Origin of the sequence: Nitrosomonas supralitoralis, assembly GCF_003011925.2 — a bacterium.
GTDB classification, from domain to species: Bacteria; Pseudomonadota; Gammaproteobacteria; order Burkholderiales; family Nitrosomonadaceae; genus Nitrosomonas; species Nitrosomonas supralitoralis.
On record NZ_PXXU01000010.1, the window covers coordinates 1 to 56150 of the forward strand.

At 41.6% G+C, this 56150-nt stretch carries 70 protein-coding genes (1 of these 70 running past the window's edge); 59 read left to right on the forward strand and 11 right to left on the reverse strand.

Translation table 11 applies throughout. From position 1 onward, the window contains the following. Positions 1-175 precede the first annotated feature (175 nt). From C7H79_RS04735 to gyrA, 6 genes are all read right to left on the reverse strand, one after another. Entirely contained in the window at positions 176-1069 is an 894-nt protein-coding gene (locus tag C7H79_RS04735; RefSeq protein ID WP_106706149.1) for a prephenate dehydrogenase, read from the reverse strand. 32 nt (positions 1070-1101) lie between these two features. Beyond that, positions 1102-2214: a histidinol-phosphate transaminase gene (gene hisC, locus C7H79_RS04740; RefSeq protein WP_106706150.1), complete on the reverse strand. Its 1113-nt coding sequence runs from the start codon at positions 2212-2214 to the stop codon at positions 1102-1104. 80 nt (positions 2215-2294) lie between these two features. After that, positions 2295-3365, reverse strand: coding sequence for a prephenate dehydratase (gene pheA / locus C7H79_RS04745; RefSeq protein WP_106706151.1), 1071 nt, complete (start codon positions 3363-3365; stop codon positions 2295-2297). 40 nt (positions 3366-3405) lie between these two features. Continuing rightward, on the reverse strand, positions 3406-4602 hold the full coding sequence (locus tag C7H79_RS04750) for a 3-phosphoglycerate dehydrogenase family protein (protein WP_106706152.1): 1197 nt from the start codon (positions 4600-4602) through the stop codon (positions 3406-3408). After that, complete coding sequence (gene serC, locus C7H79_RS04755; protein WP_106706153.1) at positions 4595-5686, reverse strand: 3-phosphoserine/phosphohydroxythreonine transaminase; 1092 nt, start codon at positions 5684-5686, stop codon at positions 4595-4597. The genes C7H79_RS04750 and serC overlap by 8 nt, the downstream gene beginning before the upstream one ends. A 29-nt stretch (positions 5687-5715) precedes the next feature. After that, positions 5716-8277: a DNA gyrase subunit A gene (gene gyrA, locus C7H79_RS04760; protein ID WP_106706154.1), complete on the reverse strand. Its 2562-nt coding sequence runs from the start codon at positions 8275-8277 to the stop codon at positions 5716-5718. A 295-nt stretch (positions 8278-8572) separates the two neighbouring features. Between gyrA and C7H79_RS04765 the strand changes: the two genes are divergently transcribed. The 41 genes from C7H79_RS04765 (at position 8573) to hemB (ending at position 34921) form a co-directional block, all read left to right on the forward strand. Beyond that, positions 8573-9745 (forward strand): aspartate aminotransferase family protein, encoded by a 1173-nt coding sequence (locus tag C7H79_RS04765; protein WP_242447153.1) that lies wholly within the window; start codon positions 8573-8575, stop codon positions 9743-9745. A 48-nt stretch (positions 9746-9793) separates the two neighbouring features. After that, positions 9794-10720, forward strand: a complete 927-nt coding sequence (gene argF, locus C7H79_RS04770; protein ID WP_106706156.1) for an ornithine carbamoyltransferase — start codon at positions 9794-9796, stop codon at positions 10718-10720. Positions 10721-10791: 71 nt separating this feature from the next. Beyond that, positions 10792-12003, forward strand: a complete 1212-nt coding sequence (locus tag C7H79_RS04775) for an argininosuccinate synthase (RefSeq protein ID WP_106706157.1) — start codon at positions 10792-10794, stop codon at positions 12001-12003. A 15-nt stretch (positions 12004-12018) separates the two neighbouring features. Further along, a complete protein-coding gene (locus C7H79_RS04780) occupies positions 12019-12504 on the forward strand; it encodes a YajQ family cyclic di-GMP-binding protein (protein ID WP_106706158.1) in 486 nt (161 codons plus the stop codon). A 279-nt stretch (positions 12505-12783) separates the two neighbouring features. Next, positions 12784-13161, forward strand: a complete 378-nt coding sequence (gene rpsL, locus C7H79_RS04785; protein ID WP_106706159.1) for a 30S ribosomal protein S12 — start codon at positions 12784-12786, stop codon at positions 13159-13161. 77 nt (positions 13162-13238) lie between these two features. After that, on the forward strand, positions 13239-13709 hold the full coding sequence (gene rpsG, locus C7H79_RS04790) for a 30S ribosomal protein S7 (protein WP_106706160.1): 471 nt from the start codon (positions 13239-13241) through the stop codon (positions 13707-13709). Positions 13710-13768: 59 nt separating this feature from the next. Continuing rightward, complete coding sequence (gene fusA / locus C7H79_RS04795) at positions 13769-15859, forward strand: elongation factor G (protein WP_106706161.1); 2091 nt, start codon at positions 13769-13771, stop codon at positions 15857-15859. Between the two features lie 32 nt (positions 15860-15891). Further along, positions 15892-17082, forward strand: coding sequence for an elongation factor Tu (gene tuf / locus C7H79_RS04800; protein WP_106706162.1), 1191 nt, complete (start codon positions 15892-15894; stop codon positions 17080-17082). A gap of 72 nt (positions 17083-17154) precedes the next feature. After that, on the forward strand, positions 17155-17463 hold the full coding sequence (gene rpsJ, locus C7H79_RS04805) for a 30S ribosomal protein S10 (protein ID WP_106706163.1): 309 nt from the start codon (positions 17155-17157) through the stop codon (positions 17461-17463). Between the two features lie 73 nt (positions 17464-17536). Next, the gene (gene rplC, locus C7H79_RS04810; protein WP_106706164.1) at positions 17537-18184 is read left to right on the forward strand and encodes a 50S ribosomal protein L3; all 648 of its coding nucleotides are present in this window, start codon (positions 17537-17539) and stop codon (positions 18182-18184) included. 39 nt (positions 18185-18223) lie between these two features. Further along, entirely contained in the window at positions 18224-18844 is a 621-nt protein-coding gene (gene rplD / locus C7H79_RS04815; RefSeq protein WP_106706165.1) for a 50S ribosomal protein L4, read from the forward strand. Continuing rightward, complete coding sequence (gene rplW, locus C7H79_RS04820; protein ID WP_106706166.1) at positions 18841-19176, forward strand: 50S ribosomal protein L23; 336 nt, start codon at positions 18841-18843, stop codon at positions 19174-19176. Before rplD ends, rplW begins: the two co-directional genes overlap by 4 nt. Next, positions 19176-20009 carry a 50S ribosomal protein L2 gene (rplB, locus tag C7H79_RS04825; protein WP_106706167.1) on the forward strand — a complete coding sequence of 278 codons (834 nt, stop codon included), beginning with the start codon at positions 19176-19178 and terminating at the stop codon, positions 20007-20009. Before rplW ends, rplB begins: the two co-directional genes overlap by 1 nt. A gap of 7 nt (positions 20010-20016) precedes the next feature. Next, entirely contained in the window at positions 20017-20298 is a 282-nt protein-coding gene (rpsS, locus tag C7H79_RS04830) for a 30S ribosomal protein S19 (RefSeq protein ID WP_106706168.1), read from the forward strand. Positions 20299-20307: 9 nt separating this feature from the next. Beyond that, complete coding sequence (gene rplV / locus C7H79_RS04835; RefSeq protein ID WP_106706169.1) at positions 20308-20664, forward strand: 50S ribosomal protein L22; 357 nt, start codon at positions 20308-20310, stop codon at positions 20662-20664. A 1-nt stretch (position 20665) separates the two neighbouring features. Beyond that, the gene (rpsC, locus tag C7H79_RS04840; RefSeq protein ID WP_106706170.1) at positions 20666-21481 is read left to right on the forward strand and encodes a 30S ribosomal protein S3; all 816 of its coding nucleotides are present in this window, start codon (positions 20666-20668) and stop codon (positions 21479-21481) included. A 15-nt stretch (positions 21482-21496) separates the two neighbouring features. Continuing rightward, positions 21497-21913 (forward strand): 50S ribosomal protein L16, encoded by a 417-nt coding sequence (gene rplP / locus C7H79_RS04845; RefSeq protein WP_106706171.1) that lies wholly within the window; start codon positions 21497-21499, stop codon positions 21911-21913. 2 nt (positions 21914-21915) lie between these two features. Continuing rightward, positions 21916-22116, forward strand: coding sequence for a 50S ribosomal protein L29 (rpmC, locus tag C7H79_RS04850; RefSeq protein WP_106706172.1), 201 nt, complete (start codon positions 21916-21918; stop codon positions 22114-22116). Further along, positions 22106-22351: a 30S ribosomal protein S17 gene (gene rpsQ / locus C7H79_RS04855; protein ID WP_106706173.1), complete on the forward strand. Its 246-nt coding sequence runs from the start codon at positions 22106-22108 to the stop codon at positions 22349-22351. The genes rpmC and rpsQ overlap by 11 nt, the downstream gene beginning before the upstream one ends. Positions 22352-22517: 166 nt before the next feature. Further along, complete coding sequence (gene rplN / locus C7H79_RS04860; protein WP_106706174.1) at positions 22518-22886, forward strand: 50S ribosomal protein L14; 369 nt, start codon at positions 22518-22520, stop codon at positions 22884-22886. Positions 22887-22904: 18 nt separating this feature from the next. Next, positions 22905-23222: a 50S ribosomal protein L24 gene (gene rplX / locus C7H79_RS04865; RefSeq protein ID WP_106706175.1), complete on the forward strand. Its 318-nt coding sequence runs from the start codon at positions 22905-22907 to the stop codon at positions 23220-23222. A gap of 17 nt (positions 23223-23239) precedes the next feature. Beyond that, entirely contained in the window at positions 23240-23779 is a 540-nt protein-coding gene (gene rplE / locus C7H79_RS04870) for a 50S ribosomal protein L5 (RefSeq protein WP_106706233.1), read from the forward strand. 7 nt (positions 23780-23786) lie between these two features. Then, on the forward strand, positions 23787-24092 hold the full coding sequence (rpsN, locus tag C7H79_RS04875; protein ID WP_106706176.1) for a 30S ribosomal protein S14: 306 nt from the start codon (positions 23787-23789) through the stop codon (positions 24090-24092). Positions 24093-24163: 71 nt separating this feature from the next. After that, the gene (rpsH, locus tag C7H79_RS04880) at positions 24164-24559 is read left to right on the forward strand and encodes a 30S ribosomal protein S8 (protein WP_106706177.1); all 396 of its coding nucleotides are present in this window, start codon (positions 24164-24166) and stop codon (positions 24557-24559) included. 12 nt (positions 24560-24571) lie between these two features. Continuing rightward, on the forward strand, positions 24572-25105 hold the full coding sequence (gene rplF, locus C7H79_RS04885) for a 50S ribosomal protein L6 (RefSeq protein ID WP_106706178.1): 534 nt from the start codon (positions 24572-24574) through the stop codon (positions 25103-25105). Between the two features lie 10 nt (positions 25106-25115). Continuing rightward, complete coding sequence (rplR, locus tag C7H79_RS04890; protein WP_106706179.1) at positions 25116-25472, forward strand: 50S ribosomal protein L18; 357 nt, start codon at positions 25116-25118, stop codon at positions 25470-25472. A 13-nt stretch (positions 25473-25485) separates the two neighbouring features. Then, positions 25486-26028, forward strand: a complete 543-nt coding sequence (gene rpsE, locus C7H79_RS04895) for a 30S ribosomal protein S5 (protein WP_106706180.1) — start codon at positions 25486-25488, stop codon at positions 26026-26028. Then, a complete protein-coding gene (rpmD, locus tag C7H79_RS04900) occupies positions 26021-26212 on the forward strand; it encodes a 50S ribosomal protein L30 (RefSeq protein WP_106706181.1) in 192 nt (63 codons plus the stop codon). The genes rpsE and rpmD overlap by 8 nt, the downstream gene beginning before the upstream one ends. A gap of 1 nt (position 26213) precedes the next feature. Beyond that, the gene (gene rplO / locus C7H79_RS04905) at positions 26214-26645 is read left to right on the forward strand and encodes a 50S ribosomal protein L15 (protein WP_106706182.1); all 432 of its coding nucleotides are present in this window, start codon (positions 26214-26216) and stop codon (positions 26643-26645) included. A 17-nt stretch (positions 26646-26662) separates the two neighbouring features. Next, positions 26663-27994 carry a preprotein translocase subunit SecY gene (gene secY, locus C7H79_RS04910; protein WP_106706183.1) on the forward strand — a complete coding sequence of 444 codons (1332 nt, stop codon included), beginning with the start codon at positions 26663-26665 and terminating at the stop codon, positions 27992-27994. Between the two features lie 20 nt (positions 27995-28014). After that, positions 28015-28233: a translation initiation factor IF-1 gene (gene infA, locus C7H79_RS04915; protein WP_013647126.1), complete on the forward strand. Its 219-nt coding sequence runs from the start codon at positions 28015-28017 to the stop codon at positions 28231-28233. A gap of 30 nt (positions 28234-28263) precedes the next feature. After that, complete coding sequence (gene rpmJ / locus C7H79_RS04920) at positions 28264-28377, forward strand: 50S ribosomal protein L36 (protein ID WP_106706184.1); 114 nt, start codon at positions 28264-28266, stop codon at positions 28375-28377. 40 nt (positions 28378-28417) lie between these two features. Continuing rightward, positions 28418-28777: a 30S ribosomal protein S13 gene (gene rpsM, locus C7H79_RS04925; protein WP_106706185.1), complete on the forward strand. Its 360-nt coding sequence runs from the start codon at positions 28418-28420 to the stop codon at positions 28775-28777. 36 nt (positions 28778-28813) lie between these two features. Then, on the forward strand, positions 28814-29203 hold the full coding sequence (gene rpsK / locus C7H79_RS04930) for a 30S ribosomal protein S11 (protein WP_106706186.1): 390 nt from the start codon (positions 28814-28816) through the stop codon (positions 29201-29203). Positions 29204-29215: 12 nt separating this feature from the next. Continuing rightward, on the forward strand, positions 29216-29842 hold the full coding sequence (rpsD, locus tag C7H79_RS04935; protein ID WP_106706187.1) for a 30S ribosomal protein S4: 627 nt from the start codon (positions 29216-29218) through the stop codon (positions 29840-29842). A 45-nt stretch (positions 29843-29887) separates the two neighbouring features. Further along, positions 29888-30895 carry a DNA-directed RNA polymerase subunit alpha gene (locus tag C7H79_RS04940; RefSeq protein WP_106706188.1) on the forward strand — a complete coding sequence of 336 codons (1008 nt, stop codon included), beginning with the start codon at positions 29888-29890 and terminating at the stop codon, positions 30893-30895. Further along, positions 30882-31286, forward strand: a complete 405-nt coding sequence (gene rplQ, locus C7H79_RS04945; RefSeq protein WP_106706189.1) for a 50S ribosomal protein L17 — start codon at positions 30882-30884, stop codon at positions 31284-31286. The genes C7H79_RS04940 and rplQ overlap by 14 nt, the downstream gene beginning before the upstream one ends. A gap of 91 nt (positions 31287-31377) precedes the next feature. After that, positions 31378-32352, forward strand: a complete 975-nt coding sequence (locus C7H79_RS04950) for a biotin--[acetyl-CoA-carboxylase] ligase (RefSeq protein WP_242447154.1) — start codon at positions 31378-31380, stop codon at positions 32350-32352. Further along, positions 32345-33109: a type III pantothenate kinase gene (locus tag C7H79_RS04955; RefSeq protein WP_106706191.1), complete on the forward strand. Its 765-nt coding sequence runs from the start codon at positions 32345-32347 to the stop codon at positions 33107-33109. The genes C7H79_RS04950 and C7H79_RS04955 overlap by 8 nt, the downstream gene beginning before the upstream one ends. A 2-nt stretch (positions 33110-33111) precedes the next feature. Continuing rightward, positions 33112-33708, forward strand: a complete 597-nt coding sequence (gene yihA, locus C7H79_RS04960) for a ribosome biogenesis GTP-binding protein YihA/YsxC (protein ID WP_106706234.1) — start codon at positions 33112-33114, stop codon at positions 33706-33708. A gap of 205 nt (positions 33709-33913) precedes the next feature. After that, the gene (hemB, locus tag C7H79_RS04965) at positions 33914-34921 is read left to right on the forward strand and encodes a porphobilinogen synthase (RefSeq protein WP_106706192.1); all 1008 of its coding nucleotides are present in this window, start codon (positions 33914-33916) and stop codon (positions 34919-34921) included. A gap of 5 nt (positions 34922-34926) precedes the next feature. On the opposite strand, the gene C7H79_RS04970 is transcribed toward hemB, so the two are convergent. Continuing rightward, positions 34927-37245: a penicillin-binding protein 1A gene (locus tag C7H79_RS04970; protein WP_106706193.1), complete on the reverse strand. Its 2319-nt coding sequence runs from the start codon at positions 37243-37245 to the stop codon at positions 34927-34929. 229 nt (positions 37246-37474) lie between these two features. Between C7H79_RS04970 and C7H79_RS04975 the strand changes: the two genes are divergently transcribed. The 5 genes from C7H79_RS04975 to C7H79_RS04995 are packed head-to-tail and all read left to right on the forward strand — an operon-like array spanning position 37475 to position 42438. After that, on the forward strand, positions 37475-38578 hold the full coding sequence (locus tag C7H79_RS04975; RefSeq protein ID WP_106706194.1) for a pilus assembly protein PilM: 1104 nt from the start codon (positions 37475-37477) through the stop codon (positions 38576-38578). Then, positions 38575-39156 (forward strand): PilN domain-containing protein, encoded by a 582-nt coding sequence (locus C7H79_RS04980; protein ID WP_106706195.1) that lies wholly within the window; start codon positions 38575-38577, stop codon positions 39154-39156. Before C7H79_RS04975 ends, C7H79_RS04980 begins: the two co-directional genes overlap by 4 nt. Before the next feature lie 17 nt (positions 39157-39173). Then, on the forward strand, positions 39174-39788 hold the full coding sequence (locus C7H79_RS04985; protein ID WP_106706235.1) for a type IV pilus inner membrane component PilO: 615 nt from the start codon (positions 39174-39176) through the stop codon (positions 39786-39788). 3 nt (positions 39789-39791) lie between these two features. After that, a complete protein-coding gene (locus C7H79_RS04990; RefSeq protein WP_106706196.1) occupies positions 39792-40310 on the forward strand; it encodes a pilus assembly protein PilP in 519 nt (172 codons plus the stop codon). A gap of 31 nt (positions 40311-40341) precedes the next feature. Further along, the gene (locus C7H79_RS04995) at positions 40342-42438 is read left to right on the forward strand and encodes a type IV pilus secretin PilQ (RefSeq protein ID WP_106706197.1); all 2097 of its coding nucleotides are present in this window, start codon (positions 40342-40344) and stop codon (positions 42436-42438) included. A 6-nt stretch (positions 42439-42444) separates the two neighbouring features. Here C7H79_RS04995 and trmL read toward each other — a convergent pair whose 3' ends face one another. Beyond that, entirely contained in the window at positions 42445-42909 is a 465-nt protein-coding gene (gene trmL, locus C7H79_RS05000; RefSeq protein WP_106706198.1) for a tRNA (uridine(34)/cytosine(34)/5-carboxymethylaminomethyluridine(34)-2'-O)-methyltransferase TrmL, read from the reverse strand. Between the two features lie 51 nt (positions 42910-42960). Further along, a complete protein-coding gene (locus C7H79_RS05005) occupies positions 42961-43620 on the reverse strand; it encodes a ComFC family protein (RefSeq protein WP_106706199.1) in 660 nt (219 codons plus the stop codon). Positions 43621-43757: 137 nt separating this feature from the next. Here C7H79_RS05005 and bioB point away from each other — a divergent pair, with 137 nt between their 5' ends. From bioB to C7H79_RS05045, 8 genes are all read left to right on the forward strand, one after another. Next, positions 43758-44771 carry a biotin synthase BioB gene (gene bioB / locus C7H79_RS05010; RefSeq protein ID WP_106706200.1) on the forward strand — a complete coding sequence of 338 codons (1014 nt, stop codon included), beginning with the start codon at positions 43758-43760 and terminating at the stop codon, positions 44769-44771. Further along, positions 44772-45938 (forward strand): 8-amino-7-oxononanoate synthase, encoded by a 1167-nt coding sequence (gene bioF / locus C7H79_RS05015; RefSeq protein ID WP_106706201.1) that lies wholly within the window; start codon positions 44772-44774, stop codon positions 45936-45938. Further along, positions 45935-46705, forward strand: a complete 771-nt coding sequence (gene bioH / locus C7H79_RS05020) for a pimeloyl-ACP methyl ester esterase BioH (RefSeq protein ID WP_106706202.1) — start codon at positions 45935-45937, stop codon at positions 46703-46705. The genes bioF and bioH overlap by 4 nt, the downstream gene beginning before the upstream one ends. After that, complete coding sequence (bioC, locus tag C7H79_RS05025) at positions 46683-47564, forward strand: malonyl-ACP O-methyltransferase BioC (RefSeq protein ID WP_106706203.1); 882 nt, start codon at positions 46683-46685, stop codon at positions 47562-47564. Before bioH ends, bioC begins: the two co-directional genes overlap by 23 nt. 2 nt (positions 47565-47566) lie before the next feature. Continuing rightward, a complete protein-coding gene (gene bioD / locus C7H79_RS05030) occupies positions 47567-48250 on the forward strand; it encodes a dethiobiotin synthase (RefSeq protein ID WP_106706204.1) in 684 nt (227 codons plus the stop codon). Positions 48251-48399: 149 nt separating this feature from the next. Further along, a complete protein-coding gene (locus C7H79_RS05035) occupies positions 48400-49182 on the forward strand; it encodes an FRG domain-containing protein (RefSeq protein ID WP_172592359.1) in 783 nt (260 codons plus the stop codon). Between the two features lie 5 nt (positions 49183-49187). Next, entirely contained in the window at positions 49188-49508 is a 321-nt protein-coding gene (locus C7H79_RS05040) for a DUF3175 domain-containing protein (protein ID WP_106706206.1), read from the forward strand. A 26-nt stretch (positions 49509-49534) separates the two neighbouring features. After that, entirely contained in the window at positions 49535-50173 is a 639-nt protein-coding gene (locus C7H79_RS05045; RefSeq protein ID WP_106706207.1) for a hypothetical protein, read from the forward strand. Between the two features lie 116 nt (positions 50174-50289). Here C7H79_RS05045 and C7H79_RS05050 read toward each other — a convergent pair whose 3' ends face one another. Beyond that, positions 50290-51045, reverse strand: coding sequence for a carbonic anhydrase (locus C7H79_RS05050; protein ID WP_106706208.1), 756 nt, complete (start codon positions 51043-51045; stop codon positions 50290-50292). A gap of 311 nt (positions 51046-51356) precedes the next feature. Here C7H79_RS05050 and C7H79_RS05055 point away from each other — a divergent pair, with 311 nt between their 5' ends. From C7H79_RS05055 to C7H79_RS05065, 3 genes are all read left to right on the forward strand, one after another. Continuing rightward, on the forward strand, positions 51357-51953 hold the full coding sequence (locus tag C7H79_RS05055; protein WP_106706209.1) for a hypothetical protein: 597 nt from the start codon (positions 51357-51359) through the stop codon (positions 51951-51953). A 129-nt stretch (positions 51954-52082) separates the two neighbouring features. Then, positions 52083-52295 (forward strand): DUF4177 domain-containing protein, encoded by a 213-nt coding sequence (locus C7H79_RS05060; protein WP_106706210.1) that lies wholly within the window; start codon positions 52083-52085, stop codon positions 52293-52295. Positions 52296-52299: 4 nt separating this feature from the next. Beyond that, positions 52300-52683: a TM2 domain-containing protein gene (locus tag C7H79_RS05065; RefSeq protein ID WP_106706236.1), complete on the forward strand. Its 384-nt coding sequence runs from the start codon at positions 52300-52302 to the stop codon at positions 52681-52683. A 269-nt stretch (positions 52684-52952) separates the two neighbouring features. Here the strand turns inward: C7H79_RS05065 and C7H79_RS05070 are convergent, their stop codons facing one another. Beyond that, complete coding sequence (locus C7H79_RS05070; protein WP_106706211.1) at positions 52953-54233, reverse strand: EAL and HDOD domain-containing protein; 1281 nt, start codon at positions 54231-54233, stop codon at positions 52953-52955. A 394-nt stretch (positions 54234-54627) separates the two neighbouring features. On the opposite strand from C7H79_RS05070, the gene C7H79_RS05075 reads away from it, so the two are divergent. Together C7H79_RS05075 and C7H79_RS05080 are read left to right on the forward strand one after the other, a co-directional pair. Next, complete coding sequence (locus C7H79_RS05075) at positions 54628-54957, forward strand: hypothetical protein (RefSeq protein ID WP_106706212.1); 330 nt, start codon at positions 54628-54630, stop codon at positions 54955-54957. A 568-nt stretch (positions 54958-55525) separates the two neighbouring features. Further along, positions 55526-56150 carry the 5' portion of a 2-hydroxy-3-oxopropionate reductase gene (locus C7H79_RS05080; protein ID WP_106706213.1) on the forward strand. The gene runs 281 nt beyond the window's last position, so the window shows 625 of its 906 coding nt (coding positions 1-625); the start codon lies at positions 55526-55528; the stop codon falls past the right edge of the window.

Below are 56150 nucleotides of genomic sequence, written 5' to 3' on the forward strand. Positions count from 1 at the left end.
AAAGCAAATGAATGGATTCAATGCAATGCACCACAAAGGTAAGTATGGCTTCCCAGCCATTTTTGTTTCAAAGGCATGGTTTTCTCGCCAGTCATTGTATATATTTTTCAGATCAGGCATCGGCCACATAGAAACTCCTAGCGAAATTTAGACAAACTAAAATTAAAACACAAAACTAACTATTAGATCTTGTTCTTAACCACTGTTCTCTAATTTTACGCGCCTGCGAAAAAGCCTGCTTCAGCGCCTCACCATCACGTTTTTTCAACAGCTCCCGTAGGCTATTCAACTCTTCCTGATACGCATCAATTTGCTCAAGTAAAGTTGCGCGATTTGCCAAACAGATATCGCGCCACATTTCAGGGGAGCTACTGGCGATGCGGGTAAAATCACGGAAGCCGCTGCCGGCGAAACGAAGCATATTCTCAGGTTGCTGAGTGCCATGATTGAGATGATTCATCAGTGTGAAGGCGAGGATGTGTGGTAAATGGCTAGTGGCGGCGAGAACTTGATCGTGTTCATCGGCAGACATCAGCGAGACTTGTGCGCCGCAGGCTTGCCATAAGTGACGAACTCGTTCGACAGAATCGGTGCTGGTTTCCGATAGCGGGGTAAGAATAACGTGCTTGTCAAGATACAAACTGGGTTGTGCGGCTTGTACACCGCTTTGTTCAGCGCCGGCGATCGGATGTCCGGGAACGAAATGATGCCGGCTTTGCATCGGAAGATGGTGACGTGCCATAGCAATCACATCCTGCTTAGTGCTGCCGGCGTCGGTAATGATGGTGTTTGCGCGTAAATGTGGGGCCATTTTCTCCATGATGTACCCGGTTTGGCCCACCGGCATTGCCAGGAACACCAAGTCTGCTTGGTGCAGGGCGCAAGCGATATCGCTTGCGATTTCATCAATCACGCCGATCTCAACAGCGCATTGCATGTTTTGCTGGCTGCGGCCAATGCCGACGATATGTCTGGCCAGTCCGGCGCTGCGTAAGGCCTGCGCAAATGATCCGCCGATTAGACCTACACCGATAATTACCAGTTTATTAAGCGCTACTGTATTTGTCATTTGTGGTACTTAATCAAGTTTTTTGATTACTTCTATTCGCTTAATGCTAGTTCAAGTGCTTCCAGGAATCGTTTGTTTTGCGCTTGTAATCCAACTGTAACCCGAAGATGATTGGGCATTTCATAAATACCGAGTGGACGGACGATGATGCCTTGTTGTAGCAGCTTCTGATAAACCTTCAAAGTGTTGGATGCATCTCCCTTGACTCGAAAACTGATGAAATTGCCATACGAAGGAATATATTCAATGTTCATTTTGCGCAAGCCATCCGTGAGTTGTAGCATGCCCGCACGGTTTAGCGCATATGAACGCTGTACAAATTCGCTGTCACGTAATGCGGCCAGAGCGCCTACCAAACCTATGCTGCCGACATTGAAAGGCTGACGCACGCGATTCATCAGGTTAGCAACGTCTGGATGCGTCAATCCGAATCCAACGCGCACACCCGCCAAGCCGTACACCTTGGAGAAAGTTCGTGTAATCAGCAGATTGGAAAACTGCCTCAACCAACTGATACTATCCGGTTTGTTGGCTTCGGGTAAGTATTCGTAATAGGCTTCATCTATAACAACTAATACATCACGGGAAACGTGCTCCATAAATCGGAATAGCTCGTTTTCGCTGGATAAGGTGCCAGTCGGGTTATTGGGACTGGCAATAAATACGATACGTGTTTCCGGTGTAATGGCATCAAGCATGGCTGACAAGTCATGGCCGAAATCGCGAGCAGGAACTGATATGCCGTTGGCGCCGATCATTTGCACTACCAGCGGATAAACGGCAAAGGCATGTTGTGAGTACACCGCAGCAGCACCCGGCTTCAGAAATACGCGTGCGGCCAGATCTAATACATCATTGGATCCATTGCCCAAAATAATCTGTTCCGGATCAATGTCATAACGGTTTGAAAGCGCGTTTTTCAATTCATAACCGCTGCCGTCTGGGTAGAGCGCTACCTCGTGCAGCACATTTATTATTGCATCTAATGCGAGCGGACTGGCGCCTAGCGGATTTTCGTTGGAAGCCAGTTTGATTACATGAGTTTCATCCAAGCCCAGTTCCCGCGCTAGTTCGGAAATGGGTTTGCCTGGCTGATAGGGCTGAATCGAGCGGATGTATTCCGGAGCAAAGTCACAAAGATTCATAGATTAAGTTTATGTTGAGTAAAAAAGAATATCGGCGTTTGAATGATTCAATCAAGAGATTATTCGGCAATGGTGAACCTTTATGTCGCCGGATATGATCCCAAGATTTTTAGGAAGGCTGCTTTGTCGCGTAATTCTGCCAACGCCGTGGCTACGTTTTCATTTTGCTGATGCCCTTCAATATCCACAAAAAAAACATATTGCCACAGCCCGGTGCGTGATGGGCGCGACTCCAAACGACTCATACTGACGCCATGCTGCGCCAACGGCTTAAGTAATGTGTAAATCGCTCCGGAACGGTTGTTGGTTGACATGATCAGAGACGTCTTGTCTTTTCCTGAAATATCCACTGTCTGTTTACCGATGATTAGAAAGCGTGTAGTGTTTTTTGGATCATCCTCAATATTTTCGGCACAGATGGAAAGTCCGAACAGCTCGGCTGCTCTCTGGCTTGCTATAGCCGCTGCATGTTTATCGATCGAGGCCTGTTGGGCTGCATCGGCATTGCTGGCGGTAGGGACAAAAGCAATATCAGAAATTTGCGGTAAATTTATTCTAAGCCACTGATGGCACTGCGCGAAAGATTGCGGATGAGTGTAGATCTTATTGATTTGCGTTAATTCGGTTTGTTGTGCCATCAGAAATTGATGAATAGCCAGTTGGATTTCGCCACAAATGATCAATGAAGTTTGCAGTAATAAATCCATGGTTCTGCCAACTGCACCTTCCGTGGAGTTTTCTACTGGTACTACCCCGTAATTGGCTGTGTCCGTTTCCACAGCACGAAATACTTCGTCGATAGAATCACACGCTATTGTTGTGATGGCGCTGCCAAAGCGTTTTAACGCTGCATCTTCAGAGAAAGTACCGCTAGGTCCGAGATAAGCGACGCTCATTGGTTTTTCCAGGGCGCGACATACAGACATGATTTCGATGAACAGTTGTTTGATATGTTTGTTGCCGATGGGGCCGGGGTTATGCTCCTGCATGCGTGTCAGTATTTGCGCTTCACGTTCAGGACGATAAATGATGCCGCTTTTTTTGATCTTGCCGATTTGCTGTGCCAGTCCGGCACGTTTGCTAATCAGCTGAAGCAGTTCGTTGTCAATGGCATCAATCTGGTTGCGTAATTGTTTGAGTTCTTCTGACATGAGTGATGAAAATTTTGGCTTAACGATAAGGTATGAAGGTTTATTTTGGGAGCGGCAGATATCGCGCCATGAGTACGCCGGCAATTGCGGCGATTTCATCCAATACTTGCTGTGATACCGGGCTGTCGACATCGACCAATGTGAAAGCCATTTCTCCTCGTGACTTGTTGATCATGTTATGGATATTCAACCCTGCCTTGGCCATGCTGGTGGAAATTTGTCCCACAATATTTGGCACGTTGGCATTGGCGACAGCTACACGATAAGGTGATTCGCGTTCCATCTGAATATCAGGAAAATTGACCGTATGTGTGATGTTGCCGTTTTGCAGATAATCAATGAGCTGGTCTACTACCATAACGGCGCAATTTTCTTCTGCTTCCTGCGTCGATGCGCCGAGATGCGGCAGCGTGATGACCGATTGCTGATGTTGCAATTTCTGGCTGGGAAAATCACTGACATAATATTTGAGTTTGTTTGTGGCAATTCCTGTCAGAATGGCTTCTTCATTGACAACTTCTCTACGTGAAAAATTTAACAGGGTTACGTTTTGTTTCATCAGCTTGATGAATTTGTCATCGATCAGTTGGCGAGTTGAATTCAACAAGGGAACATGCACACTGACAAACTCGCTGTGACGAAGGAGATCTTCCATGCTGTTTGCTTTCTTGACTTCTGCAGACAAATTCCAGGCCGAATCTATGGTAATTTGGGGGTCATAACCGATTACTTTCATGCCCAGCCTGAGTGCGGAATTGGCCACCAGCCGACCGATTTCACCCAGGCCAATAATACCAAGTGTACGCCCGGGCAATTCAATACCCGAGAAAAGTTTTTTCCCGTCTTCAGCCTGATTATCCAGCATCACATCATCGCCTTGCAGATTTTTAGCAAATTGTAACGCAGGTACCAGATTTCGTGCGGCTAAGAACAGGCAGGCTAAAGCCAGCTCTTTAACTGCATTGGCGTTTGCGCCAGGCGTATTGAACACGGGAATGCCACGGTTATTCATATCAGGTACGGGAATGTTGTTGGTGCCGGCACCGGCGCGACCAATTGCTTTAACGCTGATAGGAATATTCTGATTTAATAAGTTATGAGAACGCACCAGAATAGCATCCGGTTCAGTGATATCTTTGCCAACTTGAAAAATTTCTGTTGGAAAGCGACACAGGCCATGATGAGCAATCTGGTTGAGCGTGAGAATCTTGTAGGTTTTACGTTGATGTTCAGGCATGCTGACAGGCGAATTCCTTCATAAACGCTACCAATTTTGCCACACCTTCAATCGGCATAGCATTGTACATAGATGCACGCATGCCGCCCACTGAGCGATGGCCTTTCAACTGAATCAAACCATTGTTGCTGGCCTGCATGAGAAATTCTTCGTCGAGTGCGGGATTTCTCAATGTGAAGGGAATGTTCATGCGAGATCGATCTGCTTTTGCTACTGGGCAATGATAAAAATCGGTGTTATCCAGCAAGCCATACAACAAATTGGCTTTGGCGATATTGATTTTTTCCATTGTGACCAGTCCGCCTTTATTTTTCAGCCATGCAAATACCAACCCGGTAATATACATGGCGTAGGTAGGTGGGGTGTTATACATCGAGTCATTTTGCGCATGAATCTGATAATCATATAATGTTGGAGTGCCTGGCAGTGGTTTGCCTAATAAATCTTCGCGGACCACGACCAGTGTCAATCCGGCAGGCCCGAGGTTTTTTTGCGCACCGGCATAAATCAATCCAAAACGCGTGATATCCAATGGTCGTGACAAGATATCAGATGACATATCGACTACCAGAGGAATGGTGTTGTTCAAATCAATTTCAGGAATCCAATGAAACTCAACGCCGCCAATAGTTTCATTGCTGGTGTAATGGATATAGGCTGCATTAGAATCCAGCCGCCAATTATCTTGCGTGGGCACAGAGGTGAAGTTAGTATTCGTTGAGGAAGCTGCCACGTTAATAGTGCAATATCGGCTGGCTTCTTCAATGGCCTTGGTCGACCATTGACCGGTATTAATATAGTCCGCTTTTGTTTTGCCGCGCAGCAGGTTCATCGGCACCATGGAGAATTGACTGGAAGCACCGCCTTGTAGAAATAGCACTTTATAGTTTTTGGGGATACCAACCAGCTCGCGAAAATCACTTTCGGCTTTTTCGGCAATGGACATGAATTCCTTGCCGCGATGACTCATCTCCATCACTGACATCCCGCTGCCGTGCCAATCGAGCATCTCATCGCGCGCTTGCTGCAGCACTTCTTTGGGCAGAACAGCAGGACCTGCGCTAAAATTAAAGATTTGATCCATTACGTTATTCAGAGTCAAGTTTTGGTTAGTTATTCACTGTCGCCATCGTCATCTTCACTTTCTACCACTCGCTCCAAACCGGCCAGTTTTTCACCGGCATCCAGGTTAATTAGAGTAACGCCTTGTGTGGCACGACTCATTTCACGTACTTCATTAACACGGGTGCGGATCAATACGCCACCGGAGGTGATCAGCATGATTTCGTCATCCGGTTTCACCAGTTTTGCGGTGACAACCTTGCCGTTACGCTCGCTGGTAATGATTGCAATCATGCCTTGTGTGCCGCGGTTGTGACGCGTGTATTCGCTGATGGGGGTGCGCTTGCCGTAGCCGTTTTCAGTCGCTGTTAATACTGCGAGCTCCTCACTCTCTGCTACCAGCATAGAAATAACTCTCTGCCCTGAACCCAACTTCATGCCGCGCACACCACGGGCAGTACGCCCCATCGGACGCACGTCATTTTCACTGAAGCGCATGGCTTTACCGTTATCTGAAAACAGCATCACGTCATGTTTGCCTTCGGTCAATTCGACGCCAATGAGATAGTCACCTTCATCCAATCCGATCGCAATAATGCCATTGTTGCGCGGACGGGAGAATTCTGACAAGGGTGTTTTCTTGACTGTGCCAAAAGATGTTGCCATAAAGACAAAACGATTTTCATCAAAGAGTTTGACCGGTAGAATTGCATTGATTTTCTCGCTCTCTTCCAGTTGTACCCAGTTGATAATCGGTTTGCCACGCGATTGCCGACCACCTTGTGGCACCTCATAAACTTTGATCCAATACACACGTCCCAAGCTTGAAAAACACAGGATATAATCATGCGTGTTGGCAATGAATAATTTGTCAATGAAGTCATCTTCCTTGGTGCTGGTTGCCAACTTACCGCGTCCGCCACGTTTTTGCGCGCGATAATCATCCAGTAACTGGGATTTGATATAGCCACTATGCGATAGTGTAACCACGACATCTGCCGGTGTAATCAAATCTTCCATACTTAAATCTTGGGTGTCGACAACGATCTCACTGCGGCGTTTGTCGCCGAATTGTAGTTTGACCGTATCCAACTCTTCGGTAATGATATGTGTGATGCGTCCGGGATTTGCCAGAATGTCAAGATAGTCAATGATCTTCTCAATGACATCCTTATATTCAGCGACAATCTTTTCTTGTTCCAAACCGGTGAGGCGCTGCAAACGTAACTCTAGAATTGCTTGAGCCTGGGCGTCAGATAAACGGTAGTCATGTGCTTTTAATCCGAACGTGTTGTCCAACCCCTCTGGTCGTAGTGCGTTAGCGTCCGCCATTGCGCGCATCAGCATTTCTTCAACCAATAGTGAGTGCCAGATTCTTGCCATCAACGCTTCCTTGGCGTCAGCTGGAGTTGGAGCTGCTTTGATCAAGGCAATAATTTCATCGACATTGGACAGTGCGACAGCCAATCCTTCGAGTAAGTGACCGCGTTCCCGGGCTTTCTTTAGCTCGAACACCGTACGGCGCGTGACAACCTCGCGGCGATGACGCAGGAAAGCATCTAAAATTTGCTTTAAATTTAACAGACGTGGCTGGCCATCGAGCAAAGCCACCATGTTCATGCCAAACGTGTCTTGCATTTGTGTTTCTTTATACAAGTTGTTCAGAATGACTTCGGGCATTTCTCCGCGTTTCAGTTCTATGACAACACGCATGCCGGATTTGTCGGATTCGTCACGTAAATCGGAGATGCCTTCAATCTTTTTATCGCGGACCAGTTCTCCGATGCGGATTAATAGGTTAGCTTTATTAACTTGGTAGGGTAATTCGTCTATGATGATAGACTGGCGACTGCCTTTCTCCAGGTCTTCGAAGTGAGTGCGCGCACGCATGACAACACGACCACGGCCTGTACGGTAGCCATCTCGTACTCCAGTGATACCATAAATAATACCGGCGGTGGGAAAATCTGGTGCCGGTATTAAGTCAATAAGTTCATCGATGCTGATGTCTGGATTTTTGAGTAATGCGAGACAAGCTTCCACCACTTCATTTAGGTTATGTGGTGGGATATTGGTTGCCATGCCAACAGCGATACCAGATGAACCATTGATCAGTAAGTTGGGTATTTTTGTCGGCAGTATGAGCGGTTCTTTTTCGGAATCATCATAATTGGGACCGAAATCTACCGTTTCCCTGTCAAGATCAACCAGCAATTCATGTGCAATACGCGACATACGAATTTCGGTATAACGCATCGCAGCTGCGTTATCACCATCTACTGAGCCGAAATTTCCTTGCCCATCAATGAGCATATAGCGTAGCGAAAAATCCTGCGCCATGCGTACTATAGTGTCATAGACCGCAGTATCTCCATGTGGGTGATATTTACCGATGACATCACCGACGATACGAGCAGATTTTTTGTACGGTCTGTTCCAGTCGTTGGAGAGTTCATGCATGGCAAATAGCACGCGTCGATGTACCGGTTTCAAGCCATCACGAACATCAGGCAGGGCTCGACCTACAATCACACTCATCGCGTAATCAAGATAGGAACGCCGCATTTCCTCTTCAAGACTGATAGGCAGGGTTTCCTTGGCAAATTGATTCATATCTTATGATTTTTGTGAGAACAACGGGTTATGATGGTGAGGTGTATCTTCTTAAAATTTAACATAAGAAAATTTATAATCATCTATATTCTAACATGCTGCCATAATTTCTCAGTTCTTTGCGGTGTGAAAATTGTAAAAATAAGATGATCATTGGATAAAAAAGCTTGAAAAAGCAGACTAAATAAGTAAACATAATAGTTTTTTCAAATTTTTCTTACTTCGAATGTTGATAGAGATAGGGCGCGTAGTTGAATTTACCTTCTGAAATTAAAATAACTGTGGATCTAGTGCTGTGTCTAATTTAATGAATACTTATTCACGATTGTCCGTTACCTTTGTAAAAGGGGAGGGAGTTTGGCTATGGGATAACCATGGTGAGAGGTATTTAGATGCGTTGGCCGGTGTGGCTGTGTGTGGGTTGGGACATTGTCATCCAAGATTGACTAAAGCCATCTGTGAACAAGCCGGGACGTTAATCCATACATCTAACCTCTATAACATTGAAAAGCAGGAACGATTAGCTGATCGTCTGATTGAAATATCAGGAATGGATAATGCATTTTTCTGTAATTCCGGGGCAGAGGCGAACGAAGCAGCTATAAAATTAGCTCGTTTGTATGGACATAATCAAGGAATTTCATTGCCCACTATTGTAGTAATGGAACGCTCCTTTCATGGTCGTACTATGGCAACCCTGACGGCGAGCGGGAATCGCAAGGTGCAGGCGGGGTTTGAGCCATTGTTATCTGGATTTGTGCGTGTTCCCTATAACAGTATGGAGGCTATAACGCAAGTTGCTGCTAATAATAAAGATGTCGTGGCAGTTCTGGTGGAGCCCTTTCAGGGTGAGGGGGGGGTTAACATACCTGAAGCGCACTATCTACAGAAATTGCGCGATCTGTGTGATCAAAATGGATGGCTTTTGATGCTGGATGAGGTACAGTCTGGTATTGGACGAAGCGGGGAATGGTTCGCGTTTCAGCATAGCGACATTATGCCAGATGTGATAACACTGGCGAAAGGCCTGGGGGGAGGAGTTCCGATAGGTGCTTGTTTAGCTAGAAGTACGGCAGCGGAAGTTTTTAAACCGGGTAATCATGCTTCTACCTTTGGTGGTAATCCTTTAGCTTGTGCTGCAGCGATTGAAACTTTAAACGTGATTGCCGATGCAAATCTTCTTGATCATGTAACTGAGTTGGGGAGTTTTATGCGTGATAGGTTGAAGAGGCAGCTTGCTGATGTTGCTGGAGTCGTGCACATCAGAGGGCAAGGTTTGATTATCGGCATCGAGCTTTCTGTGTCATGCGGTGAATTGGTTCAAAAAGCTTTAGAGAAGAAATTATTAATTAATGTAACTTCCGATAAAGTAGTCCGTTTGTTGCCTGCACTTGTAATGCAGCAAAACGAAGCTGAGCAGGTGGTTGATATCACTTGTCTGTTAATAAAGGAGTTTTTGAATAACTAAACAGTTAGCATCAAGCAAAGTAATGACTGGTTAGTTGTTTGTCTGGTTATGCAATTTAAGCATTTTTTGAAATTTAATGATTTTTGTCGCGATGAATATGAGTATTTGTTTGAGCGTGCTCGCTGGATAAAGCAGGAGTTCAAGCAATACCGGCAATATTGGCCATTGAGTGATCGAACGTTGGCGATGATTTTTGACAAAAACTCGACGCGCACACGATTGTCATTTGAGGCAGGCATGCACCAGTTGGGCGGTGATGCAATTTATTTGTCAACGAAGGACACACAATTAGGTCGAGGAGAAACTGTAGAGGATGCTGCGCGCGTAATTTCGCGTATGGTTGATCTGATCATGATTAGAACCTATCAACATGACACTATCAAGCGTTTTGCAGAGAATTCCAGAGTTCCGGTAATCAATGGCTTAACCGATGAATACCATCCCTGCCAAATCATGAGTGATATTTTTACCTATTCCGAATACAGAGGTAGCATAGAAGGAAAAACCGTAGCGTGGATCGGTGATTCTAATAACATGTGCAATACCTGGTTGCAAGCGGCTGAAATTTTTAATTTCCAAGTGCGTGTTTCAACCCCTCCAGGGTACGACATTAATCCTGAGCGGATAGGATTAAACGATGCAACGCATTATGAAACATATGCGAATCCCCGCGAAGCTGTGATGAATGCGGATCTTGTTACTACAGATGTGTGGACGAGTATGGGATTTGAAGCCGAAGCTGAGCAAAGGAAAAATGATTTTGCTGCATTCTGTGTCAATACTGAAATGATGTCTTTAGCGAAATCAGATGCGCTATTTATGCATTGTTTGCCAGCACATCGTGGTGAAGAAGTGAGCGCCGAGGTTTTGGATGGGCCGCAATCGGTAGTATGGGATGAAGCGGAAAACCGATTGCATACGCAAAAAGCGCTCATGGAGTATTTGCTGCTGGGAAAAATAAAGAATGAAATGTAAGGTTGTCATTTAGAATTCTCAGTTGATGTATCTAATTATTTAATCGCTACGTAAAAAATGTAATAAATATAATGAAAAAAATTAATAAAGCAGTTTTGGCATTCTCTGGAGGGCTGGATACGTCAGTTATTTTGAAATGGTTGCAAGATAGCTATCAATGTGAAGTGGTGACATTTACTGCTGATATTGGACAGGGGGAAGAAGTTGAGCCGGCGCGTGCTAAAGCAAAACAACTTGGCGTCAAGGAAATTTATATTGAGGATTTACGGGAAGAGTTTGTGCGTGATTTCGTATTTCCCATGTTTCGGGCGAATACAGTTTATGAGGGAGAGTATTTGCTGGGTACGAGTATTGCGCGCCCATTAATTGCAAAAAGGCAAATTGAAATTGCCAAAGAAACTGGGGCGGATGCGGTTTCACATGGAGCTACCGGGAAGGGTAACGATCAAGTGCGTTTTGAGTTGGGATATTATGCATTGCAGCCAGATATACATGTGATCGCGCCTTGGCGCGAATGGAATTTAACTTCGAGAGAAAAGTTACTTCACTATGCTGAGCAGCATGGTATTCCAGTAGAAATGAAAAAAAAGAGTGGCTCACCTTATAGCATGGATGCGAATTTGCTACACATATCATATGAGGGAAGAGTCCTCGAGAACCCGGCGACTGAGCCAGAAGAGTCGATGTGGCGTTGGAGTGTGTCGCCTGAAAAAGCACCTGATGCGCCTGAGTATTTGGATATGGAATTTAAACGTGGGGATGCCGTGGCATTAAATGGCGTTAAATTGTCGCCAGCTGGTTTGCTGGAAACACTTAACGTGCTGGGAGGTAAGCACGGGATAGGCAGATTGGATTTGGTGGAGAATCGATACGTTGGCATGAAATCGCGGGGGTGCTATGAGACTCCAGGGGGGGTAATTCTATTGCGTGCGCATCGAGCAATAGAATCAATTACTTTGGATCGAGAGGTTGCTCACTTAAAAGATGATTTGATGCCGCGGTACGCTGCGCTGATTTACAATGGCTATTGGTGGAGCCCGGAACGAAAAATGATGCAACAAATGATAGATGCGAGCCAGGAAAAAGTGAATGGATGGGTAAGGCTGAAGTTGTATAAAGGAAATGTCATTGTGGTTGGCAGAGATTCTCCTGCTGATTCATTATTTGATTCAACTATAGCCACGTTTGAAGATGATGCTGGAGCATACGATCAGGGAGATGCAGCGGGATTCATTAAATTGAATGCACTAAGGTTACGTATTGCTGCAAAGCGTAAATATTGATTAGCTAAAATTAAAATGCCAACATTTGATATAGTCTCGGAAGTTGATAAGCAGGAAATCAAGAATGCAGTGGATCAAGTAAATAAAGAAGTTAGTACTCGCTTTGACTTCAAGGGTTCGGATGCGAGAGTGGAGCAAATTGATTATCAATTAACGATATTTGCAGATGATGAGTTTAAGTTGGAGCAGGTTTTAGACATTCTAAGAACTAAGTTGACAAAACGAAATGTAGATGTAAGATGCCTAGATAAGGGGCAGGCTGAAAAAATAAGCGGCAATAAAGTAAAGCAGCTTATAACTGTTAAAACAGGGGTAGAAACAGAGCTGGCTAAAAAAATAACAAAAAATATTAAAGATAGCAAACTCAAAGTGCAGGCTAGCATCCAAGGAGATGTAGTACGTGTAACGGGTTCAAAGAAAGATGTGCTGCAGGACGTAATACAGTTAATAAAAAGATCAATTGATAATTTTCCATTACAATTCCAAAACTTTAGAGATTGATAGAATTCTCTAACTTCATTGTTTGGTATAAGATTAAGAAAAATAAGGGAAGGAATAGCAAGATACTGGAAAATTCATATCTCTGCTAACGCGGTTTGTCTTGACACGAAAATATAAACCCAATAGAATCCGCTCTCTTTTTTGACGCATCTTTTATCTTTTGTATAAAAAAGATGTTGCATAAATAGTTAATTAATTTTAACACCACAGATAGATAGAATTCAGCAATAGGTTAGTTGCGAACGGCTTAAAGCCGTCGCAGATTTTTAGGACATAGAAATGCCGACAATTAGTCAGTTAGTTCGAAAGCCGCGTACAGCTAAGCGGGTAAAAAGTAATGTTCCTGCGTTAGAAAACAGTCCGCAGAAGCGGGGTGTATGTACAAGGGTATACACAACTACACCCAAAAAACCAAATTCAGCTTTGCGTAAAGTAGCTAGGGTGAGGTTGACCAACGGATTTGAAGTTTCTAGTTATATCGGTGGAGAAGGTCATAATCTTCAAGAGCACTCAGTTGTTTTGATTCGTGGCGGTCGCGTCAAAGACTTGCCGGGTGTGCGCTATCACACAGTAAGAGGGAGTTTGGATACTGCGGGTGTTAAAGACCGTAAGCAGGGGAGATCAAAATATGGCTCCAAAAAACCGAAAACTGCTTAGTGATATAGAGCTAATTACACGCGTATTTTTTAAACCGGAAACAAACAGGAAAGTAATAATCCAGATGAGGTCGCATAATGCCAAGACGTAGAGAGGTTCCAAAGCGAGAAATACTGCCAGATCCAAAATATCACAATGTAGAACTGGCAAAATTTGTCAATGTTCTCATGACGCGCGGTAAAAAGTCAGTGGCTGAAAGGATTATCTACGGTGCACTCGAGAGCATTGAAAAGAAAACTGGAAGTGACCCGTTAGATATTTTCACACAAGCATTGAATAATGTGCGGCCAATCGTAGAGGTAAAAAGTCGTCGGGTTGGAGGTGCAAATTATCAAGTTCCCGTAGAAGTGCGCTCTGTTAGACGTAATGCTCTGGCCATGAGATGGCTTCGGGATGCGGCAAGGAAAAGAAGCGAGAAATCTATGGATGCAAGATTGGCGGGCGAGTTGGCTGAAGCAGCTGAGGGGCGTGGCGGTGCGGTTAAGAAGCGCGAGGAAGTTCACAGAATGGCGGAATCCAACAAGGCATTCTCGCACTTTAGATTTTAGTTAAATCTTAGAAATGCAAATTTCATTCATTAATTGAAAATTCGTAAGGCATTAATACTGTGGCAAGAAAAACTCCTATAGAACGTTATAGAAATATCGGTATCATGGCGCATATTGATGCTGGAAAGACAACAACAACAGAACGTGTGCTGTTTTATACCGGTGTGTCTCATAAATTAGGTGAGGTTCATGATGGTGCGGCCACTATGGACTGGATGGAGCAGGAGCAAGAAAGAGGTATTACGATAACGTCAGCTGCCACAACTTGTTTCTGGCAGGGGATGGGCGGTAATTATCCAGAGCATAGAATTAATATCATTGATACTCCAGGTCACGTAGACTTTACAATTGAGGTGGAGCGTTCTCTTCGGGTGTTAGATGGGGCTTGTACAGTATTTTGTGCGGTTGGTGGAGTTCAACCACAAACAGAGACGGTTTGGAGGCAGGCAAATAAATATCATGTTCCTCGATTGGCATTTGTAAATAAGATGGATCGCTCAGGAGCAAATTTTATGCGTGTGTATGAGCAAATCAAAACGCGACTCAAAGCGATGCCTGTGCCGATACAGCTACCGATAGGAGCTGAAGATAAATTTGAAGGTGTGGTCGATTTAGTTAAAATGAAAGCTATCTACTGGGATGATGAAAGTAGAGGGATGAAATTTGACGAGCGAGATATTCCGGAATCTTTGCTAAAGGAAGCTAAAACATGGCGTGAGAAGCTGCTAGAAACTGCAGCTGAAGCCAATGAAGACTTAATGAATAAGTACCTGGAAGAGGGTGATTTGACTGTTTCAGAAATAAAGACTGGTTTGCGAGCGCGAACTATAAATAATGAAATAGTGCCCATGATGTGCGGGACCGCCTTTAAAAATAAAGGGGTTCAGGCAATGCTGGATGCAGTGCTAGATTATATGCCATCGCCTAAAGATGTCTTGGCAGTGCAAGGTGAGAAGGAAAATGGCGAGGAAGATAAGAGAATGCCTGATGATAATGAGCCATTCTCAGCGCTTGCATTTAAGATTGCTACAGATCCATATGTGGGGCAACTCATTTTCTTTAGAGTGTATTCTGGTGTAGTTGCGTCAGGAGATACGGTGTATAACCCGATTAAGGGAAAAAAAGAAAGAATTGGTAGAATTTTGCAAATGCATGCGAATCAGCGCGAAGAGATTAAAGAGGTGCGAGCGGGGGATATTGCCGCAGCGGTAGGGTTAAAAGATGTTGTTACCGGGGATACACTGTGTGATTATCAAAAAATCATAACTTTAGAAAGAATGGATTTTCCGGAACCGGTAATTCATGTCGCGGTTGAACCGAAAACTAAAATAGATCAAGAAAAAATGGGGCTAGCGCTAAATCGATTGGCTCAAGAAGATCCGTCATTTAGAGTTAGAACAGATGAGGAGTCAGGACAAACAATTATTTCTGGTATGGGTGAGCTTCATCTGGAAATCATTGTGGATCGTATGAAGCGGGAGTTTGGCGTAGAGGCAAACGTGGGGGCTCCACAGGTGGCTTATCGTGAAGCGATAAAAAAGTCAGTAGAGATAGAGGGAAAGTTTGTAAAGCAATCTGGCGGTCGTGGACAGTATGGTCATGTTTGGTTAAGAATGGAGCCAAATGAAACCGGTAAAGGATTTGAATTTATAGATGAAATAAAAGGCGGAGCAGTGCCGAGAGAATATATACCTGCGGTAGAAAAGGGACTGTTAGAGACTCTTCCTAGCGGAGTGTTGGCGGGATATCCCGTAGTGGATGTAAAGGTTACTCTTTTTGATGGTTCATATCATGATGTGGATTCGAATGAGAATGCATTTAAAATGGCGGCATCAATAGCGTTTAAGGATGGAATGCGTAAAGCTAATCCAGTGTTGTTGGAACCTATGATGGCAGTTGAGGTGGAGTCACCAGAAGATTTTATGGGAAATGTTGTAGGTGATTTATCGTCTAGGCGAGGTATGATACAAGGAATGGAGGATGTTCCTGGATTTAAAGTTATACGATCTGAAGTTCCGCTTGCAGAAATGTTTGGGTATTCTACAGCGCTGAGATCTGCCACGCAGGGCAGGGCGACTTATTCGATGGAGTTTAAACATTATTCTGAGGCGCCAAAAAATGTGGCAGAAGCCATAATAAATAAAAAATAATGAATTTGTGTATAGAGTGAAAAGGACAAGACATGGGAAAGAGTAAATTTGAGCGGTCGAAGCCACATGTAAATGTTGGTACGATTGGTCACGTGGATCATGGTAAGACTACACTTACTGCGGCAATCACGACGATTTTGACGAAGAAATTTGGAGGAGAAGCGAAGAGTTACGCTCAAATTGATTCTGCGCCAGAAGAGCGTGCTCGTGGGATAACGATTAATACGTCTCATGTTGAATATGAGACAGATAATCGTCATTACGCTCATGTGGATTGTCCGGGCCATGCAGATTATGTAAAGAATATGATCACGGGCGCGGCCCAGATGGATGGAGCAATATTGGTGGTATCGGCGGCTGATGGCCCTATGCCACAGACACGGGAACATATTTTGTTGGCGCGTCAAGTGGGTGTTCCCTACATCATCGTATATATGAATAAAGCGGACATGGTTGATGATGCGGAGCTGATTGAGTTGGTGGAAATGGAGATCCGCGAGCTGTTATCGAAATATGAATTTCCAGGTGATGATACGCCAATCATAGTTGGATCAGCTTTGAAAGCGTTGGAAGGAGATCAGAGTGATATTGGTGAAGCGTCCATTTTGAAGTTAGCGGAGGCTCTGGATAGCTATATTCCGCAACCGGATCGTGCTATTGACGGTGCCTTCATTATGCCAGTTGAAGATGTATTCTCAATATCGGGCCGAGGGACAGTAGTAACGGGTCGCGTAGAGAGGGGCATAATCAAAGTAGGTGAGGAGATTGAAATAGTGGGTCTCAAGCCGACTCTGAAAACGGTATGTACAGGCGTTGAAATGTTTCGTAAACTGCTGGATCAGGGGCAGGCAGGAGATAACGTAGGGATACTTCTGCGCGGCACGAAACGAGAAGAAGTTGAACGTGGTCAAGTGTTGGCAAAGCCGGGTAGCATATTGCCTCATACCAAATTCACGGCAGAAATATATGTGTTAAGTAAGGAAGAGGGAGGAAGGCACACTCCGTTTTTTCCTGGTTATCGCCCACAGTTTTATTTTAGGACGACGGATGTGACGGGGGCGATAGAATTGCCAGCGGGAACAGAGATGGTGATGCCTGGTGACAACGTTTCAGTGACGGTAAATTTAATAGCGCCAATTGCGATGGAAGATGGGTTGCGATTTGCGATACGTGAAGGTGGTAGGACCGTTGGTGCAGGTGTTGTTGCTAAAATTATTGAGTGATATAAGAAGGTTAAGAAAGGTAAGTCCAGTTTAGCGTTCAAATATTGGACATGTTAATTCAGGAACAGGTATATGCAAAATCAGAAAATAAGAATTCGCCTTAAAGCCTTCGATTATCGTTTAATAGATAAATCAGCTATAGAAATTGTTGAAACTGCAAAAAGAACAGGGGCCGTTGTGAAAGGCCCAGTACCACTGCCAACCAAGATCGAACGTTTCGATGTGCTGCGTTCGCCACATGTAAATAAGACGTCGCGAGATCAGTTCGAAATTAGAACACATTTGAGATTGATGGATATCATTGATCCAACAGATAAAACAGTAGACGCGTTAATGAAATTAGATTTGCCTGCAGGCGTTGATGTAGAGATAAAGCTTTAGTTAGGTTATAAGTTCTAAATTTGTAAGCTTCAGTAATTAAATAAGTAAAAGACCTCCTGTAAAGAGAGATAGAATGAGTCTAGGATTAATAGGCCGTAAAATCGGCATGACGCGAATATTTGCTGAAAATGGAGATACATTTCCGGTGACCGTAATAGATGTTTCTAGCAATCGTGTTACACAAATAAAGCAAACTGCATCCAATGGTTATTGCGCTGCTCAGATATCTTTTGGTCAGAAAAAGACATCAAGGGTAAAGAAATCGATGGCAGGACATTGTGCGAAAGCTGGTGTAGTTGTCGGAAGCATTGTCAGAGAGTTTAGGGTAAGAAATGATTCAGATCTTGATCAACTCAAGAATGGAATGGAGATTAAGAATGATATTTTCAAAGTAGGACAAAAAGTTGATATATCAGGTGTCACAATTGGAAAGGGCTTTGCAGGGGCGATAAAGTTACATCATTTTTCGTCCAATAGAGCAAGTCACGGTAATTCAAAGGCACATAATAAGCCAGGTTCAATAGGCATGGCTCAAGACCCTGGGCGAATATTTCCAGGCAAGCGTATGGCCGCACATATGGGTAATGTGAAAAGAACTACACAAAATATTGAAATACTAAGAATCGATACTGAAAGAGATTTGCTGTTAGTTAAAGGTGCAATTCCAGGATCTAAAGGCGGTTACGTGATAGTTCGGTCGAGCATAAAAGAAAAAAAGTAAGCTTATAAAGATAGAATATAAAAAGTAGGGTGACTAAAAATGGAAATAGAGCTAATCGGCAATGCAGATCAGAAATCAGCGAGCATAAATGTTTCTGATGAGCTTTTTAAGAGAGAGTATAACGAAGCGCTCGTTCATCAAGTTGTGACTTCATATTTATCTAATGCTCGTTCCGCAACTCGTGCACAAAAAGGTAGATCAGATATTGCAAAGTCAACACATAAACCTTGGCGACAAAAGGGGACAGGTAGGGCGCGTGCCGGTATGGCGTCGAGTCCAATTTGGCGGGGGGGCGGAAAAATATTTCCAAATAGCCCCGATGAAAATTATAGAAAAAAATTAAATAAGAAAATGTATCGAGCAGGTATAAGTTCTATATTTTCACAGCTTATTCGTGATGGTAGGTTATTTGTTATAGAATCATTTGACGTTGATTCGTATAAGACTAAGGCATTTTCGAAAAAATTAGAAGGTCTTGGAATGAGTGATGTAATGATCATCACTAATGAGATTGATAGTAATCTTTATTTGTCATCACGAAATATTCCAAATGTTGCAGTTGTTGAAGTAGGCAATGTGGACCCAGTAAGTCTACTTAAATTCAAAAAAACACTTATCACTAGAGAGGGTTTGAAGCGAATCGAGGAGCTTCTTTCATGAATAGTAAAAATATCAATCAAGAGCGTTTGTTAAAAATTATATTGGCGCCTCATATTTCTGAGAAAGCAACCTATCTGGGCGAGAAAAATAATCAGAGTATATTTCGAGTTGTAAAAGATGCTACTAAACAAGAGATTAAGAGCGCTGTAGAGCTGATATGGAAAGAACAAAAGATTGAAGTTAAAAAAGTCCAAACAATTAATGTAAAAGGGAAACAAAAACGGTTTGGACGTTTTATGGGAAAAAGATCAGATTGGAAAAAGGCTATCGTAAACATTAAGCAGGGACAAGAATTAAATTTTACAAATTTTGTGAATATAGAGGCTAAGTAATGGGACTTGTAAAGTTAAAACCGACATCTCCTGGTAGAAGATCCGTTGTTAAACTGATAAATAAAGAAATATACAAAGGAAATCCGTATAAAAATCTACTTGAAAAACAATCTAAAACTGCTGGACGTAATCATCATGGCCGTATTACTACAAGGCATCGCGGTGGAGGTCATAAACAACAGTATAGATTCATAGATTTTAAACGGAATAAAGATAGTGTTATTGCAACGGTGGAGCGCATTGAATACGATCCTAATAGATCGGCAAACATTGCTTTAGTTTGTTATAGCGATGGCGAAAGAAGATATATAATTGCACCAAAAGGTTTGTCAGTAGGAATGAAAATTGGCAGTGGAAAATTAGCCCAAATTAAGCTTGGTGATGCTTTGCCACTTCGTAATATACCAATGGGAACAATAATACATTGTGTAGAGCTGTTACCTGGAAAGGGAGCTCAGTTAGCCAGATCAGCAGGTTCGTTTGTTCAATTGCAAGCAAGAGAAGGTAATTATGCACAAATTAAGCTTCGTTCAGGCGAAATGCGTAAAGTACATATAGATTGTCGCGCGACGGTCGGTGAGGTAGGAAACGCAGAGCATAATTTAAGATCGATCGGAAAAGCGGGAGCTATAAGATGGCGCGGAATTAGACCGACTGTCCGTGGCGTGGCGATGAATCCCGTAGATCATCCTCATGGCGGCGGCGAAGGTAGAACTTCAGCAGGTAGACATCCGGTAAGTCCTTGGGGTACGCCAGCTAAAGGTTATAGAACTCGCAATAATAAAAGAACAAATGTTATGATAGTTCGTCATCGATATTCAAAAAAGGGGTAATGATTAAATGCCACGCTCAGTAAAAAAAGGACCTTTCGTTGATGCGCATTTGATTGCAAAGATTGAAAAAGCAAGAAATACAAATGATAAGCGTCCTATTAAAACCTGGTCGAGACGATCAACGATACTTCCTGATTTTATTGGATTAACAGTGTCCGTACATAATGGAAAACAACACATACCTATATTTGTTACCGAGAATATGGTTGGGCATAAGTTTGGTGAATTTTCATTAACACGCACTTTTAAAGGGCATGCTGGTGACAAGAAAATTGTTACTAAGCGTTAGAGGATACAAATGGAAACAGTTGCTAAATTACGGGGTGCAAGAATATCAGCGCAGAAATGTCGCCTTGTTGCCGATCAAGTAAGAGGATTGCCTGTTGACAAGGCATTGAGTATTTTGACGTTCAGTTCTAAGAAAGGTGCGGAAATTATACATAAACTTCTTGAATCAGCAATTGCTAATGCAGAGCACAATGATGGTGCAGATATTGATGAACTAAAAATTTCATCCATCATGGTAGATCAAGGAACATCTTTGAAAAGAACAAGTGCACGTGCAAAAGGTCGTGGAAATAGAATTGTGAAACCAACATGCCACATATTACTGACTGTAGGTGATGGTAGTTATACTAATAAAGGCACTAACTGATATGGGTCAAAAAATAAATCCAACTGGCTTTAGGCTTTCCGTTCAAAAGAATTGGATGTCGAAGTGGTATGCGAATAGTACTAACTTTGCAACTATGCTTAATGAAGATATAAAAGTTCGAGCATTTCTTGCAAGTAGACTTAAGAATGCTTCTGTTGGAAGAGTTCTGATAGAAAGGCCCTCGAAGAATGCGAGAATTACAATTTTTAGCTCTCGTCCTGGTGTTGTTATCGGTAAAAAAGGAGAGGATATTGAAGTTTTACGAGGCGAGCTTCAAAAACGAATGGGTGTTCCTGTTCATGTAAATATCGAAGAGATCAGAAAGCCAGAGATTGATGCGCAATTAATAGCGGACAATATTGCACAGCAGTTAGAAAAAAGAATTATGTTTCGAAGAGCAATGAAACGTGCAATGCAAAATGCAATGAGACTTGGCGCGCAGGGTATAAAAATCATGAGTTCTGGTAGATTAAATGGAATAGAGATTGCTCGTACAGAGTGGTATAGAGAAGGGAGAGTACCGCTTCATACATTAAGGGCAGATATTGATTATGGAACATCAGAAGCTGAAACAACTTATGGGATTATAGGTATTAAGGTATGGATTTTTAAAGGAGAATTGCTTGGAAAGGGCGACCAAGTAAATCAATTAACAGCAAATCCAAATTCTGAAAATGAAAAAAAGAAGCCTAATAAGAGAACATTATCATTTGCAAATCCCACTGACTTGAAGAGTGGCAAGAACATTACTAAAGAATCAGAATTACAAGATAGTTCTACTAATATCGAGCACACAACAATAGTCGATGAAAAATGAATAGTGGAGAATTGAATGCTTCAGCCAGCTAGAACAAAATATAGAAAACAACAAAAAGGTAGAAATACTGGAATCGCCACTCGTGGAGCTAAAGTTAGCTTTGGCGAGTTCGGCTTGAAGGCAGTAGGAAGAGGGCGGTTAACCGCGCGACAGATTGAAGCAGCTCGAAGAGCTATGACAAGACATATAAAAAGAGGTGGTAGAATTTGGATAAGGATTTTTCCAGATAAACCGGTATCACAAAAACCTGCAGAGGTTAGGATGGGAAATGGAAAAGGAAATCCAGAATATTACGTAGCAGAGATACAGCCTGGAAAAGTTCTATATGAAATGGATGGAGTGACTGAAGAACTGGCAAAAGAAGCTTTCCGGTTAGCTGCTGCTAAACTTCCAATTAGAACAACATTTACTATAAGGCAAATTGGTGGATAGTAATGAAGTCAAGTGAATTGAAAAATAAACAAATACCTGAATTAAACGTTGAACTAATTTCACTTTTAAAAGCGCAATTCGGGTTAAGAATGCAATTGGCAACACAGCAACTGACGAATACGAGACAATTAAGAATGATAAGACGAGATATTGCCAGAGTAAAAACCGTTATAACTCAGCGACAAAACAATCATGAAGAGTGATAAATTAAACCGTGCCATAAGTGGAAAAATTATTAGTACTAAAATGGATAAAACTGTAACGGTATTGGTTGAACGAAGATTGATGCATCCACTTTATGGTAAATTTGTTACTCGGTCTAAGAAATATCAAGCACACGACGAAATAAATCAATATACGATAGGTGATACTGTTCTGATAGAAGAATGTCGGCCATTATCCAAAACTAAGAATTGGAAAGTTGTAGATAAAATATAAAATACTTAATAAATGAGATATATTCTTGGTTTATAAGGTATGAAAAAAGTAATTCCTGCTTTGACGAATTTCGTTAGACATTGTTAACGAGTGCCAATGAAGTGCATATAGAATTATTTATTTAGCAAATATCGGCGATAACATTTTAATGAGAAGTGAATAAAAAATGATCCAAATGCAATCAATATTACGAGTGGCTGACAATACGGGTGCTCGTTCACTTATGTGTATTAAAGTACTTGGTGGATCTAAAAGGCAATATGCTGGCATTGGTGACATTATAAAAGTTAGTGTTAAAGATGCTGCGCCACGAGGAAAAGTTAAAAAAGGCGAAGTATACAATGCAGTTGTAGTTAGGACCGCTAAAGGTGTAAGAAGAAATGATGGTTCTTTGTTGAAATTTGATCATAATGCTGCTGTGTTGCTAAATAATAAATTTGAGCCGATTGGAACGCGTATTTTTGGACCAGTGACTCGTGAGTTGAGAAACGTTAATTTTATGAAAATCGTATCTCTAGCTCCAGAAGTTTTGTAGTGTTTGCAGGAGAATATTGTGCAAAAAATAAGAAAAGGTGATGATGTAATAGTCATTACAGGCAAGGATAGAGGCAAAAGGGGCACTGTCGTAAGTATTGTGAAAAATGATTATGTAATTGTTCAAGGAATTAATTTAGTAAAAAAACATCAGAAACCTAATCCAACTAATGGTACGGCAGGTGGTATAATTGGTAAGGAGATGCCGATACATGCTTCTAACGTAGCTATTTATAATTTTACTTCAAAAAAACCTGACAGAGTGGGATTCAAAGTTAGTTCGGATAATAACAAAGTACGAATATTCAAATCTAGTGGCGATTTGATTGAAACGTAAATATGGAATGGAATTATATGGCTCGCTTACAAGAATATTATAGAAATGAAGTAGTACATAAATTGATGGAACAATTCAAGTATAAGTCAGTAATGGAGGTTCCGTGCATAACAAAAATAACGTTAAATATCGGACTTGGAGAAGCGACAATCGATAAAAAGATAATCGAAAATGCAGTGTCGGACATAAAGAAAATATCTGGACAGCAACCCGTTATTACAAAGGCAAAGAAATCTATTGCAACATTTAAGGTAAGAAAAGATTATCCTATAGGTTGCATGGTTACATTGCGCAAGGTAAGAATGTATGAATTTTTAGATCGATTAATCACGATTGCAATACCTAGGATCAGGGACTTTAGGGGTATTTCAGGAAAATCATTTGACGGCAGAGGAAATTATAATATGGGTATCAAAGAGCAAATAATTTTTCCTGAAATTGATTATGATAAAATAGATAGTTTACGAGGAATGAATATATCAATAACAACTACAGCTAAAAACGATAGTGAAGCAAAAGCTTTATTAGCTGCATTCCATTTTCCGTTTAAAAATTGAGATCAGAATGGCAAAACTCGCTGTTATTAATAGGAACAATAGAAGAAATAAAATTGTTCAAAAGTATGCTGAGCAAAGAATCAATTTAAAGAAAATAATAAATGATTTTACACTAAGTGAAACTGAGCGTCATGAAGCTCGCCTGTCCTTGCAAAGGCTTCCGAGAGACTCAAGTCCTGTCCGATTAAGAAATAGATGTGCTTTGACTGGTAGACCGCGTGGTGTTTACTCTAAATTTGGCCTGGGAAGAAGCAAATTAAGAGAAATAGCTATGAGTGGTAAAATACCAGGAATTATAAAAGCGAGTTGGTGATATAATTTTTCTTTATTAGTAAAATATTGTCAATTTAGTAATAACTAAACTAATCGGTAGGTAAAAACATTATGAGTATGAGTGATCCTATAGCAGATATGCTAACACGGATGCGTAATGCGCAAATGGCAAAAAAACAATCAGTGATAATGCCAAGTTCTCTTATTAAACAAGCAATTGCTAGTGTTCTGAAAGAAGAAGGGTATATTGAGGGTTTTGAAATTGATGATCAAGGAAGCAAAAAAAATCTAGAGATAAAACTCAAATATTATTCGGGTGAGCGAGTAATTGAAAGAATAACACGCGTTAGTAAACCCGGTTTAAGAATCTATAAATCAAGTAAGAATTTGCCAAATGTAATGAATGGACTGGGAATTGCAATTATGTCTACTTCTAAGGGTGTAATGACTCAAAGAAAAGCGCAGCAACTTGGTGTTGGAGGAGAGTTATTATGCTATGTTGTTTAAAGGATCTGTTAAATGTCTCGTGTTAGTAAAAATCCGGTAACTATACCCTCCAATGTGGAAGTCACTATTTCTAATCATAATGTATTAATTAAAGGCCCTTTGGGATCTTTACAACAAAAGATAACTGAATTTGTTGTATTGGAAGTAGTTGATAATGAAATTAGAATTAAAACAGCTAATGAATCTAAGCATGCTAACGCCATGTCTGGAACAATAAGGTCCCTTATTGCTAATATGGTTCATGGTGTATCCCAGGGCTTTGAAAAAAGATTGCAATTGGTAGGAGTGGGATATCGAGCTCAGGCAGCTCAGGATAAAATAAATTTGGCTTTGGGATTTTCACATCCTATAAATTATGTTATACCTGATGGGATTGAAATTGAAACGCCGACTCAGACTGAAATTCTTATTAAGGGAATGAACAAGCAGATAGTTGGTCAAACAGCTGCTGAAATTCGCGCATATAGAAAACCAGAACCATATAAGGGCAAAGGTGTCCGTTATTCAGATGAGAAGATAATTCTCAAAGAAACGAAGAAAAAATAAGTGAAATAATATGGCAAATTTAAAAGATCGGCGATTGAGACGTTCAAGAAAAACTAGATATAAAATTGTAGAAATTGGCGCAGTACGATTATGTATACATCGAACTAACTTACACATATATGCACAATTAATAGATGATAATCTGCATAAAACTATCGCATGTGCTTCAACTTTAGAGCCCGAAGTTAAAAAAGAAATATCTTCAGGTAGCACTGTAACCGCTGCATCCTTCATTGGGAAAAGAATCGCTGAAAAAGGAAAGATGTGTGGTATTTCAAATATCGCCTTTGACAGATCTGGATATAAATTTCATGGAAGAATAAAAGCGTTAGCAGAATCTGCGCGTCAAAATGGATTAAAATTCTAATCAAGGATTTAAGATGGCAAAAGTTGGAAAGTCAAGTGTGAAGCACTTAAGTAACGAAGAGACTGGCGATGATCTGCGTGAGAAAATGGTGGCTATCAACCGAGTTACCAAAGTTGTCAAGGGCGGGCGTATTTTAGGTTTTGCAGCACTTACTGTTGTAGGTGATGGCGATGGTAGTATTGGCATGGGAAAAGGTAAATCACGTGAGGTACCAGTTGCTGTGCAAAAGGCAATGGATGAAGCACGCCGAAAAATGATTAAAGTTAAATTAAAAAACGGTACAATATATCATCCGATTACAGCTTCACATGGAGCCGCAAAAATTTATATGCAGCCTGCACCGGAAGGTACCGGAATTATTGCTGGCGGACCTATGCGTGCCATTTTCGAAGTAATTGGGATGACAGACATTCTGGCGAAATGTATCGGGTCTACTAATCCGTATAATGTAGTGCGAGCAACAATTAAAGGATTAAATTCGATGAACACTCCTGCGAGTATAGCTGCGAAACGTGGGAAGACGGTTAAAGAAATTATGGGGCTTGATAATGGTTAATGAAAAAGTGCCAAATACTATAAAAATAAGTTTGGTAAAAAGTTTGATAGGCGTGAAACAATCTCATAGAGCTACCATAATAGGTTTGGGGTTAAAAAGAATTAATAGTTCTTCAGTGCTAGAGAGAACACCAGAGACTATTGGAATGATTAATAAAATTAAATATTTAATTAAATACTGTTGATATGTTTTTAAATACAATAAAACCTGCTATAGGTTCTGTAAAGAGTAATCTTAGAGTGGGACGTGGTATGGGGTCTGGTTTCGGAAAAACTTGCGGCCGAGGGCACAAAGGACAGAAGTCACGTTCTGGTGGTTATCATAAGGTTGGATTTGAGGGAGGGCAGATGCCAATACAGCGACGTTTGCCAAAAAGAGGCTTTACGGTTTTAAGTAAACCGCAACATCAAAGTATTCAGATGAGCGTTATTAAATCGCTTAATGAAGATGTGATAACTATCGAATTATTAAAGAAATTAAATGTAATTACTGAAAAAGTAAAAAAAGTTAAGATTTATGGTGCGGAATCTATAGATCGGGTAATGTCATTTGAAGGTATTAGTGTAAGTAACGGAACAAAGTTATCGATAGAAGCATTGGGTGGAAAAATATTATAGAAACATAAGGAATAAAAGTGGCTATAAAAGGTGTTTCAAATAAGCCGGTCGATAAATTTGCGGATTTAAAACGACGACTATGGTTTTTGCTGCTAGCGTTAGTTGTATATAGAATTGGTGCACATGTTCCTGTTCCAGGAATTGATTCAACAGTACTAAAAGATTTGTTCGAATCACAAGAAGGCGGTGTATTGGGCATGTTTAACATGTTCTCAGGAGGTGCACTATCACGGTTTTCTATTTTTGCACTTGGCATTATGCCTTATATCTCTGCTTCTATAATTATGCAGCTTGGTACGGTAGCTGTGCCTTACTTAGAAGCTTTAAAAAAAGAGGGTGAGAGTGGAAGAAGGAAGATTACTCAATATACGAGATATGGCACGCTTGCATTAGCTATTGTACAGAGTTATGGAATTTCTATCGCACTTCAATCACAAAATGGATTAGTAATTGATCCTGGTGGTATGTTTACGTTGACTACTGTAATAACGCTAGTAACAGGAACAATTTTTTTAATGTGGTTAGGTGAGCAAATAACGGAACGTGGTATAGGCAATGGGATTTCATTGATTATTTTTGCGGGAATAGCGGCAGGTCTACCAAGTGCTATTGGTGGCACATTAGATTTGGTTAGTACTGGCTCCATGCATTTCCTAGTTGCATTGGGAATTTTTATAGCTGCTGCTATAGTTACATGGTTTGTGGTTTTCGTTGAAAAAGGTCAAAGACGAATTTTAGTTAATTATGCTAAACGGCAAGTTGGTCAGAAAGTATATGGCGGGCAAAGTTCTCACCTACCGTTAAAAATTAATATGGCAGGGGTGATACCTCCTATTTTTGCTTCAAGCATTATATTATTTCCAGCAACTTTAGCTGGGTGGTTCGCAAATAATGAGTCAATGGTTTTATTGAAAGATATTAGTGCTGCTTTATCGCCAGGGCAGCCGATTTATGTGATGCTCTATGCAGTAATGATAATCTTCTTTTGCTTTTTCTATACTGCACTTGTTTTTAATCCGAAGGAAACTGCTGATAATCTTAAAAAGAGCGGAGCATTTGTTCCTGGTATTAGGCCTGGAGAGCAGACTACTCGTTATATCGAAAAAATAATGCTTCGACTTACGTTAGCTGGATCTATATATGTGACACTAGTATGTTTGCTTCCAGAATTTTTGATACTTAAATGGAATGTTCCATTTTATTTCGGTGGTACGTCATTACTAATCATAGTGATTGTTACTATGGATTTTATGTCGCAAGTGCAGTCGCATGTCATGTCATCACAATATGATAGTTTATTAAAAAAGACTAATTTTAAATCCAATAGTGGCAAATTAAATGCCAGATAGTGAGTTATTACAAAAAATTAATGGCTAAAGAAGAAACAATTCAAATGCAGGGCGAGATTTTAGAAACTCTTCCGAATGCAACATTTCGAGTAAAATTAGAAAATGGGCACATAGTGCTGGGTCATATATCGGGAAAAATGCGTATGCATTATATTAGAATCTTACCGGGTGACAAGGTTACTGTAGATCTAACGCCCTATGACCTAACTAGAGCTAGAATCACGTTTAGAGCAAAATAATAAATTTAAATATGTTAATGGACTGACTATATGAAAGTAAATGCTTCTGTAAAAAAGTTATGTAGGAAATGTAAGATGATACGCCGCAATAGAGTCCTCAGAGTGATATGCGAAGACCCAAGGCATAAGCAGCGCCAGGGATAAGTTCAGAGTCAACTATATTTTTGATAAACAAGGAAATTAAATGGCGCGTATCGCTGGTGTAAATATACCAAACCATAAACATATTGGTATAGCTTTAACTTCTATTTATGGGGTTGGCAGAACAAGATCCTCAAATATATGTAAAGTTATAGGTGTTGATATTGATAGAAAGCTTAAAGACTTGTCGGAAGAGCAAATTGAATTGATACGCGAGCAGGTCGCTAAATTTACGATCGAAGGAGATCTTCGTCGTGAAGTATCAATGAATATAAAAAGACTGATGGACCTTGGCTGTTATCGTGGTTTGCGTCATAGACGCGGATTGCCAGTGCGCGGTCAACGAACACGTACAAATGCTAGGACACGGAAAGGCCCTCGCAAAGCGGTTCGTTCAAGATAAAATATTTATGTAGTGCTTTAATTATTAGGAATTTATATGGTTAAGACAACCTCTAAAGTTCGAAAAAAAATAAAAAAGAATGTATCGGAAGGCATTGCACATATACATGCATCATTTAATAATACGATTGTTACAATTACTGACAGACAGGGTAATGCATTATCATGGGCAACATCTGGAGGAGCCGGTTTTAAGGGGTCTAGAAAAAGCACACCTTTTGCAGCTCAAGTTGCAGCAGAAAACGCCAGTAAAATTGCAATCGAATGTGGTGTGAAAAATCTAGAGGTTAGAGTTAAAGGACCTGGGCCAGGGAGAGATTCAGCTGTGAGAGCATTAAATTCAGCTGGCTTTAAAATTACTAGCATTTCTGATGTTACACCAGTGCCGCACAATGGCTGTCGGCCTCCAAAAAAACGGCGAATCTGAGGAGATTAAACTTTGGCAAAGAATCTTGAACCAAAATGTAAGCAATGTAGACGCGAAGGCGAGAAGCTTTTTCTTAAAGGTGAAAAGTGTTTTACTGATAAGTGCGCAATTGAAAGAAGAAATTATCCACCGGGCCAGCATGGTCAGAAAAAAGGAAGATTATCAGACTATGGCGGTCAATTACGTGAAAAGCAAAAAATAAGAAAAATCTATGGAATTCTAGAAAAGCAATTTAGAAATATTTATAAATTTGCCGATAAACAGCGCGGGATAACTGGCGAAAATTTGCTTCAATTACTTGAAAGCCGTCTTGATAACGTGGCTTTTCAAATGGGCTTTGGAACATCTAGATCTGAGGCAAGGCAAATAGTTAGGCACAATTGTATTTTAGTTAATGGTAACCGAGTAAATATTCCTTCGTATAGAGTTAAGGCTGGAGACACAGTTGAAGTTGTACAGAAGGCACGTGACCAATTGCGTATTAAGAAATCAATTGAGATCGCAAATAATCGTGCTTTTCCAACATGGATAGAAGTTGATACAAAGGCAATGAAAGGTATCTATAAATCTAAACCTGAACGAGCTGATTTGCCTGCGACAATAAATGAATCTTTAGTTGTCGAATTGTATTCTAAGTAATCAATATTATTATTGATTTTCTTTATCTAAAGGTACATTATTACTATGCAAGGTACTGATTTGTTAACCCCAAGAATTATTGATGTTCAAAATATATCACCTCTTCATGCAAAGGTTGTCATGGAACCATTCGAGCGTGGTTATGGGCATACGCTTGGGAATGCTTTAAGACGAATATTACTGTCATCAATGACAGGTTATGCTCCAACAGAAGTCAAGATTGCAGGCGTACTACACGAGTATTCGGCTCTGGATGGTGTGCAAGAAGATGTTGTCGATATTCTAATGAATATTAAAGGCATAGTATTAAAGTTGCACAATAATGATGAAGCAATACTAACTTTAAAGAAAATTGGTAAAGGCATTGTTACTGCAGCAGATATAGAACTAAGCCATAATGTAGAAATAATTAATCCAGATCATGTAATTGCACACCTTACTGCAGATGGCAAGATCGATGTGGAACTTAAGGTTGAAAAGGGAAGAGGTTATGCTCCCGCTAACGTTAGAAAAATTGGGGCTAGTGATAAAAATGTCATTGGAACAATACTATTAGACGCATCTTTTAGTCCGATCAGACGAGTTAGTTATTCAGTTGAAAGTGCACGAGTAGAACAGCGAACTGATTTAGATAAATTAATTGTTGATATAGAAACAAACGGTGCAGTTGAGCCTGAAGAGGCAATAAGGTTTGCTGCGCGAGTTCTGGTTCAACAATTATCAGTTTTTGCAGATCTTGAGAGTACACCTATACCAAAAGAAAAGCCGCAAGCTCCTCAGATTGATCCTATATTGCTTCGACCAGTTGATGATTTGGAGCTAACTGTACGATCTGCTAATTGTCTTAAAGTAGAAAACATTTATTATATTGGCGACTTAATACAAAGAACTGAAGCTGAGCTCCTGAGAACACCAAATTTGGGTAGAAAATCTCTTAATGAAATAAAAGAAGTTTTAGCTTCAAGAGATCTTAGCTTGGGAATGAAATTGGATAACTGGCCTCCGGCTAATTTGGATAATATTTCAAAGGATACTAACCATGCGCCACAATAATGCATTTAGAAAACTAAATCGGAACAGTAGTCATAGAAAGGCTATGTTTCGTAATATGAGTAACTCACTTCTACGCCATGAAACTATTAAAACAACATTACCCAAAGCTAAAGAGCTAAGAAGATATGTTGAGCCTATGATTACTTTAGGTAAAGAGCCAACACTCGCAAATAGAAGATTAGCATTCGATAGACTTAGAGATCGAGAAAGTGTAACTAAATTGTTCGCTGAGTTGGGACCTCGATATATTTCTCGTCCTGGCGGATATATTAGAATACTTAGATATGGATATAGGAATGGAGATAATGCTCCCATGGCATTGGTAGAACTTGTTGATAAACCAGAATATGATATTGAAACTAATTCAGCAAATACAAATGATGACAATTAAATAAACTACACTGTTGATTAAGTAAAGTAACCTAATAACAACGCTCTTATTAACTCGTGCGTTTATGTATGTGAACCTAAGAGCGCTGCAATTGTTAGTTCTGCTGAATGATGGGCTATGTCATTCTGTTAATACGCTAGCAAAAAATCTCGCTTGCTCCATCAAGTCAATTTATTTTTTAGTAGATCAGTTACATAAATATCGCATAGATATAGAAAATATTAATGAAGACGGATTTCGATTATGTAATCCAATAATATGGTTGAATAAAGATTTAATACTTAGTCATATCTCTGTTTTACCAGAGAGATTCGATTTAAAATTGTTTGATGTTATAGATTCTACAAACAATTACCTTTTGCAGCAATTAAAACGAAACGCATTGAATAAAGGTAATGTCCATGTAATTGTGTCAGAATTCCAGTCAAGCGGTCGTGGACGTGAAGGACACATTTGGGAATGTGGCTTTGGAAATGGGCTTATGTTTTCGATGTGTTGGTACTTTGAAAAAAGCGTTTCTGATTTATCCGGCTTGAGTCTAGCGATAGGCATTGCAATTGTGAGAGTTTTAAAAGCTAACTCCATTCAAAACATCCAGATCAAATGGCCAAATGATATTCTTTGCGAAAATCAAAAACTAGCTGGAATATTAACTGAAATTCGCAGTGAAATGCATGGACCAACGTATGCAGTCATTGGTGTTGGCATTAATTGCAATTTATCAAAATCTGTAAAAACGCATATAAACCAAGAATTCACCGACTTATCTTCTATAGCTAGTCATTTAATAGATCGAAATCAGTTATTAGGACAATTGTTAACAGAGTTTTGTCAAGTTCTCAACGACTTCGAAAGTTATGGTTTTACTTATTTTAAGAAAGAGTGGATAAGTTATCATTCTTACGAAGGAAGAGAAGTTGATTTGAAATCTACAAGTGGTCCAATAGTAACGGGGATAATTGATGGGGTTACAAGCGATGGAGCAATCTGTTTGTTAACACCTGAAGGAAAAAAGTCGTTTAGTGGCGGCAGTATCTTTGTGCGACCCAGATACACGAATGTCTAATATATTAGCTATTGACTCAGGAAATTCTTATGTAAAATGGGGATTGTTCAGTGGTAATCAATGGATAAAGCAAGGTAGTGTTTTTTATGATGAGGTTTTAACCCTTAATAATGAATTCCTGAATTTTCCTACGCCAACGTCCATTATTATCTCTCATGTAGCGCGTAGTGAAACAAAAGATCACATAACTAAGTTAATTTCCCAATGGCCAACAAAACCACAGTGGCTTGTTTCAAATAATTTTAGATGTAATGTGATGAATGGTTATTCCAATCCTAATCAATTGGGTAGTGATCGTTGGGCGGCTTTAATTGCTGCATGGAAAATTGAGAAACATGCTTGTTTGGTTATCAACGCTGGATCAGCAGTGACAATTGATGTACTTTCTAAATCTGGAAAATTTCTTGGTGGAATTATACTTCCTGGAATTGATTTAATGGTTAAGAGTCTTCTTTTAGGTACACAACTTACAAAGATTGATTCGGCAAGTTATCAAGATTTTCCTGTCAGTACCGACAGTGCAATACAAAGTGGTATGATACATAGCATCATAGGCGCTAGTGAACGAATGTACAATCTTCTATTGTCGAACGAAAATCTTAGATCTGTCAACTGCATTATAAGTGGTGGAAGTATTTCATTACTAATGCCCTATTTTAAGTTTCCAATAAAGGTTGTAAATAGATTAGTGTTAGAAGGCTTGATCATAATTGCTTTAGACTCGGAAACCAATACAGAATTACAGTTTTCAATATGATTATGCGCCAATTGTTAAATGCTACTTTTTATGTCTCTGTTCATGAAACTCGAGAATTGCCTAAGCATTCTGGTGTTGAAATTGCGTTTGCTGGTCGATCAAATTCAGGAAAATCAAGTGCTATTAATGCACTAACTAATATAAATCGTTTGGCGTTTGTGAGTAAAACTCCTGGACGTACGCAACTAATTAATTATTTTCAATTGAAGTCGGACCATTTTCTTGTGGATTTACCGGGATATGGTTACGCTAAAGTTCCAGAGTCCATACGGCAACATTGGCAAAATCTATTAAGTAATTATTTGCAGACCCGAAGTTCACTTAAAGGTTTAATATTAATTATGGATGTTCGTCATCCGCTCAAGCCTTTAGATATCCAGATGCTTGATTGGTTTTCAGCAACTGGAAAAGCGATTCACATTTTATTAACAAAGGCAGATAAAATGAGTAAGTTTCAAGCAAATGCCGCTTTGCAAAAGGTTGCTCTTTATGTCAAGGAAGTTTACCCTCAATGCAGTGTTCAACTATTTTCTAGTTTGGCAAATATTGGCATCGATGATGCAACGGCAATCATAAATAAATGGATGCAAACTGATTAATATAAGAGCGCTATAGGATCCGTCGCGGTATGTGCGTAAAAAACCCCGGTTAAAGGGGAGTAAAACCGGGGGAACCGCCTTAATATCACACTCTCTGTCTCAGGGAGGAAAGACAGGGGACGATCAAGATAGTCCATTTATGTGACACAAACTATTTAAATCAGTTCCCCCAATTTATTTTTAATTTTCTTTCATATTTTCAATTATGTTTCCTTATAGTCATTTCCCTCAAAGAAGAATGCGGAGAATGCGTCGCGATAAATTTTCTCGCAATCTGATGCGAGAGGTCTATCTTCGGGCAGATGATTTAATTTACCCGGTTTTTGTTTTGGATGGAAAGAATCGTAGTGAGAATGTCGAATCAATGCCTGGAGTAGTGAGGCAGAGTATTGATCTTTTACTGATTCAAGCAGAAAGGTGCTTGCAACTTGGCATCCCTGCTCTTGCTATTTTTCCAGTTATTGATGTTAAATATAAAACCCTTAATGCAAGTGAATCGTATAATCCTGATGGACTTGTACCTCGAGTAGTAAGGCAATTAAAGTTAAATTTTCCTGAGTTGGGAATAATTACTGATATTGCTTTGGATCCATATACAATCCATGGTCAAGATGGTTTGATCGATCCGTCTGGTTATGTAATTAATGATGAGACAGTGGATGTTCTTTGTCAGCAAGCATTAGCTCATGCTCAAGCAGGTGCAGATATCGTGGCGCCATCAGATATGATGGATGGACGTATTTCTGCAATTAGAAACAGCTTGGATAGTCAGAAATTTATTCATACACGTATTTTGGCTTATGCTGCTAAATATGCTTCGAGCTTTTATGGTCCATTTCGCGACGCTGTTGGATCCGCCAAAAATTTAGGTGCAGGTAATAAATATACGTATCAAATGGATCCTGCAAACTCAGATGAGGCTTTATGGGAGGTTGGACTTGATTTAGATGAGGGTGCCGATATGGTAATGATTAAGCCCGGAATGCCTTATTTAGATATTGTTCGTCGTGTGAAAGATCAGTTCGGTGCGCCTACTTTCGTTTATCAAGTCAGTGGTGAGTATGCAATGCTCAAAGCCTCTGTGATTAACGGATGGTTAAATGAAGAGTCCTGTGTGTTGGAGTCATTGCTAGCTTTTAAGCGTGCAGGTGCAGACGGAATTTTATCTTATTATGCTTTAGAGGCAGCTGAATGGCTCAAGAAGACAACTTAAGTACATTAAAATAATTGATCTTTAATGTCTTTTGTGATTTTAGGCGCGTGATCAATAGAATTGTCGATCATCGGAGGGAGCAATTCACTAAAGAAATGTTCCGTAATATCTCCATTATCATCTCTGAATCCTGTTGCTGAATTAATTTTAGCGGTCTGTATTCCGCTAGGTGGTCGGTATTCGGTCATTGGAATATTCTTTAAAACAGGATCCATATAATCCATCCAGGTGGGTAATGCGACACGTCCACCGGTTTCATTGTTGCCTAACGATTTAGGCTCGTCATATCCCGTCCAGGCAATAGTGACTAAGTTTTTCTGAAAACCACAAAACCAAGCATCTACAAAATTACTGGTAGTGCCGGTCTTTCCTGCAAGATCAGTGCGCCCCAGCTGTTTAGCTTTAACAGCGGTGCCGCGGCTAATCACATCTTGCATCATGCTAGTCATAATAAATGCATTGCGTGGATCAATTACTCGTTTGGCACCGCTTGATACTGTTATGGGGTTATATTGCTCAATGAGGGTACCTTTCTCATCTTCTATACTTTTTATAAAGTATGGAGCAATCCGGAATCCACCATTTGCGAATACAGCATAACCCACAGCCATCTGCATGGGGGTGACGGAACCTGCTCCAAGTGCCATCGGTAAATAGGGAGGGTGTCGTTCCGCATCAAATCCAAATCGTGTTATATAGTCTTGTGCGTAGCGGATACCAATGGCTTGTAGTATTCGAATAGATACAAGGTTTTTTGATTTGGCCAAGGCCGTACGCATACGAATTGGCCCTTCAAATTTGCCATCGAAGTTTCTTGGCTCCCATGACTGACTTCCAGTTTGGGTTGAACTAAACGAAAGCGGTGCATCATTGATGATGGTCGCAGGAGTGAAGCCTTTTTCCAGAGCTGCAGAGTAAATAAATGGTTTAAAGCTGGATCCCGGCTGTCGCCAAGCTTGAGTGACGTGATTAAATTGATTTTTATAAAAATCAAAACCGCCAACTAAGGCACGTATGGCGCCATCATTAGAATCAATTGAAACAAGTGCAGATTCTACCTCAGGAAGCTGAACAATATGCCATAAATTCTTTGAGTCTTTTTGTATACGTATCAACGCCCCAGGAGTTATATACTTTTTTCCAGGCTCCTTTTTTTCAACTAGAGATTTTTGAACAAATTTAAGCCCATCGCCTGTAATTTCGATAATTTCTCCGCCTTTACGATAAACCTGAACTTTATTCGGTCTTGCCGCTAATACAATTGCTGCATATATATCATCACTGTCGTTAACTTCATCCAAAGCATCATTCAGTGTTTTTTCCTGGTTCATTCCATTTTTCAGTAGATCGATAAAGGCTTCAGGACCGCGATAGCCTCTACGTTGATCGTATTCAATTACATTTTTTCGCAAAGCGCGATAAGCAGATTCTTGATCAAGTTGACGGATTGTTGTATAGACCTTGATGCCTTTGTTATATGTATCTTCCTGGTATCGATCGTAGATGACCTGACGAACCATTTCAGCCACATAATCTGCTGGCATTGCAAAGGCTGTTGATCGTCTTTTCACAGGAACAGATTGTTTTTCTAATTCGCTTAGCTCCTTACCAGAAATGTAATTAAGTTTATATAATCGTCCTAGAACGTAAAGTTGCCGACTTTTAGCTCGCTTAGGATTTGTTATAGGATTATAACTAGAAGGTGCCTTAGGAAGCCCTGCCAGCATGGCGGCTTCGGCTATATTGATTTCTTGTAAGGATTTTCCGAAGTATGTTTGAGCGGCTGCAGCAAAGCCATAGCTGCGCTGTCCAAGATATATTTGGTTGATGTAGAGTTCTAAAATTTTGTCTTTAGTAAGATTATGTTCAATCTTAAAAGCTAGTAGGGCTTCACTAAATTTTCTAGTTAGTGTTTTTTCTCTTGTCAGAAAAAAATTTCGTGCCACTTGCATTGTTATCGTACTGGCACCTTGTCGTACACTTCCAGCAGAAAAGTTTGAATACGCGGCTCGTAAAACACCCAGATAATCAACACCGCCGTGTTCATAAAAACGATCATCTTCTGCAGCCAGAATAGATTGCTTAAGATTCTCTGGAACTTGAGAAATAGTTACGACGTCTCTACGTTCTGCACCAAATTCTCCAATCAATAATCCTTCATCACTATATATACGCAAGGGAATTTTAGGCCGGTAATCTGTTAATGTTTCGAGCGATGGCAAGTTTGAATAGATTACCAACGCAGCAAAACCTGCCAATAATACTCCGATCAAACCTAACGCAGAAAATGTTAGGAATAAATAATATGTCCAGCGAGCTAACATGAAAATAGATATGTGTTTATCATATAATTAAATTATCACTTTACCCAATGAAAGGGGGTGTATATAGTGTTTTTCTTTGAATAGATCTTTTTAGTTTCTGGCAGAATCAGTACTAGTTGCTTTTGTTTTCTGAATTGTTTCATGAAGTGTATTTGGATAGTGGAAATTCTACATATTTTAGCTTTAATAGGGCAATTTTTAATTTACGAGTATCGCTGCTAACTAGACAATGTTCAAGGAATATTTTGCTATTAATTTAGACTTCTTAAAAATGAAGTCGCCTCCATTGATTGGTGTCGATATCAGTTCCTCATCTATAAAAATGGTTGAATTATCTCAGATTGATAAAGGAAGCCAAACTTATCGAGTCGAACGCTATGTTATAGAATCTTTGCCAACTGATGCAATGCTCGATGGTGGGATTGCGAATATGGAAGCAGTGAGTGATTGCCTGTTGCGTGGTTGGAAACGTATGGGAACACGACATAAAAGTGTAGCGCTTGCATTGCCTGCAACAGATGTGATTACAAAGAAAATAATTGTTCCGGCGGGACAGCGAGAAGATGATTTAATTTTTCAAGTGGAAAATGAAGCCAGTCAATATATTCCATTTCCATTAGATGAAGTTGATCTTGATTTTCAAATAGCTCGATCAATCCCCGATAGTTTGGAGGAAGTGGAAGTTCTAATTGCTGCTTCGCGTAAAGAAAAAGTGGAAGATCGTGTGGCGGCGGCACTATCCGCTGGTTTGAAGGCGACTGTTATGGACGTGGAACCTTATGCGGCGCAAGCTGCTTTCGAGTTGGCGTTGAATCAATTACCTGGGAGAGGAAAAGACCAGGTTATTGCATTGGTTGATATTGGCGCAACTATCATGAAAATTAATGTGCTTCTCAACGGTGAATCGATATATACCCGAGATCAATCATTTGGCGGCAATCAACTAACCCAAGAAATACATAACCAATTTAACCTCTCTCTGGAAGAATCTGAGGCGGCCAAACGTAGTGGAGGGTTACCTAAAAACTATCAGGCAGATGTTTTGCAACCATTTTGCGAGACTTTAGCCATTGAAGTGATGCGTGCTATTCAATTTTTTTATACCTCAACGCAATATACTGAAGTGAACTATATTTTTATAGCAGGCGGAAGCGCAGTGATTCCAGGATTGGATGCGATTATTGCAGCACGTACGCAGGTCAGTACTCTGATTCTGAATCCTTTTGCGACAATGGAATTGTCGAGTCGTATTATTCCGCGGCAACTGAATCTCGATGCACCCTCTCTTTTGATTGCGTGTGGTTTGGCTCTAAGAAATTTTGATCCATCATGATCCGCATTAATTTACTTCCTCATCGTGAAATTAAACGTAAAGCGCGACAACAGCAAATTGCGATGCTGGCTGGCTTGGTTGGTTTGTTAGGCTTGATTGTAGTGTGGAGCATTCATGACATTATTACTGGAAAAATAGAATTTCAGAATAACCGCAATCAATACTTAAAAGATCAGATTACGATTTTGGATAAAGAGATCGCGGAGATCCGAGATATTAAAAATCAGACCCAAGAATTACTTACACGTAAACAAATCGTCGAGACCTTACAGAACAGTCGATCAGAAGTCGTCCATTTATTGGATCAGTTGGTGAGATTGCTTCCAGATGGTGTGTATCTGCAAAGTATCAAACAGGAAGGTCACAACATTACTTTGATCGGATATGCTCAATCTAATGCTTGGGTATCAACGTTGATGCGAAATCTTGAGTCTTCACCGTGGCTTGAGTCACCGTTATTAATAGAAATTAAGGCGATGATGATCAATAATGTGCGTCAGAACGAGTTCAACATGAAAATAAAGCTCAAGCAGGCATCTATCAGTGAAATGCTTAATTTGTCTTTAACACTTGAGTAATATACATGCATAGTACGATGAACAACCTGCTCATTGAATTGCGTCAGCTTGATATCCATCAAGCTGGAAACTGGCCAGCGACATTTAAGATCGCAGCACTGGCTCTATTGTTTGCTGCGATTATCGTAGCAGGGCATTTTCTGGTCTGGCAGGATCAGATCGAGATGCTGGAAAATATTCAAGCTGAAGAAGAAGCGCTAAAAAATACTTATTTGGTTAAAAAAGTAAGTTCTGTCAATTTACCTGCTTTGCGTTTACAGCTAAAAGATATCGAGCAATCTCTGGGTGCTTTGTTAAAACAGCTTCCTGATAAATCCGAAATGGAAGCACTATTGGTGGATATTAATCAAGCTGGCCTGGGTCGCGGATTGCAGTTTGAATTGTTTAAACCAGATGTGCAGGAAACGATTAATGCATTTTATGCCGAGCTTCCGGTTTCTATCCGGGTGACTGGCAGCTACCATGATATTGGAGCGTTTGCGAGTGATGTTGCGCAATTGTCACGGATAGTTACGTTGAATGACGTTAACATTTTACCTGGAAATGACGGGAAACTAGTGTTGGATGCCGTTGCAAAAACTTTTCGCTATCTGGACGAAGAAGAAGTATTAAAGCAGGCCGGAGGCAAATAAATTATGATTAGAAACATATATCTGCTAGTATTACTTATAATCTGGTTTAACATGATAACTGCATGCAATAGAAATGATTACAGTGATCTGGAAGCATTCATACATAGCTCCGGAGAGGGTTTGCAAGGGAAGATTGATCCTTTGCCTGAGGTTGTTCCATATAAATCTTTTACTTATCAGGCATTTGATATACCTAGCCCTTTTGTGCCACGCAAGAATGATCAAGTACAGACGCTTGCAAGTGAAATTCAACCTGATTTGCATCGACGCAAGGAATTGTTGGAATCCTATCCACTGGAGAATTTATCTATGGTTGGTTCGTTACAACAGCAAGACAGGATTTTTGCTGTCATAAAATCACCGGATGGAGCTTTGTATCGGGTAAAGGTTGGTAATTATTTAGGTCCGAATTTTGGGAAAATTAGCCATATTTCTGAATCTGAAGTTAAACTATCAGAAATCGTACAAGATGGGGTGAGTGAATGGATTGAAAGGACTAGTGTACTTACGCTGAAAAATTAGCAACGTAACAACCATTAAGCTAACAATAGCGATGAAAGGGTATGGCCTTAATATGGTATTTGCTGCAATATTGATTTGTTTTTCATTGGTAATTTTTTCTCCACAACCGGTAACAGCCGAAGCGTTTCATAACAGTATCCGTTCAATCGATATTTCTACCTTTCAAAATAGCGAGGTAATTGCCAAGATTACTCTCGATCAACCGCTTCAAACACTTCCAACAGGTGTTGCTCTTGACAATCCACAGCGTATTTATTTTGACTTTTATCAGGTTTCCAATGGCTTAGGAAAGAATGAACAGGAGGCCGCTGAAGGTGATTTGCGCAGTATAAATGTCGTTCAGGTGGGCGATAGAACACGGCTGGTATTAAATCTAGCCAGATTAATGCGACATGAAATCCTGGCACAGGAAAATATACTGTTAATCAAACTGCTCACTGTGCCAGAGAATCGAACATCTGCTAATGTTGTGCGTTTTGCTGAGGAAGCTTCTAATGCGCATATGAATAGCCTGCAGGATATTGATTTCCGCCGCGGGGCAAATGGTGAGGGCCGTATTGAAGTAGATATGACAAAAGCTGGGACAAGCGTTGATGTGCAGCAACAAGGCGACGACATTTTCGTCGAGTTTGTCGATACGCTACTGCCGAGTAGTCTTAGAAGGCGTTTCGATGTGATGGATTTTGCTACGCCAGTGCAGATCATTGAAACATCCAAGAAAGGAAATAATGTCCGTATGCATGTTAAATCCGGTGGACGGTGGGAGCACTCAGCCCGTCAATCTGGTACAAGATTTATTCTTGAAGTACGAGCGCTGACCGAAGATGAAGAGGAACAAGCGAAAAAAAGACGTGCTAATGGTGGATATACTGGCGAAAGATTGTCGCTAAATTTCCAAGATGTGGAAGTTAGGGCAGTATTACAAGTCATCGCTGATTTCACTAATTTGAATATTATCGCCAGTGATTCGGTGGGAGGAAATCTCACATTAAGACTAAAAGATGTACCTTGGGACCAAGCGCTTGATATTGTGTTACAAGCGCATGGATTGGATAAGCGTAAGGTAGGTAACGTTATTTTTGTGGCGCCGCGAAAAGAAATGGCGGACAGAGAGTTGCTCGATGTGGAAGCGCAGATGCAAATAGCCGATATGGAGCCGTTACGTTCAGAAACATATCATCTGAATCATCGTAGGGTTAATTCAATTGTATTTGAAGGGATGCTCAGCAGGCGTGGTACGATTAACCTCGATGAGATTAGCAATACTGTGACAGTTACTGATATTCCAGCCAGGATAGAAGAAGTCAGAAAACGCATACAAAAACTGGATGTGTTTGAAAGACAGGTGATGATTGAAGCGCGTATTGTTGTAGCAACGGATACTTTTAGCCGCAATCTTGGCGCGCGTTTTGGTATACAGAATGCGACCGGCCTGGGCGATCAAACGTTAGGGATTTCTGGTAATTTAACAGGCTCAAGTCAGTTGGCTGCTGGGGGTGGGGCTAGTGGAGCCAACAATCTCAATGTGAATTTGCCTGCGGCAGCTGCCACTGGTTTATTGGGTGGACCGGCTGCACTGGGTCTGAGTTTGATGAAGATTAATAATGGCCGATTAATCAATCTAGAGTTGTCGGCATTGGAAACGGATCAAAAAGGGAGAGTGATTGCCAGTCCGCGTGTGGTCACAGCCCATGGTGTTGAAGCGATTATTGAGCAAGGTGATAGGATTCCCTTTCAACAAGCCACAAGCAGTGGTGCTACGAGTATTCGCTTCATAGACGCAACGCTTCGATTAAAAGTAAAACCATTGATTACCTATAATGGCCAAATTGATATGGAGCTAAATGTTAATCAAGATCAAATAGGAGCAACTATCAATCAATTTCTGCCGCCAGCGATAAATACCAAGCAAGTAACTACCAAAGTACTGGTGGAGAATGGTGGAACCGTTGTAATTGGTGGTATTTTTGATCGTACTGAGAATTTTGTCGTCAATAAGGTGCCGATGCTGGGTGATATTCCTGTGCTTGGTCACGTTTTTCGCAATACAACCAAGGTCGACAATAAACGTGAATTGTTGATTTTTGTGACTCCGCGTATTTTGAACGATAGCTTGAATCTACAGTAGTGTAAATTAGCTTCCCATGGGAAAACTAGCTTGGCGCCACGCTTCATAAGCGATAATGGCGACAGTATTGGATAAATTCAGACTGCGACTGGTGGCTACCAGCGGAATTCGAATGCGGTGCTGTTCCGGGAAAGTATCCATGATATGGGAGGGCAAGCCACGACTTTCTGTGCCAAACAGAAAGGTATCACCTGCTGCGTAGGCTACTTTGTCATAACGCTGTTTTCCCTTTGTGGTGATTGCAAATATTCGATGACTCTGCAGACTCTGGCAGCAATCAGTCCAACTGTTATGTACTTTGATTTGGGCGAATTCGTGATAATCCAGACCTGCACGCAATAATTGCTTATCTTTGAGTGGAAATCCTAATGGTTTAACAAGGTGCAATTGCATCCCGGTATTAGCGCATAGACGGATAATGTTACCTGTATTGGGTGGAATTTCGGGTTGATAGAGAATAATGTTGTACATTTCGATATAAAGATTATCTGCTCATCATAACGGATGAAGACCTATTTGGTATTATTCAGGCAAAGCCCGAGCTATTACCCAATTACTGATTTCAATCGCGCCGTGTTGACGTAATACTTGGGCTAATTCATTCAATGTGGCACCAGTTGTCATGACATCATCAACCAACGCCACATGCTTCCCGGAAAGATCTATTTTACACTTAAAAGCATTGCGAATATTTTTCTGCCTGTCCTTCCAGGGTAATCCGGCTTGTGATGGCGTGTGTTTAATCCGCGTACAGCTATCGGGCAATACAACAATTCCCATCGGCTTCGAAATATGACGACTGATTTCCATCGCTTGGTTAAATCCTCGCTCACGTAACCTGATTGGATGCAAAGGCATAGGTATAATGACATCAGGAATAATATTTGTGATTTTTAGTTTTTTGATGAGTAAGTTACCCAGAATCGATGCCAAAGATAGATTGGCTTGATATTTTAAAGCACGAATCAGAGCGTCAACAGGAAAAGCGTAGCGCAGAGTTGCAATGGTGCGTGTGAATGCAGGTGGTTTGTTCAGACAAGCACCACAAATTTCCGAGGTAGGTACTGGCCACAAGCAAACAGGGCAGTGATTGTACGGCAGTTGCGGCAAGTCGAGAATGCAAGGCTCGCAGAAATCCTGATTTGTGGGTATACCGCATAGTATGCAATTTGTCTGAGTCATGATGGATATAATGCGTGGAAAAGTTATGCAACAAAATTAATTGAAAAATTGACAGAGCCACTTGAATCCTTGATCATCCATGTTGTTGATGATAGAAGAATCGTGTTTCACTTTAAGAAAATGGTAGGTTAATCGGCATGAATTTTAATTCACTTATAACTAGTAACGAAATGGAAGGTAGCACAAGCAACTTTACCAAGGAATCACAAGATGCTGAATTATGGAATGTAACAGAGATCGAGTCGTTGTTGAATGCGTCTTTTAATGATTTGATTTTTCGTGCGCAGACGGTGCATCGCCAATATCATGACCCAAATGGTGTGCAATTATCCACGCTGATTTCTGTCAAGACGGGCGGTTGTCCGGAAGATTGCGGCTATTGCCCGCAGGCGGCTCGCTATCATACTGGTGTTGAAAATCAGGACATGCTCTCGTTGGATGAAGTGATGTTGGCCGCGACGGCAGCGAAAGACAAGGGTGCGTCGCGATTCTGTATGGGCGCTGCCTGGCGTGGCCCGAAGCAGCGCGATATCGAAAAAATGACTGAAATGGTGCGTGCAGTCAAATCACTGGGCATGGAAACTTGTGCCACACTGGGTTTGTTAAAACCCGGTCAAGCGCAACAACTCGGTGAAGCAGGGCTGGATTATTATAATCACAACCTTGATACAGCGCCTGAATACTACGAAGAAATCATAACCACTCGGCAGTATCAGGATCGCTTGAACACATTACAACAAGTCCGTGATGCTGGTATCAACGTATGTTGCGGTGGTATTGTCGGCATGGGAGAGACACGCCGTTCGCGAGCCGGATTGATCGCTCAGTTGGCTAACATGAATCCTTACCCCGAATCGGTTCCGATCAACCATCTGGTGCAAGTCAAAGGTACACCCCTTTATGGTACTGCAGTGTTAGATCCGCTCGAATTTGTTCGTACTATTGCCGCCGCGCGGATTACCATGCCGAAAGCTATGGTGCGTTTATCCGCGGGTCGACAGGAAATGTCCGAAGCTGTCCAGGCATTATGTTTTCTAGCGGGTGCCAATTCCATTTTCTATGGCGATAAGTTACTGACAACGGGAAATCCGGAAACCGATCGCGATCGATTGCTGATGGAAAAATTGGGGCTACACGCACTGTCAGCATAGATGTTTCCCGACCTGATTGAGCGGTTACGCAAGCGTGAACAGCAAGGTTTGCTGCGTCAGAGAAAAATTCTAGAAAGCCCGCAATCAAGCCAGGTCACTATGGATGGACGTGATTATTTGGCTTTTTGCAGCAATGACTACCTAGGCTTGGCCAATCATCTGGATTTGATTGAATCAGTTAGTAAAGGAGCGCGGCGATATGGTGTCGGCGCAAGCGCGTCCCACATGATCAACGGCCATTTCTCAGCGCATCATGTTCTTGAAGAGGCGTTGGCGGAATTTGCCGGATTTCCACAAGCGTTGCTGTTTTCTACCGGTTACATGGCCAATATCGGCGCTGTAACGGCGCTGGTTGGACGAGAAGATGCTATCTTTTCGGATAAACTGAACCATGCATCGCTGAATGATGCGGCTTTGTTATCGCGCGCCAAATTTATTCGTTACCCCCATGCTGATCTTGCGCTACTGGATCAGCGATTGTCTACAACGAATGCGCGACGTAAGCTTGTGATTTCGGATGCGGTATTCAGCATGGAAGGTGATATTGCGCCAATTCCTGAACTGGTGGCTGTATGTGAGAAACATCAAGCTGTGCTGTTGTTGGATGATGCGCACGGTTTTGGCGTGTTGGGTAGGCAGGGACGCGGTAGCTTATTTTTGCCGGATTGTGGCAGTATTCATTCGCCCAATATTATCTATATGGCGACCTTAGGAAAAGCTGCAGGTGTATTTGGTGCTTTTGTTGCAGCACAGGCGGAAGTCATCGAAACTCTGATCCAGTCTGCGCATAGTTATATTTACACCACGGCAACGCCGCCATTGTTAGCACAAGCGCTCATGGTCAGCCTAAAATTAATTCAACAGGATGAATGGCGAAGGAATGTATTAACGCAAAATATCGTGCAATTGAAAGAGGCATTGCAATCGCTGCCATGGAAGTTATTGCCTTCCAGTACCCCGATCCAGCCTCTGATGATAGGAGAAAGCGCTGAGGCAGTATGTATCAGCCAACGTTTGCGTGAACGGGGAATTCTAGTGCCCGCGATCCGTCCGCCGACAGTTGCACAAGGTACTGCGCGCTTGCGTATTTCGTTGTCCGCAGAACATCAGCCGTGTGATCTCATGCGCTTGGCAGAAGCATTGCAAGAAATCGCATTGCAGGTATGACACAGCTTCATATTGAATCCATGGGGCATGGCCCCGATCTGGTATTATTGCATGGCTGGGCAATGCATAGCGGCATCTGGAGCAGTGTTCGAGATCACCTGATGCAACAGTTTCGTTTACATCTGGTGGATTTGCCTGGGCATGGACTGAGCCCTATGTGCGAACCGGGAACACTTGATCATTTGGCCGAGATCATTGCGGACATTCTGCCCGAGCGATGCATGCTCGGTGGTTGGTCATTGGGTGGACAGATCGCGATGGAGTTGGCGCTGCGCGAACCGCAACGTGTACAGAAACTGGTTTTGATTTCCACCACACCGTGCTTTGCCAAAAGCGACGATTGGGAATCGGGCATGGAGCGTAAATTACTGCAACTTTTCCTGGAAAATTTGAAACTCAATTATGTTACGACCATTAACCGATTTCTGACCTTGCAAATGAGTGGTGATCGTGATGCGGGCAAGATTTTGTCTCAATTGCGCAAGCATTTTTTTCAGCGCGTCGAACCTGATCCCAGCGCATTAGAGAAAGGGTTGAAGATTTTGCAGCAGACTGATTTGCGTGGTCGTTTCGTCGCAATTCAACAACCTGTTTTGTTATTGCATGGTGAGAATGACGTGATTACTCACCCCGCCGCTGCGGATTGGATGCATCAAAATTTGCAACAATCGCAGCGAGTGATGTTTGCGCACTGTGGTCACGCGCCGTTTTTATCCTATCCTGAACAATTTGTGACTTGCCTCAATGAATTCCGAATACACGCTTGATAAAAAACAACTACGCGCTGCATTTGAGCGTGCTGCTGGCAGCTACGATCAAGCGGCAGTTCTGCAACGTGAAATCAGCAATCGCATGCTGTCGCGTCTGGAATATATCAAATACCGACCCGATGTCATTCTGGATGCCGGCAGTGGCACCGGTTATGGCAGCCAGCAACTGGCCAAACGTTATCCAAAAAGCCAATTGATTGCGGTTGATATTGCCAGGACTATGCTGTCACACGCACGTCCCAATACTACCTGGTGGCAGCGCATGCTGCCGTTGCTGCAGCAACGTACGGATTATGTGTGTGCGGATATTGAGCAGCTTCCGATTAAAAGTGAGAGTATCGGCATGGTTTGGTCGAATCTCGCTTTTCAGTGGTGTAATGATCTGGAACACACGTTTGCCGAGATGCATCGCATTCTACGCACTGATGGTTTGCTGATGTTCAGCACCTTCGGCCCGGATACGTTAAAAGAATTGCGTCAGTCTTTCGCGCATATCGACACATTCAGTCACGTCAATCGCTTCATAGATATGCACGATATTGGAGATTTATTGGTGCACAATGGTTTTTCCACGCCGGTGATGGATATGGAATATATCACTCTGACCTATTCCGATGTCATCAGCGTGATGCGCGATCTAAAAGCCATTGGCGCGCATAACGTACTGCTCGGCAGGCAACAGGGATTGATGGGTAAAAATAAATGGCAACAAGCCATTAACGCCTACGAGGAACTGCGCCGCGATGGTAAGTTGTCCGCCACCTTTGAAGTAATCTACGGTCATGCCTGGCGGCCATTTGACCGCCACTCGGTACTGACACCAGAAACACGCCGGCAATTGGGTTTGATTCCTTAAGCATGGTTACCGGTTTTTTTGTCACCGGCACCGACACCGGAATCGGCAAAACCACTGTGAGCTGCGCGTTGTTGCATACGTTTGCAGCACAAGGCAAGAAAGTGGTCGGCATGAAACCGATTGCTGCAGGCAGTGAGAATGGAAAATGGCTGGATGTCGAACGCTTACTCGCTGCCAGCAACATAAGTGTTACGCATCAGCAAATCAATCCGTATGCGTTTGATCCGCCGATTTCTCCGCACATCGCCGCGCAGCAGGCAGGTACGGAAATTGATCTGGCGCTTATCCATCAGGCTTACCAGGAGCTCAAAAACAAAGCAGACATCGTAATTGTCGAAGGCGCGGGTGGGTTCTTGGTGCCGATCAATCAAAGCCAGAATGGGTCGGATCTGGCGCAAGCATTGAATCTTCCGGTTATATTGGTTGTCGGTATGCGTTTGGGTTGTTTGAATCATGCGTTGCTGACGGTGCAAGCAATACGTGCTGCTGGTTTGAACTTGGCGGGTTGGGTGGCTAACTGTACAGATCCTCAGATGCAGGTTTTGAAGCAAAATATTGCGACATTGGAGCAGTGGTTAAATTGTTCTCTGCTGGGGGTTCTGCCGTTTGACAAAAAAATAGATATACAAGAAAATGTTATATCTGTTGATATTATAAAATTGCAGAACTGTGCGTTATGGCTGTAGCGATTCAATAACGATATGCCGTTTATTGTGTCAATTGTTAGTTATCATCATGTTTTTGAACTAATCGATGAATCAATCTGCTAATTTTATTTCAACTCAACTTGATGCTGGTTATTATCCAGATAAAGCTTGATGAATGGAAACACTTTATGGATTATGTTTTTCAAGACATGTTGGAATATGAAAAATATATTTGGAGGGGGCAGAGACGCGATGATTGGAGACTTGTTCCATCAATTGATCGGTTAATTCAGAATGGAAAAATCTCGCAAGAGGAACACTACAAATTTCAGGAGCAACACCTAAAAAGTTTTAAATTGGCTGCGAGAGGCCTTCGTGGAGCCAATCCTTCACAGATTAATGAAGAAAATGATTGGTGGGCGCTTGGACAACATCACGGATTAGCTACACCACTCCTTGATTGGACTAAATCACCATTTATCGCGGCTTTTTTTGCATTTATAGAAATTGGTGATCCACAAACCGAAAGTCGTGCAATATTTGCTCTTCATCAATCAGTTGATAGCTGGTCAAAAGACAAATGTAGGAAGGAAAATATGCAGCACCGAAAGCAGCGAGAAGAGTATAGAAAAGCGAATAAACCGATAGGTCTTTTAAATTCTATTAGTTCGGATACAGATCCTGAGCTGATTTTCATCAAACCTTTCTCGGATGAGAATCAACGCCTCATAAATCAGAGTGGTCTTTTTACGCGCAGTATGACAAAAGGATCAATTGAATCTTGGGTCTCAAAGAATCATTCATCTGACGATGAGGGTATGACGCTGATCAAATTTCTTATTCCAGACAAGGAACGAGAAAAATGTTTGCAAACATTAAATCGCATGAACATAAATCCACTTACTTTGTTTCCTGATCTTTCAGGCGCTTCAATATACTGCAATTTACATTCTGAAATTAGGAATTACTAAATTCAATGCCCCAAAATCACCCAAACCGTTGGTCGCAACATGTCACCGAGACCAGCAACGCGCTGGATCTTGAACCCGGTGTTTTTTCATGGGATGATCCGCGCAAAATTGCACTGTCGCTCAAACGATCGGCCGACAATAGTCGGAGACGCAAGGCTGCACCATTCGTGTCGGCGATGTCGATGCTTAATTTTTACATCAACCGAGCGGGGAAGCATTTGTCCGCGCAGCAGCGGGGTGTTCTGGAAAAAGCCAAAGATGAGTTGCGGGAATTGTATGGCAAGCCGGGCATCGAAGCAGAACAGAAGTTTTTTAATGACAAATAATCAACAATAATTTTCATTTATACCTGATGAGTTACTTAGATTTGACCAGCAATCAGTTTACCTCCAAAGGCTACTGGGAGCGGCCGCTAGAATGTTTGAATCCGCCGACAGCCAATGAGCTTGCACTTTTTGATCAGAATGGTTATGACTTAACGGAATTGGAGCAATGTTATGCAGAAGTTAACTTGACACCCGCCCAACCGCATCGAGAGCATCGACGTGCTTTAAAAACACACTGGTTCACACAACCGGAACGAGTGGAGGGGGCTGTGTTGAACCACAGTTTGCTGTTTGAGCGCAAAGGTTATGCCGGCGCAGCCTTGGAACAACTTGAGCGATGGGCGCAAACAAATCCGCTAGTCTATAAAATTATCAGGATGCGCCCCAAGTGGGGGTTGGATTTCAGCATGGATTATGTAGATCGTGCCGGGAATGTATTTGAAGTATTACACTGGGAATATGATGGCTTTGACTTTGATGAAGTAGAAACGCGCAAGCGGCAGTTGGAGCCTAAGCTTGCCGTGATCGATTGGGACGATGCCGCCGCCAGTATTTTGAAACTGAAAGTCCAATGGCACCATCTGGATTTCTTTGCGCAAAGCGACTGGAAGTGTAATTATTTTGGTATCGTCAAAGAGCGCTTCAAAATGGTGATTTGGGAGTAAAAAATCACTTGGGGAAATGAATTGTAAATACTACAGACTCGAGGGTGTCCTTGATTTTGTATCAACTGCCGTTCTTTAAGATCGTCTGTAGCTATTACGCATTCTACCAGTTAAAATCAAGCAACCAGATCGACCTTGCCTGTTTTCAGGTTGTATACGCCACCAACCACAAGAAGTTTTTTCTCCGCTACCAGTCTATTTAGAATGGGTGTTTGCTTTTTCAATTCTCGCACATTTTGTATAACATTCATTTCCACTACATCGTCAATACGGTCTTTCGATTTCCTGTCAATTGCTCTCACTGCTGGCGCTAAAGCGCTGGCTATAGATTGAATATGTCCAGGAAATTGCGTGCTATTGTCTGAGGCATCAATAGCAGCCTTGATTGCGCCGCAACTTTGATGACCAAGTACCATAATGAGCGGAGTATGCAATACTGCTGCCGCATACTCAAGTGTGGCTACAAAATCTATAGTCAAATAATTTCCAGCAACGCGCGCGATAAACAAATCCCCTCGTTGCTCATCAAAGCAGAACTCAGGGCTCACTCTTGAGTCGGAGCAGCTTAATATGCTGGCGTAAGGATTCTGGCCCCTGACCAACGCGGCACGCTCATGCTTAAAATTCAATGGCGTAGATTGACCCGCAACATACCGTTCATTACCCGCCATCAATCTCTCCAAGGCGGCTTTCGGTGTTAATACATTTTCAGGTTGAGGTGGCATCGTAATAGCACCCGATGTGGCCATTACCTTATCAGTTGCTGCAATTCCCAGCCCTAACGCAGATGCCACAGCCATTTTTAAAAATGAGCGTCTTTGCTGATTTTGCTGCAGGTACCCGCTTTCTTGTTCGCTAGATGTCTTGCACATTTATCTTTTATCCTGAAATAATTGTTATGTGGATCTTTTTGTATTGTATAAGAACATAGAGGGATTGCGAAGAAAATAGACGATAATAATTGATGATGAATGTGTGGATTCATGCTGGATGAAAGTCTGGGTGTTTCCATTACCTATATTTCTGGAAGCAAAAAGATTGACTCGGATTCCTTACTCCGAAAAGTAATGCGTTTTTCTCTAACGAGCCATTAACCGTGCATCGTTTCATAGTACTGGTCTCGTAAATGCAAGAGTTTTCTTGCCAGTTTTGACTGAACTTAACCTGGAAGACTAGAATAATCATGTTTTACAAAGAAATAGTTAGTGCGATTGCCATTGCACTCACGTTGATGGCTTTCATTCCGTATATCCGCGCAATCCTTAAGGGAAGCGTTAAGCCGCATGTGTTTTCCTGGATCATTTGGGGTGCGACAACGCTGCTGATTTTTGTAGCTCAGCTTGAGGATAAAGGTGGCGTAGGTACATGGCCGATTGGCGTTTCGGCCAGTATTACGATATTTATTGCATATCTGGCTTTTTTGAAACGCGCGGATATAAGCATCACCAGAACGGATTGGGTGTTCTTTATTTCGGCTTTATCTTCATTGCCACTGTGGTATTTCACATCTGATCCGTTGTGGGCGGTGGTGTTGCTGACGACGATCGATGTCATCGGATTCGGTCCCACAGTCAGGAAGATCTATCATTTCCCGTATTCGGAGTCATTGCTGTTTTTTGCGCTATTCACGGTGCGTAATGTACTGGTCATTCTGGCGCTGGAGAATCTTTCAGTCACAACGTTATTATTCCCAGTTGTCATGGTGGGTTTATGCATTCTTCTGATCGCTCTAATCTCATATCGTAGGCGGTTTTTTGCGATGCAGAAAGTTCCGCATTGAGCAATATCAGGGCAATGCATGATCTATAACAGTATGATTCTGTTAGTATCATTTTTTTAAACGAGCGACTCTTCTCAAAGTGACAACAAACTCAATTGCTGAATCTGACTTACACTAACGGAGTGAAAAATGACTTATCGAGAGTACAAAGTGTTACACGTAACAGAAGGTGGAATCGGAACAGTTTTCTTGGGTGCATCCGGTATTCCGATCAAACGACTGGAAATGACGTTGAATAAAGAGGCAGCCGAAGGCTGGACACTGGTGTTCCAGTTTGTTGAGCAGAAAAGATTTTTGCTGTTCTGGAAGCGTGAGGCGGTGATCATTACGCTGGCACGCTAGTGTGATGAGAACGAAAGAAGCGATTCAGGAAGATGAAGAGCGCATACGAGAGTTGGTGCGCGAATTGACGGATGAAAAGCAATTGCAATTTTTCAAGCAAACCGAGAAAGATCTGAAAGATCCAGATACCTATGCTACGCTCAATTTTTTGTTCATCGCCGGGTTGCATCATTTTTATCTGGGCAAGTGGCTTCGGGGTTTAATCAATTTCACAGTTTTTATGCTTGGAGCCATTTTGCTTTTCTCACCTGCGCTAGTTATAGGTGCATTTTTGCTGCTCGCAATTACGATAATCGAGCTTAAGGCCTTATTCAACTCACAGATTCTGGTTCAGGAATACAATAATGAAGTGATGGAAAGGATTTATCGTGAGGTTATTGGAAGCTAATACCATGACAATTGGGTTACTTATTGGTCATTTGCAAATACCGCATGCGGAGAAGTAAGATTTTGTTCACTTCATGGAAAAGAGTTCGGTATTTCTGTAGGCGCGGATTGACCGACGAGTGCTCGACTTTCTATCGCTCAGACTTAAAACAGCGAGCTATGCCGCGCCGCGTCATGAGTATGGGTGTTTCAGCCGTTTATGTCTTTGCTGATAATGAAATTTTTTAAAAATATTAGTGTAAATAACATGAATTGTCAGATTATAAGAGATTATGCTACGTCTGAAAGCTTGTTTGCAGTTGCGTTGGTGCGATCGATCCATCCCTTTACTTGTGTTTCGATATCAGATAACTCTTCCAGACTCAGAAAATCGAGCTCCGATAAAATGGAATGAATAGACGCTATTTCACCTTTTTCTTTGGCTTCTATTAATTTTAATGCCTGACCCAGACGTCCGTGGCGAGTTAGCAAAGCTAGAGTCATGTCATCAGAAATTCCTAACTTTCTGATAATTTGTTGCATTTCAATGCCAAGTTGTTCATCTAGTAAAGATAAGATGCCGATCATATAGGCACGTTCCTGGTAATTTTTATCATGAGGGCGTTCGGCCGTTGCGATTAATTCCATCAATTTCCCACGTATTACAGCAGTTTGCGTGATTTCATCGGATAAACTATCTTTCGATTGACTGGAGGTATAGAGTAAAAGCTGTATCCATTTCTGTAACTGTTTGCATCCCATTAATTGAACGGCTTGTTTGATAGAATTAATTTTAAGCGGTAAACCATCGTTACCTGCGTTCACCATACGCAACAGGTTATAACTCAGGCTGGGTTGAAGTTTAAATTCCTTTTCAATTTCGTCAATTTCACTATCACTATTGCTATCTAGGCTATTGCCACGTAAAATCAAAGCTAATAGCTTTAATAATGGCATCTTGCCAGGATCAGCCCGTTTGGCCGACATGACTTCGGGTTTGGCAAAGTAATACCCTTGAAACATTTGGAAGCCTAATTGCCTGCAATGCTCTTCCTGTTCCTGACTTTCAACTCTCAGTGCCAGAAGTAATACAGGCCAATGATTGAGTTGATTGACAAGCTGGGTGAGTTGATCTCTAGTCAGAGCCAGAACATCGACTTTGACGACACTGGCCAGGGGCAACAGCAGTTCGACTTTACTGTTAATAGCCACAATGTTGTCGAGCGCAAACTGATACCCCTTCTGTTTTAGTTCCTTGCATCGTTGTAAAAACTCCGCCGTAATGCATGCAGATTCTCTCACTTCTAACACAATATGCTTACTGGGTAACAAACTAATAATGTCACTTAAAATAAGATCAGGATCTGCGTTGATAAAACCTCGCAAATGACCTAACACGTTGTGGATTCCGAATTTACCATAAGCATTCACGATAACGTTCGCGGATGCCGACAAATCATTAGTAAAATTAGCTGTTTCTTCTGATTCTTCTTGTCTAAACAGCAACTCAAATGCCACTAGGTTGTGATTGCGATCTAGAATTGGTTGACGGCCAAGGCAGACTTTTCCCATAGATTCCTCCGGAATATTCGATTGCAACGTGTAACTTTCTGTTAGTCGATGCTATTACGAAAAATACAATTACCTTGAATAATAAGCATTCATGCAAATTATCTTTTAGCTGGGGGAAAGCATATAGCAAAACTGAAGATTGCTTTGCGATAATAAAGCGGGTTTTAATAGCTAAATATCGATTTTGATCAGGTGCTTATTTTTTGTATTTGCAAGATGACTCAAGCACAGAGGATAAAGGGATGTTATTTTTCTATTGTATATGGATTAGTCTATTATCCTATTATCAATAGGCTATCAAGAGAAGAATAATCGCTGGAATAGGTTATCAATATTATCAGTTTGCTGCACTTTTGTCGTTCCCTGTGTATTTGCCATCAAATTCAGGAAATATTTGATAATCGCTTCGCCTGTATTCTGGGTGTTGCTGCTTGCGCCAGCCTTGTTTGCGGTTAGAATGAGTATTGCCAATCCGCTGGGAAATATGCTGGAAGGAATCCGGGCTGATTATTTGGCGGCGGTCATTACTTTGCCATTTAATTTTCTGATCGTGCTGATTCCTTTGGTTGTCTTGTACAGGCTGCTGCCCGCGCGCAACCAAGTTTTTGGGGCGCAACGATACATAACGTTCGGTGGCGGCCTTTACCGCCGGATGTTACTGCTGATGATACCACTGATCATTTTTGCCAGTACGCAACCCAATTTTTTGTATACTTACCCCTAGTAAAAGCAAATTGCTTTTACTGCGCCTCAAACGGACAACTTGCTGATGTACCAGCTGCTGTAGTGATCAGTTATGAGATCGATTTTGTAACCTTTGTATTATTCTCTCTGGATTTCTGATGTTTGCTTTTGTACATTACGCAGGCGCAACGGCGATTTTGCCGATGTTTATGTTCTATTGTTATATTCATTTTGGTAAGTCACTGTTGAAATGTGTTTCTTCCCTCTTTGGTGGATGGGTGTTGGGAATTATTGCGTATAGAACTAAGTCTATGATGTAGGGAGTGGTTATGCATCTGGGGATTGCTTGGATAATGGAAGTCGGAGGGTATATTGGAAATTTATAGTTTAGCCGCAATATTGCGTGAATCTGCCTGATCATTACATTATCTCATGCTCTGCATTATCCTGGTTCCAGCAACTGGTGAAATGATCAGTTAACTAGGCTGAATTAGCGAAGTCGATGCAGTAGGACGAGCGATTGGTTTCTAAAAAACAGTTAAGTATGATGTAATTAGCTTCTCTCACTCATGCATTTTTAAATCGGGTTTATATATTTATTATTGGCTATGGCAAATATCGGTTTTATCGGTCTGGGTATCATGGGAAAACCTATGGCCAGGCATTTGATCAAGGGAGGACATAATTTGTTTCTGCACTCGCGCAGTGGGGTGCCCGGAGACTTGATTGCGCTGGGTGGCAAAGAGTTTTTTTCGCCTAAAGAAGTAGCACAGCATGCAGATGTTATTATGACTATGTTGCCAGATACACCGGATGTGGAGAAAGTTTTATTTGACGGTAATGGTGTTGTCGAGGGTTTGGAACCTAGCTCGAGCCAGGTCAAGACGATTGTGGATATGAGTTCGATTTCGCCACTGGAAACGCGCAAATTTGCAGCACGTATTAATCTGTTGGGACATGATTATGTGGATGCACCAGTTTCTGGCGGAGATGTCGGGGCGCAAAATGCGGCACTGACAATCATGGTGGGTGCGCGCATGACGGTGTTCGAAAAAATCAAACCCATTCTTGAATTGATGGGAAAGAGTGTTACACGCGTGGGAGAAAATGGTGCGGGTCAAGTTTGCAAGATTGCCAATCAGATCGTCGTATCTTCAGCGATCGAAGCAGTGGCTGAAGCATTGTTGTTCGCATCCAAGGCAGGTGTGGATCCAGAGAAAGTCCGGCAGGCTT

Excerpts from the sequence above, each read along its gene's own strand:
- C7H79_RS04735 (WP_106706149.1), bottom strand. The coding sequence starts at position 1,069 with ATGACAAATACAGTAGCGCTTAATAAACTGGTAATTATCGGTGTAGGT.
- hisC (WP_106706150.1), bottom strand. The coding sequence starts at position 2,214 with ATGAATCTTTGTGACTTTGCTCCGGAATACATCCGCTCGATTCAGCCC.
- pheA (WP_106706151.1), bottom strand. The coding sequence starts at position 3,365 with ATGTCAGAAGAACTCAAACAATTACGCAACCAGATTGATGCCATTGAC.
- C7H79_RS04750 (WP_106706152.1), bottom strand. The coding sequence starts at position 4,602 with ATGCCTGAACATCAACGTAAAACCTACAAGATTCTCACGCTCAACCAG.
- serC (WP_106706153.1), bottom strand. The coding sequence starts at position 5,686 with ATGGATCAAATCTTTAATTTTAGCGCAGGTCCTGCTGTTCTGCCCAAA.
- gyrA (WP_106706154.1), bottom strand. The coding sequence starts at position 8,277 with ATGAATCAATTTGCCAAGGAAACCCTGCCTATCAGTCTTGAAGAGGAA.
- argF (WP_106706156.1), top strand. The coding sequence starts at position 9,794 with ATGCAATTTAAGCATTTTTTGAAATTTAATGATTTTTGTCGCGATGAA.
- C7H79_RS04775 (WP_106706157.1), top strand. The coding sequence starts at position 10,792 with ATGAAAAAAATTAATAAAGCAGTTTTGGCATTCTCTGGAGGGCTGGAT.
- C7H79_RS04780 (WP_106706158.1), top strand. The coding sequence starts at position 12,019 with ATGCCAACATTTGATATAGTCTCGGAAGTTGATAAGCAGGAAATCAAG.
- rpsL (WP_106706159.1), top strand. The coding sequence starts at position 12,784 with ATGCCGACAATTAGTCAGTTAGTTCGAAAGCCGCGTACAGCTAAGCGG.
- rpsG (WP_106706160.1), top strand. The coding sequence starts at position 13,239 with ATGCCAAGACGTAGAGAGGTTCCAAAGCGAGAAATACTGCCAGATCCA.
- tuf (WP_106706162.1), top strand. The coding sequence starts at position 15,892 with ATGGGAAAGAGTAAATTTGAGCGGTCGAAGCCACATGTAAATGTTGGT.
- rpsJ (WP_106706163.1), top strand. The coding sequence starts at position 17,155 with ATGCAAAATCAGAAAATAAGAATTCGCCTTAAAGCCTTCGATTATCGT.
- rplC (WP_106706164.1), top strand. The coding sequence starts at position 17,537 with ATGAGTCTAGGATTAATAGGCCGTAAAATCGGCATGACGCGAATATTT.
- rplD (WP_106706165.1), top strand. The coding sequence starts at position 18,224 with ATGGAAATAGAGCTAATCGGCAATGCAGATCAGAAATCAGCGAGCATA.
- rplW (WP_106706166.1), top strand. The coding sequence starts at position 18,841 with ATGAATAGTAAAAATATCAATCAAGAGCGTTTGTTAAAAATTATATTG.
- rplB (WP_106706167.1), top strand. The coding sequence starts at position 19,176 with ATGGGACTTGTAAAGTTAAAACCGACATCTCCTGGTAGAAGATCCGTT.
- rpsS (WP_106706168.1), top strand. The coding sequence starts at position 20,017 with ATGCCACGCTCAGTAAAAAAAGGACCTTTCGTTGATGCGCATTTGATT.
- rplV (WP_106706169.1), top strand. The coding sequence starts at position 20,308 with ATGGAAACAGTTGCTAAATTACGGGGTGCAAGAATATCAGCGCAGAAA.
- rpsC (WP_106706170.1), top strand. The coding sequence starts at position 20,666 with ATGGGTCAAAAAATAAATCCAACTGGCTTTAGGCTTTCCGTTCAAAAG.
- rplP (WP_106706171.1), top strand. The coding sequence starts at position 21,497 with ATGCTTCAGCCAGCTAGAACAAAATATAGAAAACAACAAAAAGGTAGA.
- rpmC (WP_106706172.1), top strand. The coding sequence starts at position 21,916 with ATGAAGTCAAGTGAATTGAAAAATAAACAAATACCTGAATTAAACGTT.
- rpsQ (WP_106706173.1), top strand. The coding sequence starts at position 22,106 with ATGAAGAGTGATAAATTAAACCGTGCCATAAGTGGAAAAATTATTAGT.
- rplN (WP_106706174.1), top strand. The coding sequence starts at position 22,518 with ATGATCCAAATGCAATCAATATTACGAGTGGCTGACAATACGGGTGCT.
- rplE (WP_106706233.1), top strand. The coding sequence starts at position 23,240 with ATGGCTCGCTTACAAGAATATTATAGAAATGAAGTAGTACATAAATTG.
- rpsN (WP_106706176.1), top strand. The coding sequence starts at position 23,787 with ATGGCAAAACTCGCTGTTATTAATAGGAACAATAGAAGAAATAAAATT.
- rpsH (WP_106706177.1), top strand. The coding sequence starts at position 24,164 with ATGAGTATGAGTGATCCTATAGCAGATATGCTAACACGGATGCGTAAT.
- rplF (WP_106706178.1), top strand. The coding sequence starts at position 24,572 with ATGTCTCGTGTTAGTAAAAATCCGGTAACTATACCCTCCAATGTGGAA.
- rplR (WP_106706179.1), top strand. The coding sequence starts at position 25,116 with ATGGCAAATTTAAAAGATCGGCGATTGAGACGTTCAAGAAAAACTAGA.
- rpsE (WP_106706180.1), top strand. The coding sequence starts at position 25,486 with ATGGCAAAAGTTGGAAAGTCAAGTGTGAAGCACTTAAGTAACGAAGAG.
- rpmD (WP_106706181.1), top strand. The coding sequence starts at position 26,021 with ATGGTTAATGAAAAAGTGCCAAATACTATAAAAATAAGTTTGGTAAAA.
- rplO (WP_106706182.1), top strand. The coding sequence starts at position 26,214 with ATGTTTTTAAATACAATAAAACCTGCTATAGGTTCTGTAAAGAGTAAT.
- infA (WP_013647126.1), top strand. The coding sequence starts at position 28,015 with ATGGCTAAAGAAGAAACAATTCAAATGCAGGGCGAGATTTTAGAAACT.
- rpmJ (WP_106706184.1), top strand. The coding sequence starts at position 28,264 with ATGAAAGTAAATGCTTCTGTAAAAAAGTTATGTAGGAAATGTAAGATG.
- rpsM (WP_106706185.1), top strand. The coding sequence starts at position 28,418 with ATGGCGCGTATCGCTGGTGTAAATATACCAAACCATAAACATATTGGT.
- rpsK (WP_106706186.1), top strand. The coding sequence starts at position 28,814 with ATGGTTAAGACAACCTCTAAAGTTCGAAAAAAAATAAAAAAGAATGTA.
- C7H79_RS04940 (WP_106706188.1), top strand. The coding sequence starts at position 29,888 with ATGCAAGGTACTGATTTGTTAACCCCAAGAATTATTGATGTTCAAAAT.
- rplQ (WP_106706189.1), top strand. The coding sequence starts at position 30,882 with ATGCGCCACAATAATGCATTTAGAAAACTAAATCGGAACAGTAGTCAT.
- C7H79_RS04955 (WP_106706191.1), top strand. The coding sequence starts at position 32,345 with ATGTCTAATATATTAGCTATTGACTCAGGAAATTCTTATGTAAAATGG.
- yihA (WP_106706234.1), top strand. The coding sequence starts at position 33,112 with ATGCGCCAATTGTTAAATGCTACTTTTTATGTCTCTGTTCATGAAACT.
- hemB (WP_106706192.1), top strand. The coding sequence starts at position 33,914 with ATGTTTCCTTATAGTCATTTCCCTCAAAGAAGAATGCGGAGAATGCGT.
- C7H79_RS04970 (WP_106706193.1), bottom strand. The coding sequence starts at position 37,245 with ATGTTAGCTCGCTGGACATATTATTTATTCCTAACATTTTCTGCGTTA.
- C7H79_RS04975 (WP_106706194.1), top strand. The coding sequence starts at position 37,475 with ATGTTCAAGGAATATTTTGCTATTAATTTAGACTTCTTAAAAATGAAG.
- C7H79_RS04980 (WP_106706195.1), top strand. The coding sequence starts at position 38,575 with ATGATCCGCATTAATTTACTTCCTCATCGTGAAATTAAACGTAAAGCG.
- C7H79_RS04985 (WP_106706235.1), top strand. The coding sequence starts at position 39,174 with ATGAACAACCTGCTCATTGAATTGCGTCAGCTTGATATCCATCAAGCT.
- C7H79_RS04990 (WP_106706196.1), top strand. The coding sequence starts at position 39,792 with ATGATTAGAAACATATATCTGCTAGTATTACTTATAATCTGGTTTAAC.
- C7H79_RS04995 (WP_106706197.1), top strand. The coding sequence starts at position 40,342 with ATGAAAGGGTATGGCCTTAATATGGTATTTGCTGCAATATTGATTTGT.
- trmL (WP_106706198.1), bottom strand. The coding sequence starts at position 42,909 with ATGTACAACATTATTCTCTATCAACCCGAAATTCCACCCAATACAGGT.
- C7H79_RS05005 (WP_106706199.1), bottom strand. The coding sequence starts at position 43,620 with ATGACTCAGACAAATTGCATACTATGCGGTATACCCACAAATCAGGAT.
- bioB (WP_106706200.1), top strand. The coding sequence starts at position 43,758 with ATGAATTTTAATTCACTTATAACTAGTAACGAAATGGAAGGTAGCACA.
- bioF (WP_106706201.1), top strand. The coding sequence starts at position 44,772 with ATGTTTCCCGACCTGATTGAGCGGTTACGCAAGCGTGAACAGCAAGGT.
- bioH (WP_106706202.1), top strand. The coding sequence starts at position 45,935 with ATGACACAGCTTCATATTGAATCCATGGGGCATGGCCCCGATCTGGTA.
- bioC (WP_106706203.1), top strand. The coding sequence starts at position 46,683 with ATGAATTCCGAATACACGCTTGATAAAAAACAACTACGCGCTGCATTT.
- bioD (WP_106706204.1), top strand. The coding sequence starts at position 47,567 with ATGGTTACCGGTTTTTTTGTCACCGGCACCGACACCGGAATCGGCAAA.
- C7H79_RS05035 (WP_172592359.1), top strand. The coding sequence starts at position 48,400 with ATGGATTATGTTTTTCAAGACATGTTGGAATATGAAAAATATATTTGG.
- C7H79_RS05040 (WP_106706206.1), top strand. The coding sequence starts at position 49,188 with ATGCCCCAAAATCACCCAAACCGTTGGTCGCAACATGTCACCGAGACC.
- C7H79_RS05045 (WP_106706207.1), top strand. The coding sequence starts at position 49,535 with ATGAGTTACTTAGATTTGACCAGCAATCAGTTTACCTCCAAAGGCTAC.
- C7H79_RS05050 (WP_106706208.1), bottom strand. The coding sequence starts at position 51,045 with ATGTGCAAGACATCTAGCGAACAAGAAAGCGGGTACCTGCAGCAAAAT.
- C7H79_RS05055 (WP_106706209.1), top strand. The coding sequence starts at position 51,357 with ATGTTTTACAAAGAAATAGTTAGTGCGATTGCCATTGCACTCACGTTG.
- C7H79_RS05060 (WP_106706210.1), top strand. The coding sequence starts at position 52,083 with ATGACTTATCGAGAGTACAAAGTGTTACACGTAACAGAAGGTGGAATC.
- C7H79_RS05065 (WP_106706236.1), top strand. The coding sequence starts at position 52,300 with ATGAGAACGAAAGAAGCGATTCAGGAAGATGAAGAGCGCATACGAGAG.
- C7H79_RS05070 (WP_106706211.1), bottom strand. The coding sequence starts at position 54,233 with ATGGGAAAAGTCTGCCTTGGCCGTCAACCAATTCTAGATCGCAATCAC.